A 54,652-nucleotide genomic window follows, 5' to 3' on the forward strand; every position below is an offset into this window, starting at 1 on the left:
TCACGATACTGGGCCAGCTCGCCCTTAATCGGACCGGCGACCTGCTTCATCGCCTTGATCTGGGCCGACGAACCGACGCGCGACACCGAGATGCCGACGTTCACGGCCGGGCGGATGCCCTGGTAGAACAGGTCGGTTTCCAGGAAGATCTGGCCGTCGGTGATCGAGATCACGTTGGTCGGGATGTAGGCCGACACGTCGTTGGCCTGGGTTTCGATGATCGGCAGCGCCGTCAGCGAGCCCGAACCGTTGTCTTCATTCAGCTTCGCGGCGCGTTCCAGCAGGCGCGAGTGCAGGTAGAACACGTCGCCCGGATAGGCTTCGCGGCCCGGCGGGCGGCGCAGCAGCAGCGACATCTGGCGGTAGGCGACGGCTTGCTTGGACAGATCGTCATAGATGATCAGGCCGTGCAGGCCGTTGTCGCGGAACCACTCGCCCATGGCGCAGCCCGAGAACGGGGCCAGGTATTGCAGCGGGGCCGGCTCCGAGGCCGAGGCGACGACGACGATCGTGTATTCCAGGGCGCCGTGCTCTTCCAGGGTCTTGACGATCTGGGCGACGGTCGAGCGCTTCTGGCCGATGGCGACGTAGACGCAGTAGAGCTTGGCGCTCTCGTCCTTGCCGGCGTTGACGATCTTCTGGTTCAGGATGGTGTCGATGGCGACGGCGGTCTTGCCGGTCTGACGGTCACCGATGATCAGCTCGCGCTGGCCGCGGCCGACGGGGATCAGGGTGTCGATCGACTTCAGGCCGGTCTGCACGGGCTCGTGCACCGACTTGCGCGGGATGATGCCCGGCGCCTTGACGTCGACGCGGCGACGCTCGGTGAACTCGATCGGGCCCTTGCCGTCGATCGGCTCGCCCAGCGGGTTGACGACGCGGCCCAGCAGGCCACGGCCGACCGGCACGTCAACGATCTCGCCGAGGCGACGGACTTCGTCGCCCTCCTTGATGGCCTGGTCCTGGCCGAAGATCACGGCGCCGACATTGTCGCGCTCGAGGTTCAGGGCCATGCCCTTCACGCCGGCCTTCGGGAATTCCAGCATTTCACCGGCTTGGACGTTGTCCAGGCCGTAGATGCGGGCGATGCCGTCACCGACGGACAGCACCTGGCCGACGTCCGAGACGGCGGCCTCTTCGCCGAAGTTGGCGATCTGCGACTTGAGGATGGCCGAAATCTCGGCGGCGCGGATGTCCATGGTCTTCTGGGCTCTCTGCGATCTAATTTTTCTGGCGCTTACTTAAAGGCTTAAGCGCGCTTCAGGGCGAATTTCAGGGAATCGAGCTTCGAACGGAGCGAAGCGTCGAAGAGACGCGAACCGACGCGCACCTTCAGACCGCCCAGCAGGGACGGATCGACGCGCGTGGAAACTTCAGGGGTCTTGCCGAGCGCTTCAGCGAGAGCGGCTTGCACGCCCTTCAGCTGGGCGGGCGACAGGGCGGCGGCCGAGACGACCTCGGCGGTGACGACGCCGCGGTGCTTGGCCGACATCTCGGTGAAGGCGGTGATCGCGCCCAGCAGGTCGCCCGCGCGACCGTTGGCGGCGACGAGGCCCAGGAACTTGGTGGTCAGCGGCTGGAAGCCGGCCTTCTTGGCGACGGCGGACAGGCCCTTGCCCTTGTCCTCGGCGGAGAAGGCCGGCGAGGCGATCAGACGGCGCAGGTCGGCGCTGTCGGCCACCATGGCCTTCAGGCTCTTCAGGTCGGCCTCGACCTTCTGCAGGGAGCCGTTCTCGATCGTCAGTTCGAAGAGGGACTGCGCATAGCGCTGACCCGCATCCGTCGCCTTGGTTTCGTCCGCCACTTGGTATCCGCCCGGTGCGTTGTAAATGGCCGCGAACAAGAAGGTTAACCCTTATCGCGGCTTAAAGGCTTGAGCGTGCTTATGAAAAGCACATGGACGGCCGACGCGTCCGCGCCGCCCTGTCCGAAGCCGCGCGCCTGATAACACGGGCCTTTCGCAGTCGCAACCAAAGGGGCGAGGCTGGTTAGCCGTTCAGTCCGCGGCGCGGCGGAACACGGCCGAGGCGGAAGCGGCCAGAGCGCCGTCCGGACGCCGCAATTCGCCCTGGGCGAAGACCAGGCTGCGGGTGCCCCGCTCGACCCAGGCCTTGGGCTCCAGACCCTCTTCGCCGGCGCCCCCGGCATAGTCCACGGTCATCGAGGCCAGGGCCGTTCCTTCGCCCGCGGCCTTGCGCAGAACGGTTTCCAGCTGTGCGGCCAAGCTCATGTCCATCAGCGTCAACTAATCACTGGTCCGAAAAAGAAAAGGGGCGGCGGAAGGTTTCCGCCGCCCTTTAAGGTGAATGCTCGAGGAAACAGCCAGACCGGGCCGGAGAAACGGCGACCCACAACGCGTCTGGTACTCAGATAAAGCGCGGTACGTGTTCCTACTTAGCCGAAGCCAGGGACGAAACGTCCTTGGCCGAGGCGTTGCAGCGGGTCAGCTCGTCGGCGTCCAGCGACTTGGTTTCGCCGCCGAAGGCCGCGACGCGACCCACTTCCTTGGCGAGCGCTTTGCAGGCGACCGCGGTGAGGGCCCGCGACGGGGCCTGGGCCGAGACGCATTCGGCGCCTTCGCAGACGAAGACCGCTCCGCCGGCCACGACCTTGGTCTTGGCGGCGACGGGGGCGTCCAGGGCGGCGGCGATACGGCCGTCGGCGAGGGCGCTGCCCGCGAGGGGCCCGGCGAGCATCGAGAAGGAGATGGCGGCGACAGCCGCCAGGGTGCGGAGCTTCATCAGAAAGCCCTCCGGTGTTGGGGAAATTGCGGTCAGATCGTTGATCGTCGAAAAGCGGTACTGGCCGCCCGGACCCTACCAATCCCCTGGGGCCACCCTATCTAGGCATGGCCGCGCCGGTATCCCCACCGGTGCTTCGGGTCCGAACTAAGCATCGCTTAGATATCAGTGATAAGAAATTGCGCAAGCGGAATTTCGCACGCGCGTCGCATTTTCAGAAAACGGGGATTTCGGAGCGATCGCGGCGAATGGCGGCCGGAAACGGCGAGCCTACAGCCCCAGGATCGAGTCGATCCGGCTCTCGGCCTTGGCGTGGATGGCGCGGTCCTCGACCATGCCCTCGGCCCGAGCATAGCGGCCGTTCTTGCCGGCGCGACGCTGGATGCCCTCGGCGGTGAGCACCGGCGCGACCTGCTTGGGGTCTGTGAAGGCGCCGAGCAAGGCGGCCATGACGGCGCCGATCACGGCGGCGGCCACGGGGCCGATCATGCCGATCCAGCCCTCGCCGAAGATCGCCTGCAGGCGGATGATCAGAACCTCGCGGTTCGGTTGATGGCCCATGACGCCGATGGCCCAGTAGACCCCGCCCTCGACCAGAACGGCCAAGGCGATCGGCAACAGAACACCCAGCCAGCGCGGCCGGACGAACAGTCCGAGCGCGGCCCCGATGATCGCGAAGGCGGCCATGGTGATCATGGCCGAAACCCTACGCACGCTCTGGTCAAGGACCGGTTAAAACTTCATTCCGCCCCCATTCCCAAGGGGCACGGTTGGCCGCGACCGCGCGCCGCGCTTAGTCTCTCGCCATAACCATAAGATGTGCGCTCAAGAACGCGCTTGAGGGAGGCTTCGCCATGGACTTCCACTTGCCACCAGAGCTGACCGCCTATCTGGGCGAGCTGGACGCCTTCATCGACAGGGAGATCGCGCCCCTGCAGGCGCGCGACGACAACGACCGCTTCTTCGACCACCGCCGCGAATGGGCCCGCACCGACTGGGACGGCGGCGGCCTGCCCAAGCACGAGTGGGAAGCGCTTCTGGCGCAGGCCCGCAAGCTGGCCGACCAGGCTGGCCACTACCGCTTCGCCCTGCCCAAGGCCTATGGCGGCCAGGACGGCTCCAACCTGTGGATGGCGGTGATCCGCGAACACCTGGCCAGCAAGGGCCTGGGCTTGTTCAACGACCTGCAGAACGAGCACTCGATCGTCGGCAACAATCCGTTCGTGCTGATGATCCGCGACTTCGGCCGGCCCGACCAGCAGCACCTGATCACCGACATGCTGGACAAGGGCGCCTTCCGCCTGACCTTCGGCCTGACCGAGCCCGACCACGGCTCGGACGCCACCCACATGGAGACCCAGGCCGTGCGCGAGGAACGCCATGGCGAGGCCGGCTGGCGGATCGACGGCGAGAAGATGTGGACCACGGGCATGCACGCGGCCACCCACTGCTGCCTGTTCGCCCGCACCTCGGGCGAGGACGGCGACGCCCGGGGGATCACCGCCTTCCTGGTTCCGGCCCACGCGCCCGGCGTGAAGATCGAGGAGTACCTCTGGACCTTCAACATGCCGACCGACCACCCGCGCGTCAGCTTCACCGACGTCTGGGTCCCGGAGAGCGCCATGTTCGGACCCGAGGGCGGCGGCCTGGCCCTGGCCCAGCACTTCGTGCACGAGAACCGCATCCGTCAGGCCGCCTCCAGCCTGGGCGCGGCGACCTACTGCATAGAAGAGAGCATCAAGTACGCGCGCGCGCGCAAGCCGTTCGGCAAGGCCCTGGCCGAGAACCAGGCCATCCAGTTCCCGATCGTCGAGCTCTCGACCCAGGCCGAGATGCTGCGCCTGCTGATCCGAAAGACCGCCTGGGACATGGACCAGATGTCCAAGGTCGAGGTCGAAAAGCGCCTCTCCGACAAGGTCTCGATGTGTAACTACTGGGCCAACCGCCTGTGCTGCGAGGCCGCCGACCGGGCCATGCAGATCCACGGCGGCATCGGCTACTCGCGCCACAAGCCCTTCGAGCACATCTACCGCCACCACCGCCGCTACCGGATCACCGAAGGCAGCGAGGAGATCCAGATGCGCAAGGTGGCCGCGTGGCTGTTCGGCTATATGGGTCCGCGAAAACAGACCTTCGCCCAGGAACGGGCGGACATGGATAAGGTTTAACCCGTCGCGACCTGACGTGTATCAATGGACACGCTATCTAACCGCGATACGCGAACATACGTGTTCGCGCAGGAGGCTCCATGAACCGTCTCGTCCGTTACGCCGCGCGCATCGCCCTGATCGTCGCCATTCCCGCGACGCTGGCCGGCTGCGGCATCAACACCATCCCCACTCAGGACGAGGCCACCAAGGCCGCCTGGGCCGAGGTGCAGAACCAGTACCAACGCCGCGCCGACCTGGTGCCGAACCTGGTCGCCACGGTGAAGGGCTACGCGGCCCAGGAAAAGAGCGTGCTGGTCGAGGTGACGCAGGCCCGCGCCAGCGCCACCCAGGTCAAGGTCGACGCCTCGACCATCACCGACCCGGTCCAGTTCCAGCAGTACGCCGCCGCCCAGGACAAGCTGTCGGGCGTGCTGGGTCGGCTGATGGTCATCCAGGAGCAGTATCCGGACCTGAAGTCGAACCAGAACTTCCTGGCCCTGCAGAGCCAGCTGGAAGGCACCGAGAACCGCATCACCATCGCGCGCCGCGACTACAATAGCGCCGCCCAGACGTACAACACGACCCTGCGCACCTTCCCCAGCGTGCTGTGGGCCAAGACCGTCTACAGCGGTCAGAAGCCGGCCCAGCTGTTCCAGGCCACGGCTTCGGCCCAGAGCGCCCCGACGGTGGACTTCTCCAGCCCGCCGACGGCGACCCCGCCGAAGGTCAACTAGGTTGCAACGCGCCCTGCCCAAGGTCCGGGCGAGCGTGAGGACGTGGCTGCTGGCCCTCGCGGCCGTGCTCTTCGCCCTCCCCGCCTTCGCCGATCCGAAGTTCCCGCCCCTGACCGGGCGGGTGGTCGACGACGCCCAGATCCTGTCCCCCCAGGTCGAGCAGGACCTGACGGGCAAGCTGGAAAACCTCGAGACCACGACCGGCCGCCAGCTGGTCGTGGCCACCGTGCCCAGCCTCGACGGCTATCCGATCGAGGACTACGGCTACCAGCTGGGCCGGACCTGGGGCATCGGCGAGAAGGGCAAGAACACCGGCGTGATCCTGCTGGTCGCGCCCAACGACCGGAAGGTGCGGGTCGAGGTCGGCTACGGCCTCGAGCCCGTGCTGACCGACGCCCTGTCCAGCGTCATCATCCAGAGCGCTATCCTGCCGAAGTTCCGCGCCGGCTACATGGAGGGCGGCGTCGTCGCCGGGACCGACGCCCTGGTCGAGCAGCTCAGCCTGCCCGCCGACCAGGCCAAGGCCCGCGTCGCCGAGGCCAGCCAGCCCGACCGGCAGAAGGCCAAGGGCTCGCCGATCGTCGGCTTCCTGATCTTCCTGTTCATCATCTTCGTCTTCTCCAGCCTGTTCCGGGGACGCCGCGGTCGCGGCGGCCTGGGCTCGGCCCTACCGTGGATCATCCTGGGCGCGCTGAACGACAGCGGCCGGCGGGGCGGGGGCGGGGGCTGGGGCGGCGGCGGTGGCGGCGGCTTCTCCGGCGGCGGCGGATCGTTCGGCGGCGGCGGCAGCTCGGGGAACTGGTGAGATGGCGCAATTCATGACCCCGCAGGACCTCGACCGTATCGCCGGCGCGGTGGCCGAGGCCGAGAAGACCACCGGCGGCGAGATCTTCTGCGTGCTCGCGCCCGAGGTGTCGGACTATCGCGAGACGCCCCTGGCCTGGGCGGCGTTCGCGGCCCTGGTCCTGCCGGCCGGCGCCCTGTTCGCCGGCTTCCGGCCCGAGATGCTGACCCGCCTGTTCGGCGGCTGGAGCATCGGCCACCAGGCCGCCCTGGACGGCGCGATCCTGTCGGCGCTGTCGACCTACATCGCCCTGCAGCTGGTGGTGTTCGTCGTCGTGGCGCTGGTGGTGTCGATGCCGCCGGTCCGCCGCGCCCTCACGCCCGGCTCGCTCAAGGCGGCCCGGGTCAAGCGCGCGGCCCTTGAGCAGTTTCTCAGCCACGGCCTGCACGTCACCCGCGACCGCACCGGCGTGCTGATCTTCGCCGCCCTGGCCGAGCACCGGGTCGAGGTCATCGCCGACGAAGGCATCTACGCCGCCGCGCCCAATGCGGTCTGGGACGAGGTCGTCGCCGATCTGGTCGCGGGCCTCAAGCGCGGCGAGATCGCCGACGGCTTCGTCGCCGCCGTGAACCGCACCGGAACGATCCTGGCCACCCACATTCCGCCGCGCCCCGACGACCGCAACGAACTGCCCGACGGCCTGACCATCCTGACGAAGCGGTGAGGACAGGGAGATAGGCGGACACGTCCGGCTGAAGCCGTCGCCCTCGCGATATTGAGCTTGGCGTTGTTCCGGTTCTGGCCTCCACTGCGATCCGAACAAGAGCGCTGAGGCGCCGAGACCGGAGGAACCATGTCCAGCATCGACCCGACGCGCGCGCAGTTCGACGCCTTCAAGGCCTTGCCGCGCGACACGCCGATCCAGATGCTCAACCTGATCCGGCTGAAGCCCGCCGCCGACTATCCGCAGGGGCATCCCCTTCATGGCAAGGGCCTGACCGGCCTCGACGCCTATCGCGAATATGGCCGCACGACCGCGCCGCTGTTCGCCAGCTTGGGCGGGCGGCAGGTCTGGGCGGGACGGCCCGAGGGCGTGGTCACCGGCCCGACGGACGAGCGCTGGGACCTGGCCTTCATCGCCGAATATCCGAACGCCGGCGCCTTCCTGGCCATGGTCACGAACCCGGACTACCGCGTCTTCGTCGAGCACCGCACGGCGGCGGTCGAGGACTCGCGGCTGATCCGCCTGGCGCCGATGGAGCCGGGCCAAGGGTTCGGGGAATAGACCTACCGTTGACGCTAACGTCATCTTTCGCCGCGCGGAAAGCCGGTCTAGGGTGAGCCCAATTCAAACTAACGTTTAACGGGGAGTGCGCCTCTATGCGCGAAGCGGTTATCGTCTCTTACGCCCGCACGGGCCTGGCCAAGTCCAATCGGGGCGGCTTCAACAACACCCATGGCGCGGCCATGGCCGGTCATGCGATCCAGCACGCGGTGAGCCGCGCCGGCCTTGAAGGCGCCGAAGTGGAAGACGTGGCCCTGGGCTGCGGCGGCCCCGAAGGCGCCACCGGCATGAACGTGGCCCGCAACGCCGCCATGTGGGCCGGCCTGCCGGTGACCACCTCGGGCCAGACTATCAACCGCTTCTGCTCGTCGGGCCTGCAGGCGATCGCCACGGCGGCCAACTATGTGCGCAATGACGGCGCCAATGTCGCCATCGGCGGTGGCGTCGAGTCGATCTCGCTGGTGCAGGGCGGCGGTCACATGAACCGTCACCACATCACCGAAGAAAAGCTGATGGGCACCCATCCGGCCCTGTGGATGGCGATGATCGACACCGCCGACATCGTCGCCAAGCGCTACAACATCAGCCGCGAATACCAGGACGAATACGCCCTGCGCAGCCAGCAGCGCATCGCCGCCGCCCAGGCCGGCGGCCTGTTCAAGGACGAGATCGTCCCGATGGCCACCAAGATGAAGGTGGTCAACAAGGAAACCAAGGAAGAGAGCTTCGTCGACTACGTGGTCGACAAGGACGAGTGCAACCGCGCCGACACCACCCTGGAAGGCCTGGCCAGCCTGAAGCCCGTCATGGGCGAGGGCAAGTTCGTCACCGCCGGCAACGCCAGCCAGCTGTCGGACGGCGCCGCCGCCGTGGTGGTGATGGAAGCCAAGGAAGCCGAAAAGCGCGGCCTGACCCCGCTGGGCGCCTTCCGCGGCTTCGCCGTCGCCGGCTGCGAACCCGACGAGATGGGCATCGGCCCGGTCTTCGCCGTGCCGCGCCTGCTGGAACGCCACGGCCTGAAGATCGACGACATCGACCTGTGGGAGCTGAACGAAGCCTTCGCCAGCCAGTGCCTCTACAGCCGCGACAAGCTGGGCATCGATCCTGAGAAGTACAACGTCAACGGCGGCTCGATCGCCATCGGCCACCCCTTCGGCATGACCGGCGCCCGCTGCGCCGGCCACCTGCTGATGGAAGGCAAGCGTCGCGGCGCCAAGCTGGGCGTGGTGACCATGTGCATCGGCGGCGGCATGGGGGCCGCGGGTCTGTTCGAAATCTTCTGATTTCGATCAGGACGGAGGACGGCGCCCATCACTAGAAGTGGCTGAGATCGCTTTCGCGATCTCAGCGCGGCGCGGCGGGTCTGTTCGAGATCTTCTAACTCCAAACAGTTCCGAACGATCGATCCTAAAAAGGCCGGGAACCCGCAAGCGGGTTTCCGGCCTTTCCTATTGGATCAGGACGCTTCGGGACCACAGGACCCGGGCCTTGAACCCGGCGGCGGCGGGGCCATCTAGGCTCTCGTCTGCGCCCGCGAATTGTCGCTTCAAGACGCCAGACCCGAGATAGGACCATGGCTGCCAAGGCCTTCTTCACCGTCGCCCTGCTGATCGCCGCCGCCATCGGCCTGGCCCTGCCGACGCCGAACGCCAGTCACGGGCCGCAGACCACCAAGTCGTCGTTCGAGACGATCGCCCTGAACCGCGGCTAAGCCCTCGGCTGAACGAAGACGGGCTCCCCGGTTTCCCGGAGAGCCCGCGCAAGATCGCTGATCAGACCAGGGCGATCAGAACTCTTCCCAATCCTCGCGAACCGCCACGGCGGCCGAACCGCGTCCCGGACGAGCCGAGACCGCCGGACGCGCGGGCTCGGCACGGGCTGGAACCCGAGCCGGCGCCGGAGCCGGCGGACGATAGGTCGTTTGGGCCGGACGCGACGTGGCGACGGCCGGCGCGCCCTCGGTCACGCGGAAGCGACCGACCAGCTCCATCAAGGCCGCGGCCTCGTTCTTCAGCGAGTGCGAGGCGGCGGTGGCTTCCTCGACCATGGCGGCGTTCTGCTGGACGACCTGATCCATCTGGTTCACCGCGCCGTTGACCTCGTTCAGACCGGTGGCCTGCTCGGTGGTCGAGGCCGAGATCTCTTTCATCAACGCGTCGATCGAGGCGACCTGCTCGACGATGCGGCTGAGGGCCTCGCCGGTCTGGCCGACCAGATCCACACCCGCGCCGACCTGCTGGGTCGAGGTCGAGATCAGGGTCTTGATCTCCTTGGCGGCGTCGGCCGAGCGCTGGGCCAGGGCCCGAACTTCCTGGGCGACGACCGCGAACCCACGGCCGGCTTCACCGGCGCGAGCGGCCTCGACGCCGGCGTTCAGGGCCAGCAGGTTGGTCTGGAAGGCGATCTCGTCGATGACGCCAATGATATTGCCGACCTGGGTCGAGGAGGTCTCGATCTCGGTCATGGCGGCGACGGCCTGGCTGACGATGCGGCCCGAGCGTTCGGCGTCCGACCGGGCGTTGGCCACCACCTGCGAGGCCTCCTTGGCCCCCGCGGCGGTCTTGCGGACCGTCGCGGTGATCTCATCGAGGGCGGCGGCGGTCTCTTCAAGGCTGGCGGCCTGCTGTTCCGTCCGGCGCGAGAGGTTGTCCGAGGCCTCGGCGATCTCGTCGGCGCCGCTGTTGACGCCGCCGGTGGCCGCGTTGATCGACTGGATCGCCTGCTGCATGCGGTCGGCGGCGGCGTTGAAGTTGGCCTTCAGGCTTTCGGCCTTGGGCGCGAACGGGGTGGTGATCCGGTGAGTCAGGTCGCCGCTGGCCATATGGTCCAGCGCCTCGTTCAACGCGGTGATGGCGATGGCGTCATTGCGGGCGACCTCGGCCTTCTCGGCCTCGTTGGCGGCGCGCTCATTGTCGGCGGCGCGGCGATGTTCGGCGGCGGCGGCCTCGATGCGGACCTTCTCGGCCTCGGAATCCTTGAAGTAGGCGACGGCGGCGGCCATGTGGCCGATCTCGTCCTTGCGGCCCTGGGCCGGCACCTCGACGGTGCTGTCGCCCGAGGCCAGGCGGCGCATGGCGTTGGTCATGGCGGTGACGGGGGCCGCGATGGCGCCGGTCAGCAGCAGGCCGCCCGCGACCGCGATGCCGGCCGTGATCAGGATGCCGATGGCCAGGGCCAGGGTCGATTCCAGGGAGGTCTTCTTCTGGGCGGCGGCTTCCGTCGCCAGCTGGGCCTCGGCGTGCTTGGTGATGGCTTCGATGGCGTTTTCGACCGGCTCGACCGCCTTGTCGGCGACGCCGTCGTTGCGCACCAGCTCGACCGCCTGAGGACGAGTGGCCGGATCGGCGCCCAGCCGCTCGCCCGGCTCGATGGCCATCTTGCGATAGTTGGCGTAGGCGGCGTCGACGGCGGCGATGCGGGCCAGGTCTTCCTGGTCGCCAGCGGCCAGCGCGCGCATCTCGTCCAGCGCCTTCAGGAACTTCGGCTTGTGCGCCTCTTCCAGGCGCTGGATGTAGTAGTTGTCGCCCGACAGCAGGAAGCCGCGCAGCGAGTTCTCCTGGCGAGTCAGGCGGAAGGCCGCCGTGTCAGCCTGGCGCAACATCTCATAGGCGCGCTCGGTGCGCTCCACCGACTGGGCCAAACCGACCTTGTTGGCGTAGAGGGTAGCGCCCATCACAACGATGGTCGTGAGCATGACAGCGAAGACCGCCATCAGCTTGTGTGGAATTTTCAGATCGCCAAAAGACACCGGCCGGAGCTCCTCGAAATGGGGCGGCGACCGCTAAACCTCGGATAACACTACTCTTTGAAACTGCACTACGGTTCGCGGGCGTCACAGGCACAGTGGCCTCGAACGATTGCCGGGGCATTAACCGTGCCGTGGCGGAATGTCGCATAAATGACAACTCCGCCACTTTTTTGGTCAGTGGGCCTCATCCCAGTTGAGCGCGGCGCGGGCCTCGACGGTGAGCGGCACGGACAGCGCCACGGGGGGCTGGGCGGCCTTTTCCATGACCTCGCTGATCACCGCGCAGGCGCGCTCGGCCTCGCTTTCCGGCGCTTCGAAGACCAGTTCATCGTGCACCTGCAGCAGCATCCGCGCCTCGAGACCGGCCGCCTCGAGGGCGGCGGGCATGCGGATCATGGCCCGGCGCATGACGTCGGCGGCCGCGCCCTGGATCGGGGCGTTGATCGCCGCGCGCTCGGCGAACTGCCGCTGGCCCACCGACTTGGACTGGATCTCCGGGATGTTGATCTTGCGGCCGAAGACGGTCGAGACGTAACCGTGCTCGCGCACGAAGGCCTTGGTCGCGTCCATATAGGCCTGGATGCCCGGGAAGCGCTCGAAATAGGTCTTGATGTAGGCCCCGGCCTCGCCTTGCGAGATGCCCAGCTGGTTGGCCAGGCCAAAGGCGCTGATGCCGTAGACGATGCCGAAATTGATGGCCTTGGCCCGGCGGCGGATCATCGGGTCCATGCCCTCGATCGGCGTGTCGAACATTTCCGAGGCCGTCATGGCGTGGATGTCCAGGCCCTGCTGGAACGCCTTCTTCAGCTGCGGGATGTCGCCGATATGGGCCAGCAGGCGCAACTCGATCTGGCTGTAGTCGGCGCTGATCAGCACCTTGCCCGGCGGGGCGATGAAGGCCTTGCGGATCTTGCGGCCTTCCTCGGTGCGGACCGGGATGTTCTGCAGGTTCGGGTCGGACGAGGACAGGCGGCCCGTCGTCGTCGCGGCCAGGGCGTAGGAGGTGTGGACCCGGCCCGTGGACTCGGCGATCGCGGCGACCAGGTTCTCGGTATAGGTGCCTTTCAGCTTGGACAGCTGGCGCCAGTCCAGCAGGACGCGCGGCAGCTCGTGCTCCAAAGCCAGGCTTTCCAGCACGTCGCTGTCGGTCGACCACTGGCCGGTGGCGGTCTTCTTGCCGCCCTTCATGCTCATCTCGCCGAACAGCACGTCGCCGATCTGCTTGGGGCTGCCCAGGTTGAAGGGGCGGCCGACGATCTCCTGGGCGCGCGCCTCGAACTTGGCCATGCGCAGCGAGAACTCGTTGGAGAGCAGGCGCAGCGCCTCGGGATCGACCTTGACCCCGTTGTTCTCCATCATCGCCAGCACCGCCGGCAGCGGCCGTTCCAGCGTCTCGTAGACGGTCGCCAGGCCCTCGCGCGCCAGGCGCGGCTTCAGCGTCTGCCACAGGCGCAGGGTGACGTCGGCGTCCTCGGCGGCATAGGCCGTCGCCTCGTTCAGCCCCACATGCTTGAAGCTGATCTGGGCCTTGCCCGTCCCGGCCACCTGCTTGAACGGGATCGGCTTGTAACCAAGGTGCAGCTCCGACAGTTCATCCATGCCGTGGCCGTGCAGGCCCGCCTCCAGCACGTAGGAGATCAGCATGGTGTCGTCGATCGGCGCGACCTGGATCCCGTACCGAGCCAGGACGGCGATGTCGTACTTGGCGTTCTGCGCCACCTTCAGCACCGCCGGATCCTCCAGCAGCGGCTTCAGAGTGGCGATGACCTCTTCCAGCGGAATCTGCACCAGGTCGGCGGCGGCTTCCAGCGCCAGGCCGTCCTTCTCGCAGTGACCGACCGGGATGTAGCAGGCCTCGCCGGCGTTGATGGCCAGCGACACGCCGCACAGACCGGCCGTGGCCGACGACAGGGCGTCGGTCTCGGTGTCGAAGGCCACCACGCCCTTAGCCGTGGCCTTGGCGACCCAGGCCTTCAGGGTGTCGAGATCCTGGATGCGGACATAGGCCGCATGGTCGATGCTGACCGGCTCGGCCACCGCGCTGGCGGCGGCGCGGGCGGCAGCGCCCATGTAGGAGACCGTGCTGACCGGCGCCTTGGGCTGGGCCGGAGCCCGCTCGAGCGTGCCCGGCGTGGCGGCGGCCGAGCCGTCGCCGACCCGGCGAGCCAGGGTGCGGAACTCCATCTGTTCGAGGAAGGCCGCCAGGACCTCCTTGTCCGGCTCGCGCACGGTCAGCTCGTCCAGCGGCTGGGGCAGCGGCGTGTCGCAGTCCAGCTTGACCAGGGCCCGCGACAGGCGGATCTGGTCGGCGAATTCGATCAGGGTCTCGCGGCGCTTGGGCTGCTTGATCTCGCCCGCCCGGGCCAGCAGCGTGTCGAGGTCGCCATATTCGGTGATCAGCTGAGCAGCGGTCTTGATCCCGATCCCCGGCGCGCCCGGCACGTTGTCGACGCTGTCGCCGCACAGGGCCTGCACGTCGACGACCTTGTCCGGATAGACGCCGAATTTCTCGAACACTTGCTCGCGCTCGATCCGCACGCCCTTCATCGGGTCGAACATCGAGACGCCGTCGCCGACCAGCTGCATCAGGTCCTTGTCGGACGAGACGATCACCGCCTCGCCGCCGATCTCGCGGGCCTTGCAGGCATAGGCGGCGATCAGGTCGTCGGCCTCGTAGCCTGGCAGCTCGATGGCCGGCACGCCGAACGCCAGGGTGGCCTCGCGCACCAGCGGGAACTGCGGGATCAGGTCTTCCGGCGGCGGCGGACGGTGGGCCTTGTACTGATCGTACAGGCTGTTGCGGAACGTCTTTTCCGAGTGGTCCCAGATCACCGCCAGGTGGGTGGGCGTGTCGCCCTGCATGTCGCGCATCAGCTTCCACAGCATGTTGCAGAAGCCCTGGACGGCGCCCACCGGCAGGCCGTCGCTCTTGCGCGTCAGCGGCGGCAGGGCGTGATAGGCCCGGAACAGATAGGCCGAGCCGTCCACGAGAAAGAGCCGGACGGCGGGGCCGTCCTGAGTCAGGTCGGAAACGTTCGGAAGCGGGGGCGCGGCGGCGTCGGTCATGGCCGGCAACATAGGGGGCGGAAGGTGCGTCGGGAACCCTCTGGCGGCGCGCAAATGGATCGCCTAAGCTCCACCTAAGGTCGAGCCACGAAGGGGTCGTGCGCTGGCTGGTTCCTGGGGTTTCCCGTGCTGTCGCGCACCTTCCTGCTGGTCCTGCTCACGGCCGGCCGCTCCACCGCCGCCCTTTCCACGGTCGCCTTGGCCACGGTCGCCTTGGCCCAGACCGAAGACGACGCCCCGCCCTCGGGCTGGCGGCCAAACTTCGTCACCCACGTGCCCGAGGCCAGGATGAAGGCCGCCTTCCCAAAGGGCGCGACCGTCACCGGCAAGGCCGTGCTGGGCTGCGTCGCCGACAAGGGCGGCCGCTTGGCCGACTGCAAGGTGCTGCGCGAGGATCCCGTCGGACAGGGCTTCGGCGAAGCCGCCCTGTCGGTGGTCGGCTACGAGCGGATCGCGACCAAGGACGCCCAGGGCGCCTCGGTCGAGGGCCGCCCGGTCCGCACCAGCTTCGAGTTCCTGGCCCCCGGCGACGCCAATCCGGGCTGGATCCGCAAGCCGAACGGCGCCGAGATCGCCAATGTCTTCCCCAAGAAGGCGCTGGACAGGCGCGTCGGCGGCAAGGCCGTGATCCGCTGCAAGGCCACGGTCGAGGGCTTCCTCGAAGCCTGCCGGGTCCTCTCGGAATCGCCCGAAGGCATGGACTTCGGCGGCGCCGGCCTGCAGCTGGCTCCGCAGTTTCGGATGTCGCCCAAGATCCGGGGCGGCCGCGCCGTGCCGGGCGGCGACGTCAGCATCCCGATCACCTGGGAGGAGCCCCCCGGCGGGGCGCCGATCAACAGCACCTCCATCGTGCTGGACCCGCCCTGGAGCCGCGCGCCCACCCTGGCCGAGCTCGACGCCGCGTGGCCCAAGGCCGCGGCCGGCGAGCCGTTCGGCCAGGCCGCCCTGCGCTGCGTCCTCATGAAGACCGGCCAGTTGCGCAGCTGCGACGTGATCTCCGAAAACCCGCGCGGCAAGGGTTTCGGCAAGGCGGCCCAGGACCTCTCGAAGCTGTTCCTGGTCAATATCGGCCCGGCCGACGCCAAGTCCTTCAAGGACTACAAAATCGATCTGCCCTTCCGCTTCCGCGATCCGGCCGCGCCGGAGGCCCGCAAGCTGACCAAGCCGCGCTGGATCCGCACCCTGTCGGCCGAGGGCATGGCGGAGGTCTATCCGCAGGCGGCCGCGAAGGCGGGGGTCAAGTCCGGCCTCGGCGCGGCGACCTGCACGGTCACCGCCACGGGCGAACTGACCGGCTGCAAGCCCGCGCGCGAAAACCCGGCCGACCTTGGCTTCGGCGCGGCCGCGGTCGAGGCGGTCAAGCTCATGCGCATGAACCCCTGGACGCGGGAAGGCGACACCGTCGACGGCCTGACCATCACCATCCCGGTGCAGTTCACCCTGGACGTGAAGGCCCAGGACGAGCCCGCCGCTCCAGCTGGCAAGCCGGGCTGATCGCCCCGCCAACTTTCCTCGCCTTGCGCGCCTGGACCATGAAGCGTAACGAACCACGCTCCGCGCGGTACGCGGGCACAGTTTCAGGAGAGCGCGATGGGTTACCGGGTCGCCGTGGTCGGCGCCACGGGCAATGTGGGCCGCGAGATGTTCAACATCCTCGAGGAAGTCAAATTCCCCGTGGACAAGATGCACGCCATCGCCAGCCGCAAATCCATCGGCGTGGAAGTCTCGTTCGGCAACCAGATCCTGCACTGCGAGGACCTGGAGAAGTTCGACTTCTCGACGGTCGACATCGTGCTGATGAGCGCCGGCGGCGCCATCTCCAAGGCCTGGGGCGAGAAGATCGGCGCGGCCGGTCCGATCGTCATCGACAACTCGAGCCACTTCCGGATGGATCCGGACGTGCCGCTGGTGGTGCCGGAAGTGAACCCGAACGCCGTCGACAAGCTGCCGAAGAACATCATCGCCAACCCCAACTGCTCGACCGCGCAGCTGGTGGTGGTGCTGGCCCCCCTGCACGCCGAAGCCAAGATCAAGCGCGTCGTCGTCTCGACCTACCAGTCGGTGTCGGGCGCGGGCAAGGAAGGCATGGACGAGCTGTGGGAGCAGACCAAGGGCGTGTTCGTCCTGGGCGCTCCACCGCCCAAGAAGTTCACCAAGCAGATCGCCTTCAACGTCATTCCGCACATCGACGTCTTCATGGAGGACGGCTACACCAAGGAAGAGTGGAAGATGATGATGGAGACCAAGAAGATCTTGGATCCGTCGATCAAGCTGACCGCCACCTGCGTGCGCGTGCCCGTCATGGTCGGCCACGCCGAAGCCGTGAACATCGAGTTCGAGACCCCGCTGGACGAGGACGATGTCCGCGAGATCCTGCGCGACGCCGAAGGCGTGGAAGTCATCGATAAGCGCGAGGACGGCGGCTACATGACGCCGAAGGAAAGCGCCGGCGAGTTCCCGGTCTATGTCTCGCGCATCCGCACCGACCCGACGGTCGAGAACGGCATCGCCCTGTGGTGCGTCGCCGACAATCTGCGCAAGGGCGCGGCGCTGAACGCCGTGCAGATCGCCCAGCTCCTGCACGACAAGGGCCTGATCAGGCAGAAGACTCCGGCCTAGGGTTCTTTAAAATCCGATTTCCCCGGCGAAGGCCGGGGCCCAGATGGAAGAGCGCGGGGCTGACGCTATCGGCTCCGCGCGCTTCCCATCAGCCCAAGCGCCTTGAGATCTGGGTCCCGGCCTTCGCCGGGAAGATCGGATTTTGGAAAGCCCAGCAAGATGCGGGCGGACGGCGAACTTGCCGGCTGAGACAAACGCCGCCGAAAGGTTTGGTCCCATGCCGTCCAGTTCAGCGAGTTCCTCGGCCGAAAGTCGCTCCGCCTATGTCGCCGGCGTCGGCTGTTACGTGCTCTGGGGCTTCCTGCCCCTCTACTTCCACCTGCTGTCGAACCTGGGCGCCACCTCCTGGGAGATGATCGCCCACCGGACGCTGTGGTCGGTGCTGTGGGCTGGCGGCCTGGTGCTGATCGCCCGGCAGGGCGGCCAGGTGGCCCAGGTGCTGCGCCAGCCGCGCACGCTGGGCATGCTGGCGCTGTCGACGGCGGCGATCTTCAGCAACTGGACGATCTACGTCTTCGCCGTGAACGCCGGCCACGTGATCGAGGCCAGCCTCGGCTACTACATCAACCCGCTGATGAACATGGCCGCCGGGGCCCTGCTGTTCCGCGAGCGCATGACCACCGAAGGCAAGGTCGCCATCGGCTTCGCGGCCATTGGCGTCGCCATCCAGACCATCGCCCTGGGCCATCTGCCGATCGTCTCGCTGGGCCTGGCCGCCACCTTCTGCGCCTACGCCATCCTGCGCAAACAGGTGAAGGCCGACGCTCAGACGGGCCTGTTCATCGAGTGCGCCTATCTGGCCCTGCCGGGGCTGGCCTATGTGCTGCACCTGCAATCGACGGGACAGGGCCATTTCGGCCACGGCGGCGCCGTCACGGGCCTGCTGGCCCTGGCCGGTCCGGCCACGGTCATCCCCCTGGCCCTGTTCGCCTGGTCGGCCCGCCGCCTGCCGCTCAGCGCCGTGGGCTTCCTGCAGTTCATCGCCCCCACGCTCCAGTTCCTGCTGGGCGTGGCGTTCGGCGAGGCCTTCACGCCGCTGCGGGCGTTGTCGTTCGTGTTCATCTGGCTGGGCGTGGCGACCTTCGCCTACGGAGCCTGGAAGAGGACCAGGGTCCTGGCGCCGGCCTGAAGACCGGGCCATGGGTCCTAAAAGCGGTGCGCCAGGCCGACCACCAGCTCAAGGTCCGGCGTCTGGCGGTTGAGGCCGACATAGGCCGAGGCGTCCAGTTGGACGTCGTGCAGGGCCTTGGGCGTCCAGGCGGCGGTGAGGTCAAAACTGGCCTGGGTGACATGGCCCGACGGGTCGTCGTCGCGATCGACCCACAGCTCCGCGCCCAGGTTCACCGGGCCGACAGCGCGGCCGACGCCGCCGGCCAGGGCGTAGCCGGCGTGGCGACCAGACCCGCTGGCGTTCTCGCGCGCCTCGACCTGGGGCGACAGGCTCAGCGACCAGTCGGCGTTGAGCGGGATCGAGAGCGGGACGATCACCCCGCCCCGCCACAGATCGCCGCCGACGCCGTTGGCCCCGGTCGGGGCGGTGACATAGGGCTGGATCGCCGCCGAAAGGCCGTCGCCGCCGGGGTTCTTCAGCGACCACCGCAGGCCAAGGCCCAGGTCGCCCGCGCCCGAGACGGTCGAGACGACGCCGTGGTCGTTGGTCCTCACCCGCTCGTGGGCGGTCCAGGTCAGCTGGCCTTCGACGGTCGAGGTCAGGCCCAGCCGCAGCTCCAGCCCGCCGTAGGAAACATCGTCGACCGAGACCCCGCCGCCCCGGCTGAAGGCGGCGTCAACCCCGCCCAGCTCGGCCTGAAAGCGCCCCTTGTCCAGCACGCACGGCGGCGAGCCCTTGCCGGGCCGGTCCGCGCAGAAGTCGCGATCCTCGGCGTGGGCCGCGCCGGCCAGAACGAGCAACAGGGTTGCGACAGCAAGAGCGCGCGTCATTCGACGTCTCCCGACTCGATGGCTATTCCAAAATCCGATTTCCCCGGTGAAGGCCGGGGCCCAGATCATAGGGCTCTAAGGCGCCAAGATAGTCTGAAAGCCACGGCTGAACCTGGACCCCGGCTTTCGCCGGGGAGATCGGGATGAGGGGGACCTAAAGCGAAGCGTAAGCCGCCTCGATCAGGCGCACGGCGCGCGGATCGCCGATCAGGGCGGCGCCCTGTTTGTTCATCACATAGGCCCCCGACACGCCGCGCGTCGGATCGGCGAAGGCGCACGAGCCGCCCCAGCCCGAGTGGCCAAAGGCCTCGGGCGTCGGGCCGTAGAACATGTTGGGTTCGTTGCGCATGAAGCCCGCGCCCCAGCTGATCACGAAGGGCAGCACCAGGTCCTGGCCGATGATGCGCTGGGCGCTGGCGGCCTTGATCCCGGCCGGGGTGATGATCGAGCGGCCGCCCAGGGTCCCGTCGGTGGCCAGGGCGCCCATCAGGCGGGCCAGGGCCTCGGCCGTGGCGTGACCGTTGGCCGAGGGGATCTCGACCCGCCGCCACTCGGCCGCGCCGCGTCCGCCGGGCGAGGACCAGGGCTTGAGGAAGGCGGCGGTCACGGCGGCGTTGATCTCGCCGAACTTGGGCAGGGCCGTCGGACGCATCAGGTCGGCGACGCGGCCGTGCTCGCTGTCGGGCAGGCCAATCCAGAGATCCAGGCCCAGCGGGGCGCAGATGTCCTCGCGCAGGGCCGTCCCCATCGTCCGGCCGTCGACCCGGCGGAAGATCTCGCCGGCGATGTAGCCGTAGGTGACCGGGTGATAGCCGCTGGCCGAGCCGATCGGGAACAGCGGAGCCATGGCGGCCAGCTTGGCGCAGGTGGCGTCCCAGTCGAACCACAGGGCCGGGTCGGTCTCGTCGGGGAACCCCGACAGGCCGGCCTGGTGCGACAGGGCCTGCTCGACCGTGACCGCGCCCTTGCCGGCTTGCGCGAACTCCGGCCAGACGTCGGCGACGGGCTGGTCGTAGGCCAGGCGCCCCTCGTCCACCAGGCGCGCGACCATCAGGGCCGCCACGGCCTTGGTGGTCGAGAACAGGGCCGTCAGGGTGTCGGGACCGAAGGCGACCTCGCGCTTGCGGTCGGCGAAGCCGCCCATCAGGTCGACGACGATCTCGCCATCGACGGCGAACGAAAAGCGCGCGCCGAGCTCGCCCCCATCGACGAAGTTGGCTTCGAACGCCTCGCGCACGCGGGCGAAACGGTCGGGGCAGAGGCCGGTGATGTCGCCAGTCATCTTACGCCAGCCGCTCGATGCGGACCGTCGGCGAGGTCTGCTTGATCCGCGCGCCCATGGCCACGATCGGCAGCTCCGGGGCGTTCCAGATATTGGCTGCGGTGACCGTCTCGGCCACCCCGCCCACGGCGCGGGCCAGGCCGTACGAGAAGGTCTGCCCCTCCAGGATCGAGGCGGCGTAGAGGGCGGTCAGCAGGTCGCCGGTGCCGTTGGGCGAGCGCTCGGCCTTGGCGTGAGCGGCCAGCCAGGCCTCCTTCTTGTCGGCCAGCACGGCGCCGATCTCGGCCCCGCGATGCACGGACGAAACCAGCGTGATCTTGCCCAGCAGCCGGGCGGCGCGCATGGCGCTCTGCGGATCGCGGGCGTCCGTGCCGGTCAGCTTCTGCAGCTCCCAGCTGTTGCAGGCCACGACGTCGGCGCGCGGGATCAGGTCGGCGATGATGGCGTCGGCGGTCTCGGCCGGGATGTAGAGGCCCTTGCCGGCGTCGCCCATGGTCGGATCGACGATGACGGTGGGCCGCCGCGTGGCCGCGCCGTTCGGGCGGGGCGACTCGCGCACGGCGTCGATGACCCGCGCGGCGGCCCGCACCTGGGCGGCGGTGGCGAAATAGCCGGTGATGACCAGGTCGACGAGGCCGAACAGCCCGTTGGCCTCGATGCCGTCCATCATGCCCTCGAACACCTCGATCGGCACCGGCGCCCCGCCGGGGATGCCCCAGCCGGGATGGCGGCCATACAGCACGGTCGGCACGACCATTGAGTCGATACGGAACTGCGCCAGGGCGGTGGCTTGCGCCGTCGCGCCCACCTGGCTGCCGGCGACGTGGCTGGAGATGATCAAGGCTAACGGCATGGCAAAGCGATTAGCCGAGCAATGCGGACTTGAATAGGGCGTCCCGACCTGTGGCCGAAAAAGAAAAGGCCCACCGTCGCCGGCGGGCCTTTCCTCTTGGTTTCAAACGATTTCCGCAGCGGAAACTGTTGCCGCGGATGTCGCTATTAGTAGCGATAGTGGTCCGGCTTGAACGGACCCTTTTCCGGCACGCCGATGTAGTCGGCCTGATCCTTGCGCAGGGTCGAGAGCTTGGCGCCCAGCTTTTCCAGGTGGAGGAAGGCGACCTTCTCGTCCAGGTGCTTGGGCAGGGTGTAGACTTGGTTCTCGTACTTGGCCTTGTTGGTCCACAGTTCGATCTGGGCCAGGGTCTGGTTGGTGAACGAGGCCGACATCACGAACGAGGGGTGGCCCGTGGCGTTGCCCAGGTTCACCAGGCGGCCTTCCGACAGGACGATGATCTTCTTGCCGTCCGGGAATTCCACGTGGTGGACCTGCGGCTTGATCTCGTCCCACTTGAAGTTGCGCAGGCCGGCGATCTGAATTTCCGAGTCGAAGTGACCGATGTTGCAGACGATGGCGTTGTTCTTCATCCGGCGCATGTCGTCGACCGTGATGACGTCCTTGTTGCCCGTCGCCGTGACGAAGATGTCGGCCTTGTCGGCGACGTCCTGCAGGGTCTGGACTTCGTAGCCTTCCATCGCCGCCTGCAGGGCGCAGATCGGGTCGATTTCGGTGACGATCACGCGGGCGCCGCCTTGGCGCAGCGAGGCGGCCGAGCCCTTGCCCACGTCGCCGTAGCCGCAGACCACCGCGACCTTGCCCGACAGCATGACGTCGGTGCCGCGACGGATGGCGTCGACCAGCGATTCACGGCAGCCGTACAGGTTGTCGAACTTCGACTTGGTGACGCTGTCGTTGACGTTGATGGCCGGGAACGGCAGGTCGCCCTTGGCGGCCATCTGGTACAGGCGGTGCACGCCCGTGGTGGTTTCTTCCGACACGCCGCCGATGGCCGCGCGGATGGCCGAGTAGAAGCCCGGCTTTTCGGCCAGATACTTCTTCATCACGGCGTAGAGGGCTTCTTCTTCCTCGTTCTGCGGGTTGTTCAGGATCGACGGATCCTTCTCGGCCTTCGGGCCCAGCACGCAGAGCAGGGTGGCGTCGCCGCCGTCGTCGAGGATCAGGTTCGGGTAGCCGCCGTCGTGCCACTCGAAGATCTTGTGGGCGTATTCCCAGTACTCGACCAGGTTCTCACCCTTGAAGGCGAACACCGGCACGCCCGAGGCGGCGATGGCGGCCGCGGCGTGGTCCTGGGTCGAGAAGATGTTGCACGAAGCCCAACGGACCTCGGCGCCCAGGGCCGTCAGCGTCTCGATCAGCACGGCGGTCTGGATGGTCATGTGCAGGCTGCCGGCGATGCGGGCGCCCTTCAGGACCTGGGCCGGGCCGTACTCGGCGCGCGTGGCCATCAGGCCCGGCATCTCGGTCTCGGCGATGGCGATTTCCTTGCGGCCGAAATCGGCGAGCGAGATGTCCTTGACGATATAGTCGGCCACGGTCGGGCTCCTGCGGTCGGATGGGATCTTGAGCGGCTTATAGCGCGCCCGACCCTTCCTAGCAATTAACGCATAAAGATATCTTTATGTCCGGCGGGGCGCGCCGTTCAGAAGCTCAGTTCGGGCTGCATCGCGCCAGGCTGCTGGGTCTCGGGCAGGTGGCAGGTGAAGGTCGAGCCGGCGCCCGGCTCGCTCTCCAGCGCCACCCAGCCGCCATGCAGCTCGACCAGCGCCTTGACCAGGGCCAGACCCAAGCCAGGCCCGCCGCGATCCCGGCCGACGAAGCGGTCGAAGATATGGGCCTGGACGTGGAACGGCACGCCCCGGCCGGTGTCGGAGACGTCGAGGCGCACCTCGCCCAGCGCGCGGCGGGCCGACAGGGTGACGCGGCCGCCCGGCGGGGTCTGGCGCAGGGCGTTCTCGACCAGGTGGTCCAGGGTCTGGGCCAGGCGCTTGCCGTCGCCGCGGATCAGCCCGACTTCCTCGTCGCACTCGACCGCCAGGGTCACCGCGCCCAGCTGGGCGTCCTTCAGGGCGTGTTCCTGGGCGTTGAGCAGCAGGTCGGAGACGCGGATGTCCCCGATCTCCAGCGCCATCTCGCCAGCGTCGATCTGGGCCATGTCCAGCACGTCGTCGATCGAGCGGGCCAGCTGGGTGGCGGCGGCGCGGACGGCGGCCACGTGGTTGCGGCCGCGCTCCGAGATGCCGTCGGCGCGTTCCAGGAGCTCGGAATAGCCGATGATCGTCGTCAGCGGGGTGCGCAGCTCGTAGCTGACATTGCCGACGAAATCGCGCTTCAGGCGCTCGGCCTCGGCCAGGGCGGCGGACCGGTCGGCCAGCGCGCTCTGCAGGTCGCGGGTGTCGGTGACGTCGGCGAAGGCGATCAGGGTCGCGCCGTCCGGCAGCGGCCGGCTCTGATAGACGACGATGCGGTCGTCAGAAGTGCGGACCTCGCCCGAGGTCGGGGCGCGCATCTGCGGATCGGGATCGGCCACCCGCCCCTTCAGTTCACGCCAGAAGGCCAGGTCGTGCAGGCGCGGCACGCACAGCTCGACCACGCCCTCGAAGTCGCCAGCCGCCTCCAGGGCGAAGGCGCTGACGTTCCAGAAGGTCTCGAAGGCCTCGTTGTGCAGGCGCAGGCGCCCGTCGGAGCCGAACACCGCGACGGCGTCGTTCAGCTTGTCCAGCGTGGCCTGCTGCACCTGGATCAGGGCGTTGTACTGGGCCTTCAGGCGCAGCTCGCCGGTGATGTCGGAATAGATCAGCAGCATGCCGCCCAGCGGATGGGGCTGGCGCACCACCTTCAGCGTCCGCCCGTCGGGCAGGTGCCACAGGTCGTCGGCCTGGGGTCCCACGTCCTCGTAGCGGGCCAGTTCGGCGGCCTTCCAGACGGCGTAGTCGATGGTCTCGGGCAGGCGACGGCGCTGGCGCAGGCGATCCAGGATCTCGCCATGGGTCGGACGGTCGGCCAGCCAGGCCGGCTCCAGGCCCCACAGTTCGGCGAAGGCGGTATTGTGGAACGACAGCCGCCGCGTGGCGCTGAAGATCGCCACGGCCTCGGCGATGTGGTTCAGGGTCTCGTCGTGGGCCTCGACGTGCTTCTTGAAGGCGTCGCGGACATCCTCGATCTCGGTGACGTCGGCGCAGAACACCCCGACCCCGCCGCCTTCAAGGGGCTGGGCCGACAGGCGGAACGCGCGGCGGCGGCCTTCCAGGTTGATCCAGCGCACGGCCTCGCGGCGGCCTTCTCCGTTGGCGCTTTTCTCGACGGCCTCGACGACCAGGGCGTCGGCGGCGCGGTCGAAGCTCTTGCCAGCCAGGGCGGCCGCGGAGGCGGAGCTGGCCCCGACGGCGCGGACGAAGGCGGCGTTGCCCCAGACGGCCTGGCCGTCGGCCCCGGCGATCCAGGCCGGCTCGGCCACGCTGTCGACGAAGGCGGCGAAGCGGGACGCCGACGGCAGGCCGGAATCGCCGCCGCTGCCGGCCATCAGGCGCAGCCAGGCCAGCGCCCCGACAGCGCGCCCCTCGACCGAGACCCAGCCCGTCGCCCCGCGCGCTTCGAACACGCAGGCTTCGCCGCGCTCGAACAGCGCCGTCAGCTTGTGGGCATGGTCGGGATCGGCCCCGCCCAGGGCGGCGATCACCGCGTCGACGCGGGGCTCCACGCCCAGCACCTGGGCGCAGGCCGAAAGACCCTCGGCTCCAGCGGCCAGATCGGCGCGGCCGCCCTCGACGGCGATCACCGCGGTGTCGAAGGCTTCGACCCAGGCGGGCGCGTCCGGGGCGTCGCCGCCTTGCAGGCCAAGGCGGGCCTTCAGCGCGGCGATGCGGGCCTCATAGCCGCGGCGCTGCCCCAGCGACCACAGGGTGACGCAGATGGCGAGACAAACCGCGCCGGCCACGGCCGCGAGGATCAGGTCGTACGAAGTCATCAGGCGCGTCGCTTACCCCAGCGGGTCGTCGAATCAGAATCCCAGATTAGTCGGGCCATGACCAGAGCGCGATCAAGGTCGGGTGTGGCGGTCGGTCGCGATTTCATCGCGACACCCGGTGGCTTAACGCTCCAATCGCTCTATTTGGAGACCCATGACCTGGTCCGACCGCCTCGCCCCGTCGCTCGACGACTTCGCCGCCCTGGCCCGGCTGGCCTTCGACGCCCTGCCCGACGAATTCCGCAAGCTGACCGGCGACGTGGTCATCCGGGTCGACGACTTCGCGGCCGAGGAGGTCCTGGACGGCCTGAACATCGAGGACGCCTTCGAGCTGACCGGCCTCTATCAGGGCGTCGACCTGGGCCGCCGCTCGGTGCTGGACTACGGGACCGAGCCGTCACGGGTGTTTCTCTACCGCCGGCCGATCCTGGACGAGTGGGCCGAGCGCGGCGACGTCAGCCTCGGCGACCTGATCGCCCACGTGCTGGTCCACGAGATCGGCCACCATTTCGGCCTGTCGGACGACGACATCCACCGCATCGAGGACGAGGCATGAGCCCCAATCCCAGCCAGTTCTTCGACACCGACACATGGCGTGAGCGCATGGACGAGCGCTGGTTCGACACCGGCGCGGCCATGGCCGAGGCCGGCGCCGTCGACCTGGTGGCGATCGAGGACGAGAAGGTCACCGCCCACGTCACCGGCAGCGTCGGCGATCTCTATGTCGTGCAGCTGTGGGCTCCGGCCGGCGAAGGCCTCTGCACCTGCCCAGGCTTCGAGAAGTTCGGGGCCTGCAAGCATCAGGCGGCGGTGGTCACCGCCGCCAACGCCGCCGACCTGGCCAAGGTCCGCGAGCGCATGGCGAAACTGCGCGACGGCCTGGCCCTCGACAGCAAGGACGCCCTGATCGAACGCCTCGCCGAACTGGCCCGCGTGCAGCCGGCCGTGCTGGCGGCGCTGGAAGGGCGCTAGAGGAAGTCGTCGATCGGCGGCGTGCGCTTCTTCTTCGGCTTCGGTCGCTCCCACATGACGCCCGGATAGCCCTTCAGCGGGACCAGCTTGCCGCCGCCATAGGCCCAGTCCGGCGCCTGGTCGAGCGACGTGTGGTAGCGCGGCTCGCGGCCGGTGCGGGTCTCGAACAGGGCGCGTGGCAGGTTGATCATGATCGGGGCGCGCTTGCGCTCCATGAAGATCGGCGTCCCGCAGCGACTGCAGAAGCCCCGGGTCGTTCCCTCGTGCTCGTGGCGGGTGACGAGGTCCTCGCCCTCCAGCCAGCGGAAGCGGCTGCGGTAGCTGGCCGTGTAGGTGACATAGGCGCAGCCCTGGGCGCGGCGGCTGGCGGCCGAGTGGTCGTGGAACGCCCACCGCGCCGGCACGCCGATGGCGACACGCACCGCGCCACACGCGCAGGCGCCCTCGGCTTCCTCGGCGGGCGGTTTGAGGGGCCTGGGCATGGGGCGAACTCCGAAGCGACTGGTCGTTTCCAAATAAAGCCCATTGCCGCCGGATCTGACAGGAGTCGGCGCTTGACCGCGCCCGCCCCGCGCCGTTCTGCTGCCGAGCCAAAAAAGGGGGAAAACACCATGGCGACGCTGTACGAGCGCTACATCCTGCCGAAGCTGCTGTGCTGCGCCTGCGGCGCGCCGGCGTTTCGCGAGCAGCGGACCAGGATCGTGCCCCAGGCCCGGGGTCAGGTGCTGGAGCTCGGCGTCGGCGGCGGCTTGAATCTCGCCTTTTACGACCCGGCCACGGTGACCCGCGTCACCGGCGTCGACCCCTCCGCCGAGCTGCGCGCCCTCGCCCAGGCCGCCGCGCGCCCCGAAGGCCTGGCGGTCGAGATCGTCGCCGGCGAGGGCGAGAGCCTGCCGTTCGCCGACGCTCGTTTCGACACCGTGCTGTGCACCTTCACCCTCTGCTCGGTCCGCTCGCCCGCCGCCGTCTTGTCCGAGGCCCGGCGGGTGCTGCGGCCGGGCGGCCGCTTCCTGTTCTGCGAGCATGGCCTCACGCCCGACGCCGGCGCGGCGCGCTGGCAGCGACGCATCGAACCGCTGTGGAAGCGCCTGGCGGGCGGCTGCCACCTGACGCGGCCGGTCTCGGCGACGGTCCAGGCGGCCGGCTTCCGCCTGGACGAGAACCACCGCTTCTATCTCGACAAGACGCCGCGTCCGCTGGGCTGGTGCGAGCGGGGCGCCGCGAGCGTCGCCTAGAGGCCGGCCACATCCCATCCCAGCCCAGCCCAGCCACGCCAGCGAACCTGACGCCTCCGTCATTTTTTGTTTGACCCGTCCGCTCAACTGAGTTGACAGTGTTCAGATGGGCCGAGATCCGCGCAAGACGGACCCTGCCCGCTGGACATCGCACGGCCGATAGGGAGCGCCGACATGACCGACCCAATCTCTAAAGACCGGAATATCACCAAGGACGCCATGTACGACGCGGTCGCGCCGGACGATTTCGAGTCGATGCTCGAACTCGACCGCTACGGCAATCGTTCCAGCGCCTTCGACAAGATTATCTCGGCGACCCACGACCACTTCTGGGATCCGCTGGACAAGACCTATATCGACTTCGACGAGCCGTTCGACATGGAGAACCAGGCCCTGGTTCCCGAGGACATGGTCATCGCCCTGTCGACCGACTACGTCTCCAATCACCTGTCCGACCCGAAGACGCGCATCCGCTTCATCAACCAGTCGGTGCTGCGCAGTTTCTCGTCGATCCTGCACGGCGAGCAGGGCGCGCTGAACCTGTCGGCCAGCCTGTGCCACGTGCTGAAGGACCAGGGCGCGCAGGAATACGCCGCCAACCAGACGCGCGAAGAGGCCCGCCACGTCACGGCCTTCGCCAAATATATCAAGGCCCGCTGGGGCAAGCCGGTCGAATGCGGCCCGGCCCTGAAGACCCTGCTGGTCGAGATCATTGGCGCGCCCGAGGTCTACAAGAAGATCATCGGCATGCAGATGCTGGTCGAAGGTCTGGCCATGGGCGCCTTCGCCACCTTCTACAACAATATCAACGATCCCGTGGGCAAGCGCCTGCTGCAGCTGGTGATGACCGACGAGGCCTTCCACCACAAGTTCGGGAAGATCTGGGCCGACCGCACCGTGCCCAAGCTGAGCCCCGAGGAACACGCCATCATCGAGGACTGGGCGGCGCACTGCTTCCAGACCCTGCTGTTCAACCTCGTCTCGCCGCACCAGCAGCTGGACCTCTATGCCGAATTCGGCCTGGATCCCGACAAGGTGGTCGAGGAGTACGGGAAGATCATGACCGACGACGTGCGTCGGGAGAACATGAAGGAGCAGACCAACATCTTCCGGGTGCTGGTCAAGACGCTGCTCAACGCCGGCATCATCACCGACCGCACCAAGGCCTTCTACGCCATGTATGTCGACATCGACGAACTGAAGGGCGAGGGCGACCGGATGGTTGGCGACGACATCGCCGAGGAAGGCATCCGCCACCTGCAGGCCATCAACTTCAAGGATCGTCCAGTCGGCGCCGTCAGCATCGCCGCCGAGTAGTCGCGCCCCGGCGCCAGAGCTTAGCCGCCCCGTCGGAACCCCGACGGGGCGGTCGTCGTTTTTGGACCGCGCTATCATCCGGCGGCCGCGGGCCGTCGTATCTGGTCACGCGTTCACGCCCCGGAGTCTTCATGCGCATCGCCCTGCTCGCCCTGCCGCTCGTTCTGTCGCTGAGCGCCTGTGTCGCTGGCCCGGTCGGCAATGCGCATCCGCCCCAGCCGGCCAAGGCCGTCGAGCTCGATCGCTACCTGGGCAAGTGGTACGAGGTCGCGCGCTACGACATGCGCTTCGAGAAGGGCTGCGAAGGCGTCACCGCCGAATATTCCAAGCGCCCCGACGGCCTGATCCGCGTGCTCAACACCTGCCGCAAGGGCGCCGTGGACGGCCCGGTGAAGGTCGCCGAGGGCAAGGCCAAGGTCGTCGATACGGCGACCAACGCCAAGCTGAAGGTCAGCTTCTTCGGCCCGTTCTTCGGCGACTACTGGGTCATGGACCACGCCGACGACTACAGCTGGTCGATCGTCGGCGAGGGCTCGGGACGCTATCTGTGGCTCTTGTCGCGCGAGCCGCCGACCGACGCCGACCGCGCGGCGCTGACCGCGCGGGCCAAGGCGCTTGGCTATGACGTGGGCATGCTGCGGCCGACGAAGCAGCCAGCGCCTTAGCTCCCCTCTTGATCCGCGAACAAAGCTGGAACACTATTCCGGCGATGGACGTGATCATCCAGCTTCAGAGCCGGCCCGAGACCACCCTGAACGTGACGCGCGGCGCCGCGCGGCTGCTGGTGGATCTGGGCTATGCGCCGCTCGCTGAAGTCACCCTGCCCAATGGACGACGCGCCGACCTGATGGCGCTGGGTCCCAAGGGCGACGTGCTGATCGTCGAGGTGAAGTCGGGGCTGGAGGACTTCCGGGTCGACCGGAAGTGGGGCGAGTACGCGCCCTATTGCGACGCGTTCTATTTCGCCGTCGCGCCGCATTTCCCGGAGGGCGTCCTGCCGGACGAGCCGGGGCTGGTCGTCGCCGACGGCTTCGGCGGCGCGGTCGTGCGCGAGGCCCCGCTCACGCCCCTGGCGCCAGCGCGTCGCAAGGCCCTGACGCTGGCGTTCGCCCGCCTCGCGGCCTTGCGGGCCGCGGGCGTGAACGCCGAGCGCCTGAGTCTCTAAAGGTCTGGCTAGTCCAGGTTCCGCGCGATCAGGAAACCCACGCCCAGGCCGATGGCGAACGCGCCGAAGGCCACGCCGATCGGGTGTTCCTCGGCGGTGTGATGAACCACCTGGGCCTTGTCGCGGGTCCAGGCCGCGCCGACCTTGGCCTTTTGCTCGGCGAAGGTGCGGGTCTGCTGGGCCACTTCGGTGGCGGTCTCGCGGGCCGACTTGACGGCCTTGGTCACCGCTTCCTTGGCGCGCTTGGTCTTTTCGGCGGTCGTCTTCCTGGCCTCGTCAACGGCCGCAGCGGCGGCGGACGAGGCGTCGTTCGGGGTAAAGCTGCTGACGTCGGTCATGGGGGGAGGCTCCTCGGCTTGACGGGGAGCTAACGCGCGGGGAGCCGTCTAGTTCTCCCGCACGACTTTCAAAACCGCCTCGCCGTAACGATCCAGCTTGCCCTGGCCGACGCCGCCGGACTTGCCGAGCGCCGCCAGGGTGGCCGGACGCGCGGCGGCGATCTCGGCCAGGGTGGCGTCGTGGAAGATGACGTAGGGCGGCACGTGCTGCGCCTGCGCCTGCTCCTTGCGCCACGCGCGCAGGGCCTCGAACAGGACCTGGTTCTCGGTCGGGATGGTCAGGGCCTTGCCCTCGCGGCGCTTGCGGGCGCCCGTCGAGCGGCCGGTCTCCGGCGCCTCGGCCATCTGGCGCAGGGCGACGCGGCGCTCGCCGCGATAGACCTGGCGCACGCCCTCGACGTCGCCCAGGCCGATCAACGGCCGGCCGTCATTGGGATCCTCGCGCAGCAGGCCCTCGAAGATCAGGGTGTCGAACAGGTCGCGCCACACCGGCTGGCTGAACTCTCGGCCGATGCCGAAGGTCGGCAGCTGGGCCTCCTGCGGCGTGACGTCCTTGGTCTTGCCCAGCAGGTGTTCGATCAAGCGACCGCGCCCGAAGCGGCCGCCCATGCGATGGACGGCCGACAGCGCCTTCTGGGCGGCCTCGGTGGCGTCGATGCCGGTCGGCGGCGAGACGCAGACGTCGCAGACCCCGCAGCGGGCCACGCCCTCCTCGCCAAAATAGCGGCGGACGGCGGCGGCGCGGCAGGTGACGCCCTCCAGCATGGAATAGAACTGGCGCAGCTTGCGGCCTTGCGCCTGCTTGACCTCGTCGGGGGCGTCCTTGGTCTCGATCCGGCGACCGGCCCAGGCCATGTCGGCCGAGCCGTAGAGCGTGATGCCCTCGGCCGGCTGGCCGTCGCGGCCGGCGCGGCCGACCTCCTGCCAGTAGGCCTCGATGGCGGCCGGCGGGTCGGCGTGGATCACGAAGCGGACATCGGGCTTGTCGACGCCCATGCCGAACGCGATCGTCGCCACCATCACCGCGGCGTCGGCCTCCAGGAAGTCCTCCAGCCGCTTGGCGCGGACGGCCTTGTCGAGGCCGGCGTGATAGGCCAGGGCCGGAACGCCCTCGGCGTTGAGCTTCTCGGCCAGCTTCTCGGTGGAGTCGCGGCTGCCGGCATAGACGACGCCGGCCCGGCCAGGACGTTCCAGCACCAGTTCGACCACCCGGTCATGGCCCTTGCCGCGCTTGCGCTCGGCGGAGAGGGCCAGCTCGGGCCGGGCGAAGCTGTCGACGAACTCGGCCGCGCCCTGCAGGCGCAGTTCGGCGCGGATGTCGTCACGGGTCCGGGCGTCGGCGGTGGCGGTGACGGCCAGGCGAGGCACGTTGGGGAACAGCTCGGCCAGCCGCCCCATCATCCGGTATTCGGGCCGGAAGTCGTGACCCCACTGACTGACGCAGTGGGCCTCGTCGACGGCGACCAGGGCCAGCGGCGTGCGCGAGAGGCGATCCAGCATCCACGGCTGCATCAGGCCCTCGGGCGACAGGTACAGCAGGTCGACCTCGCCGGCGTCGATGCGCCGCCAGATGTCCGAGCGCTCGTCCATCGAGACGTTGCTGTCCAGCCGCTCGGCCGCCACGCCCGCCTGGCGCAGGCCTTGGACCTGGTCGGCCATCAGGGCGATCAGCGGCGAGATCACCAGACCCAGCCCGGGCCGGATCAGCGACGGGATCTGATAGCACAGGCTCTTGCCGCCGCCGGTCGGCAGCACGGCCATGGCGCTGCGCCCGGCCAGGATCTCGTTGATCACCCCCGCCTGCATGCCTCGGAAATCGGCGTGGCCGAAGGTGCGCCGCAGGACGTCGCGGGCGTGGTCGAGTTCTGGGGATTCGGGAGGTACATACACGGGCGCTCTTTTGGCAGCGTCCGGCCCCCAGGCCAAGTGTTGGGGACCCCAGGACGTCATGATCACCGCACCTCTCGCTTACTCAATTCCAGGTGGCATATCGCCATGATCGGCCGAGCGCCACAAGAGCGCCTCGGGTCGCATTTACCTCTCGTCAATCTTGTCGCGCGTTCTGTGGGCTTCGGCTAAACGGAACACGCGCGAGCGTGAGCCTCCTCGCGGCCGCATCTTGGAACAGGACGACCATGGCGAACGGACCCTTCGGCGGGAACAAGGCGGCCAGGCCGCAGCGCACCCCGCTCCAGGCCCTCGTCTATTGGGGCACGGTCCTGGGCGTCTGGGGCCTGATCTTCATCGTCGCCTTCTTCGCGGTGTTCGCCAGCGATCTGCCGGACACGTCCAAGCTCTACGACGTCAAGCGCCAGCCCTCGATCAACTATCTGGACCGCTCGGGCGCCCTGCTGGCGGTGCGCGGCAGCCAGTACGCGCCGCCGGTCGATATCGACGCCCTGCCGGAATACGTGCCGGCCGCCTTCGTGGCGATCGAAGACCGGCAGTTCTACCACCACTTCGGCTTCAACCCCTGGGGCATCATGCGATCGGTGGCGTGGAACGCCACCCATGACGGTCCGCAGCGCGGCGGCTCGACCATCACCCAGCAGCTGGCCCGCAACCTGTTCCTGAGCCCGGCCCAGAACTATCGCCGCAAGGCCCAGGAGCTGATCCTGGCCGTCTGGCTGGAGATGAAGTTCAGCAAGAAGCAGATCCTGGCCCTCTACATGAACCGGGTCTATTTCGGCGCGGGCGCCTACGGCATCGAGGCCGCCTCGCAGCGCTACTTCAACAAGCCCGCCAAGGACCTGACCATCGGCGAGTCCGCGCTGCTGGCCGGGATGATGAAGGGGCCTGCCCGCTATTCGCCGGTCTCGGCCAAGGAGCGCGCCGCCCGCCGCGCCACCATCGTCCTGGACGAGATGGTGCGCATCAAGGCCATCACGCCCGAGCAGCGCGATGAGGCCTTCAAGGAGCCGGTGCGGGTCTCGGCCACCCTGGCCAACCAGCGCGCCCAGTACTTCACCGACTATATCGACGCCCAGGTCCGCTCGCTGGTCGGCGAGCCGACCGAGGACCTGGTCGTCGAGACCACGCTGGACCTGCCGATCCAGGTCTCGGCCGAGCGCGCCGTGAAGCTGGGCGTCGATGGCCACGGGGCCCAGGGCGTGCAGCAGGCGGCGCTGGTCGCCATCGACGGCGAAGGCCGTATTCGCGCCTATGTCGGCGGCGCCGACTATGCCGACAGCCAGTTCGACCGCGCCACCACCGCCCGCCGCCAAGCCGGTTCGGCCTTCAAGCCGTTCGTCTATCTGACCGCCATGGAGCAGGGCCGCACGCCCGCCGTCATGGTCGTCGACGAGCCCGTCAAGATCGGCAACTGGGAACCGAGGAACTACACCAACAAGTATCTGGGCCCGATCACCCTGCAGACGGCCCTGGCCCAGTCGATCAACACGGTCGCCGCGCGGCTGGCCAACGAGGTCGGCACCAGCAATGTCGCCGCCACCGCCCGTCGTCTCGGCATCACGAGCAAGATCCAGCTGGACCCGTCGATGGCCCTGGGCGCGGTCGAGGTCTCGCCGATGGAGATGGCCCAGGCCTACGCCCCGTTCTCGAACGGCGGCTTCATGGCCAAGGGCTACGGCATCGAGCGCATCCGCACCGCCAGCGGCAAGGTGCTGTACGACCACAGCGTCGATCGCCAGGCCCGCTCGGCCGTGATCGGCTCGCCGGCCCTGCAGTACATGAACCAGATGATGCGCCAGGTCGTGGCCTCGGGCACCGGCACGCGCGCCAAGGTCGCCGGCTACGACATCGCCGGCAAGACCGGCACGACCAGCGACTACAAGGACGCCTGGTTCGTCGGCTACACGGGCGGCTTCGTCACCGCCGTCTGGACCGGCAAGGACGACAACACCCCGATGAAGCGGGTCACCGGCGGCGGCGCCCCGGCCGAGATCTGGCGCACCTTCATGTCGGCCGCCCTGCCCCGCCTGAAGGCCACCCCGATCCCGGGCGGCATGGTCGAGCCTCCGCCGGTCGAGAACACCGACCCGATCGGCGATCTGATGAACACCACCCCGGGTCCGGAAGGCCCGGCGGCGGAGACGCCCTCCGGCGCGACCCCGCCAGCGGACCAGCTGCCCTACTAGGTCGGCGAAGCCCCCTCCGACCGCTTCGCGGCCACCTCCCCCATAAAGGGGGAGGAGATTCAGGATCCTGCTCCCCCTTTATGGGGGAGCTGTCGGCAACGCCGACTGAGGGGGCAGCGCCGCCCTAGGCCCCGATCGCGTGCAGCTCCGCCGCGTGGGCCCGTAGCCACGCGCGGTGGGGCGCGGGATCGCCGGCCAGTTGCTCGCACAGCGCCCAGAAGCGCGGCCCGTGGTTGGCCTCGATCAGGTGGGCGCACTCGTGGGCGGCGACGTAGTCGGCCACCACCGCCGGGGCCAGGATCAGGCGCCAGCTGTAGCGAATCGCCGCCGGAGCCCGGGATGTCGCCGGCCGGCAGGAGCCCCAGCGCGCCTTGGGATCGGCCACCGCCACCGACGGCATCGGCCGGCCCAGGGCCGCGGCATGGACGGCGGTGCGCTCGGTCAGCACGGCCAGCGCCTCGCGCCTGGCCAGGCGGATGACCTTCAGCCCCCAGTTGGCGTCGTCGGGCGCGACGATGCGGGGTCCATCGCCATGGGCGTCGTCAAGGCGGGCCCGCCCCGGACCGACCTCGAGGCGATAGGCCTTGTCGTTGAGCCGCAGGATCCCGCCGGGCGCGAGGTTCATCCGCTCGGGCAGGGCCGCCAGCTGCTTGGCGATCCAGCCGGACTTCTCCTGGGCGAAGGCCACGGCCTCGTTGAGGCGCTTGGGATTGGGGGCCAGGGCGACGATCTCGGACCGGGCCCGGTCGACGCGCAGCGAAATCCGCCGCGCCCGGCCGTCCACCCGCAGGCGAACCGGCCAGCCGCCGATCTCCAGTCGATCACCGTCGGAAAAACGTTGGGCCTTGAGCGCGAACATCCGCCCTTAGATCGCGTGACCAGGGCCGCGCCGCAAGATGGACTCGACGTTACGCCTCTTCCTCGAAGTGCGGATCGCACTTGCGGATGAAGCGGCGCACGCGCGGATAGATCTCCTCGCGGAAGCGGCGGCCGTTGAACACGCCGTAGTGGCCGACTCCGGGCTGCACATAGTCCAGCTTCAGGTCGTCGGGGATGTTCGCGCACAGGCCGTGGGCGGCCTGGGTCTGGCCGATGCCGGAGATGTCGTCGTTCTCGCCCTCGACCGTCATCAGGCCGATGTCGGTGATCGCCTCGGGCTTCACCAAGGTCCCGCGGTGCGTCAGCTCGCCCTTGGGCAGCAGGTACTGCTGGAAGACGATGTCGATGGTCTGGAGATAGAACTCCTCCGTCAGGTCCAGCACCGACAGATACTCGTCATAGAACTCCAGGTGCTTGTCGGCGCTGTCGCCGTCGCCGGTCACCAGGTGCTCGAAGTAGCGACGGTGGGCCTCCTGGTGGCGCTCGGCGTTCATGCTCATGAAGCTGGCCAGCTGGACGAAGCCCGGATAGACGCGCCGGCCCGCGCCCGGATAGGGCGGCGGAACGGTGTAGATCATGTTCGACTGGAACCAGGTGAACGGCTTTTCCTCGGCCAGCTGGTTGGTCACGGTCGGCGACAGGCGCGCGTCGATCGGCGAGCCCATGAAGGTCATGCTGGCCGGGCGCGACGGATGGTTCTGCTCGGCCATCAGGGCGGCGGCGGCCAGGACCGGCGGCCCGGGCTGGCAGACGGCCACGACGTTCGGGCGCGGACCCAGCACGGCCAGCATCTCGATGATGTGGTCGATATAGTCGTGGAAGTCGAAGCGGCCTTCCAGCACCGAGACGTTACGGGCGTTGACCCAGTCGACGATGAAAACCGAATGATCGGGCAGGAAGGCCTCGACCGTGCCGCGCAACAGGGTGGCGTAGTGGCCCGACAGCGGGGCGACGATCAGCACGGCGGGATCCAGCGAAAACTTCCCGGCCCGGCGCATGTCGGCCATGTCGCGGTCGAACTGGATCACCCGCGCCCAGGGGCTTTGCCAGACCACGGTCTCACGGACGCGGACGTCGACCTGACCGACCCTGATCGTGTCCAGGTGCCACTTGGGCTTGCCATAGCGGCGCGTGACGTTGGCGAACAGATTCGCGCCGGCGTGCATATGTCGGCCGACGGCCGAGTCGGCGGCCGGATTCAGCGGCGATCCCCAGAAGTCCCGGGCCGCCCGCGCCGCGAGGCGCATCGGCGTGGAGGCGTAGTAGGCCGATTCGTGAAGAGCGTAGAGCATGGCGCACTCGCGATGTTGCATCGCAACATAGCACGCCAAAGCCTAAGAGAGTCTACCTTTCACAGCGATTGGCGCCGCGTCATGGGGTCGCCTCACGCCGGAGTGGTAGCGTTCTCACCCCTCGCGCATCGCGTCGCTGATCCGGCGTGCGATGTCCGCCGGCGGCAGGTTGTAGGGGATCACCGTCTTGAAGCGCCCCTTGGGGTCCATCAGGTAGATCGCCGTCGAGTGGTCCATGGTGTAGCCGGGGCCGTCGCCGACCTTGGCGTAGTAGACCTTGTAGGCCTTGGCGGCCGCCTGGACCTGCTCCTGCGTCCCGGTCAGGCCGATCGTCGTCTTCGGCACATAGTCGGCCGACAGATAGGTCTTCATCTGCCCGGGCGTGTCGCGGGCCGGGTCGATCGAGATGAAGACGATCTGCAGATCCTTGGCCTTGGGGCCCAGCTGGTCGGTCGCCGCCGCCAGGCCCTGCAGCGTGCCCGGGCAGACGTCGGGGCAGTAGGTGAAACCGAAGAACACCGCGCTCCATTTACCTTTCAGCGCCTTCTCGGTGGTCGGGACGCCGTTCTGGTTCACCAGCTGGAACGGCCCGCCGACCGCGACGGACGCTTGGGACTTGAACACTCCGGCGCGCCACGCCAGGCCCGCGGTCACGGCGAGCCCCAGGACGCAGGCCAGGATCAGGACAAGGCGGTGGCGAAGCATGTGCATTTCATCCTTTTCTTGCCGCTTGTCCTTTTGCTCTCGCAAAGCGCGCGGTTCTGGACAATCCTGCGACCATGACTGACGTATCGTTCGCGAGAGCGCCCGACGATCAACGTCACAAAGGGCTCGATAAGCCGGGCGACGAACCGGCGCAAGACGACGCCTGGTCCTGGACGGCTCCAGGACTGCGCCGCGGACGCTTAAGGGTGCGAACCCTTCTGGCGCAGCGCTGGCTATGGGTGGTCGGCCAGACCGCCGTTCTGCTGATTTCCGGACTGGTTCTGAAGCTGCAGGTGCCGTGGGCGCTGTGCTTCACCCTGATCGCCCTTTCGGCCTGGCTGAACGTGCTGCTGGGCCTGGCCTCCAGCGGCCAGCGCCTGGCCCGCGACGGCGAGGCCACCGCCCAGATCGCCTTCGACATCCTGCAGCTGTCGGGCCTGATCTACCTGACCGGCGGCGCGCACAACCCCTTCGCCTTGCTGCTGATCGCGCCGGTGACCCTGGCGGCGGCGACCTTGCCGGCCCGCTACGCCTTCGGCCTGGGCGCCCTGGCCATCGCCGCCTCGGTGCTACTGGCGATCTTCCACATGCCGCTGCCGACCATAAACGGCCGTCCGTGGCCGTTCGAGCCGAACCCGCTGATGCTGTGGACCATCGTGTCGGCGCGGATCGTCGGCATCATCCTGACCGCCGCCTATGCCTGGCAGGCGGCCAGCGAGTCCGCGCGGATGGAGCTGGCGCTCAACGTCACCGAAACCGTGCTGGCCCGGGAGCAGCGCCTGTCGGCCCTCGGCGCCCTGGCCGCGGCCGCCGCCCACGAGCTCGGCACGCCGCTGGCGACCATCTCGGTGGTGGCCCGCGAAATGGCCCGCAACGCGCCCGACGAGCAGACCCGCGAGGACGCCGAGCTGATGATCGGCCAGGCGGCCCGTTGCCGCGAGATCCTGCAGCGCCTGACCGAGATGCCCGAGGCTCAGGACGCGGTGCACGAGCGCATGAGCCTGGTCCAGCTGGTCCAGGACGTGATCGAGCCGCACCTGGTGCATGGCGTCCGCGTGGAAGCCGTCGTCAACGGTCCTTCGGGCGAGACCGCCCCGGACATCTGGCGGCGCCCGGAGATCATCCACGCCATGACCTCGATCGTCGAGAACGCGGTCGATTTCGCGAGGGGCGAGGTGATCGTCATCGCCCGCTTCGACGCTCGCTACATCGTCATCGAGGCGCGCGACGACGGTCCGGGCTTCTCGCCGGAGGTGCTGGCCAAGCTGGGCGAGCCCTATGTCACGACCCGTCCGGGCGCGGAAGGGTCGCGAACGGGGCACATCGGCATGGGTCTGGGCTTCTTTATCGCGAAGACCTTGCTGGAACGAACCGGCGCGACAGTGGATTTCCGCAATGGTCGCCGGGGTGGGGCGGTGGTTTCGGCGCGCTGGCCTCGTCCGGCCTTGGAAGCTCCTGGTTTCGCGGGGGCTTGAGTACGACGCGGAAGCACGAAAGTATGGGTTGTTATTTGGCCTGTTGAGTATTGGCGCTGGGGAGGCGCGGACTTCTATGGCGGATATCGGTGAGCTGGTTTCGGCGCTGCCGGACAAGACGCTGCTCTTGTTGGATGATGACGGCCCGCTGCGAACCCGATTGGGTCGAGCGCTGGAGCAGCGAGGGTTCGAGGTGACGCTGGCCGCCTCCGTGGCCGAGGCCCTGACCCTTCTGCGCAGCCATGCCCCGGCCCACGCGGTGCTGGACATGCGGCTGGAGGACGGCTCGGGCCTGAAGGTGGTCGAGGCGGTGCGCGACGCCCGCGCCGACGCCAAGGTCATCATGCTGACTGGCTACGGCAACATCGCCACGGCCGTGGCGGCGGTGAAGGCGGGGGTGGTCGACTACCTTTCCAAGCCCGCCGACGCCGACGACGTGGCCCGCGCCCTGCTGGCCGCCAAGGACGCGGCTCCGGTGCCGCCGGAAAACCCCATGAGCGCCGACCGCGTGCGGTGGGAGCATATCCAGCGCGTCTACGAGATGTGCGGCCACAACGTGTCGGAAACGGCGCGCCGGCTGAACATGCACCGGCGGACGCTGCAGCGGATCCTGGCCAAACGCGCGCCGCGGTAGTTTTCATTGTCATCCCGGACGGCCTGAAAGGCCGATCCGGGACCGCCGGAAACGCCGACGCTTGCCGCGGTCCCGGCTCGGCGCGCTACGCGCTTAGCCGGGATGACAGCTTTCAAGGTCACATCGCCGAGATGCCGCCGTCGACCTTGATCTCGGCGCCGGTCATGAACTTACTCTCGTCGCTAGCGAGATAGAGCACCGCGTTGGCGATGTCGTTCGGCTCGCCGATACGGCCCAGCGGCACCTGCCGGGCCAGCTTGGCGAAGGCTTCCTCCTTGCCGAACCGCGAGGTGAAGCCCTCCAGGATCGGGGTGTCGATGAAGGTCGGGTGGATGGAGTTCGAGCGGATGTCGAGCTTCATCTTGGCGCAGTACAGCGCGATGTTCTTGCTGAGCAGCCACACCGCCGCCTTCGAGGCGTTGTAGGCGGGCGAGTTGCCGTTGGCGATCAGACCGGCGATCGAGCTCAGATTGATGATCGAACCCGGTTGATGCGCCCGCATGTGGGTCAGGGCGTGCTTGGCGCCCAGGAACACCGAGTCGACATTGACCGACATCACCTTTTTCCAGAGCGCGAAATCCAGGCTCTCGATCGGACCGTCGCCGCCGATGCCGGCGTTGTTGACCAGCACCGACAGGCCGCCCATGTCCTGGGTCGCCTTTTCCAGCACCTCGATCCACTGGTCTTCCTGGGTGACGTCCAGCAGGTAGGCGAAGGCCGTGCCCGCGCCGTGGGCGGCGTTGATCTCGTCCGCCACGGCTTGGGCGCCGGCCAGGTTGAGATCGGCCAGGGCGACCTTGGCGCCTTCCTTGGCCAGCATCCGCCCCGCCGCCGCGCCCAGGCCCTGGGCCCCGCCGGTGATGAAGGCCTTCTTGCCGGCGACCCGGCCCGTGCTCTGCGCCATGCGGCGTCCTCCCGATTGTTCAAACAACAGTTTGAACCGGGCGCGAGAACAGGGGAAGCCGAAATCTCTCCTCCCCTCTTGGGGGAGGGGGACCGCCGAACGGCGGTGGAGGGGGACAGCTCGGTCTCGCCTACGCAGACCCCCTCCGTCTCCGCGCGTATTCGCGCGGAGCCACCTCCCCCAGAAGGGGAGGAAAGTCCTAGGCGGCGCTGTCCATGAACTTCGCCAGCGTCACGTCCAGGTCCGTCACCCCATCCGCGTCGTGCGTCGTCAGCAGCACCTCGACGCGGTTGTAGACGTTGAACCATTCCGGGTGATGGTCGAGCTTGTCGGCCATCAGCGCCACGCGGGTCATGAAGCCGAAGGCTTGATTGAAGTCCGCGAACTTGAAGGTCTTGGTGATCGCGTCCTTGCCGGAAGCCGCGCTCCAGCCGGAAAGCTGGGCGAGCGCGGCCTCTGCGCCGATCTTGGGACGGGACATGGGATTCTCCGAAAGAGCTTCGCCCTCTCAGAACGCCAAACCGGTCGCTTGGGCAAGGTCGTCCAACAACTGAGCCTCGCCCGACACCTTGATCGCCGTCATGCCCAGGGTCGCCGCCGGCTTGCAGTTGATCCCCAGGTCGTCGAGATAGACGCAAGCCTCCGGCGCGACGCCCAGCCGCTCGCACATCATCTGGTAGATGCGCGGGTCCGGCTTGCGCACCCCGGCCTTGGAGCTTTCGATCACCGCGTCGAACAGGGCCATGATCTCGCCGACGGCCAGGGCCTTTTCGGCGCTCTGGGCCATGCCGGGTCCATGGCCGGTGGGGACATTGTTGGTGATGCAACCGACCTTGAACCGCGCCTTGCAGGCCTTCAGCGCCTCCAGCACCCGAGGCCGCAGGTCGCCATAAAGCAGCGGCAGCACCTCGGCGCCCCGGACCGCATGGCCCAGGCGCGTCGCCTCTTCCAGGAACAGGCCGTCGAAGGCCGCCGCGTCGATCTCGGCCCGTTCGAACCGGGCCCAGGCGTTCATGTCGGGGTCGGTGGCGTTGACCGTGCGGATGAAGTCCGCGGGCAGGCCGCGTTCGGTCTCGAAGCGGCGGAAGGCCTCGAACGGCGAGGTGGTGAACACCCCACCAAAATCCCAGATCACCGCCTCGATCGCCATGGCCGCCCCCTTAAACAGATGTTTGACGCAACGCTACCCGTCTCGCGGCGTGAGGGGAAGCCGCCACGGCCACGCTCGCGCGACGGGTGAAAGGACGCTCGCGACCGCGCTGGAAATGTTTTGTTAACCCTCGTCCGGAGTCGCCCATGATCGCCTTTCGCCGCCTGACCACGATCGCCCTCGCCACGGCCGCCGTCCTGACGGCCGCGCCCGCGCTGGCCGGTTCGAGCCCTGGCGGCGTCGGCGGCCCGCCGGGTCCGGAGATCCTGCCGCCCAACGCCGCGCCCGGCCAGTGCTTCTCGCGCCGGGTCACCGGTCCGGGCGGCGCCTATCGCTGGGATCGGATCGAGTGCGACAGCGCCTATGGCGGCGGCTACGGTCACGGCTATGGCGGCGGTCGCCTCGACGTCCAGACGCAGGGCGCGCCCGCCTACGGGTATCAAAGCAGCTACCAGGGCGGTTACATTACCGACTGTGACGGCTGCGGCGGTTGCGCGGACCGTGGCTATCCGGGCGGCTACGCCCATGCCGGTGATCGCTACGGCGAGCGCCGGTACGACAGTCGCAATTCTCGATCACAGTACGCGTACGAGAGCAGCTCATACAGCGGCGGTTACGCCTATGGCCGTGGGGGCCAGGGCGAGAACTATCCGCCGCCGTATGGCTACGGCTCTTCCTACCCCGGTTACGTCGCCGCCGGGCGCGACGAGGCCGGTTACCTGATCTGGCCCGGAAAGGCGCCTTAAACCCCAAAGTGGGTGGCGCCGCCCTTGCGCCGGAAGCGTCGAGTTGCACCAAAATGGGACGGGGGAACTATTCATCATGCGCACGCCAAGCCGGCCGTTTTTCAAGGCCTATGAACTCGTGGCCATCGCCGTCTTCATCATCGCGGGGGTGGTCGTCTGCCGGATCGGTCTCGTCTACTGACGGGCTGATCCCGGAACCGGCCTGAAGGTCGTTTCGCTTCAAATTGGAACAGGATCGCCCGGCTCACGCGTTGTGTGGGTTCAACCGGAGCCACGATCCTGTCCATGGCCGACGTCACGCCCGCGCCCAAGCCGCCCCGGAACCCGTTCCGAGGCCTGTCGCGGCGCGCGCGGATCGGCATCGGCGCGGCCCTGACCCTGGTCACGGCGATCGTGATCTTTCTCGTGATCTTCGACTGGAACTGGCTGCGCGGCCCGATCGGCCGCTACGCCTCGGCCCAGCTGCAGCGCGAGGTGGCGATCACCGGCGACCTTCGCGTCCACCCCTGGTCGTTCTCGCCCAAGGCCGAGGCTTTTGGCGTGCGGATCGGCCAGCCGGCCTGGGCCAAGTCCGTCGATCCACAGGCCGGCCAGATGGCCCAGGTCGAGCGCATCGCGGTGCAGATCAAGATCCTGCCGCTGCTGCGCGGCCAGGTCATCCTGCCGTTCCTGGCCATCGACAAGGCCGACGTGCGCCTGCTGCGCGACAAGGACGGCCGGGCCAACTGGACCTTCGGCGCGAAGAAGAGCGACAAGCCGCTGAAGCTGCCCGCCGTCCAGCGCTTCGTGATCAACGAGGGCCGGTTGCGGGTCGACGACCGCCAGCGCGGCGCGCTGTTCGTCGGCACGGTCAGCGCCCAGGAACGCGCCGGCGCCAGGGGCGGTCGCTTCGTGCTGGAGGGCAAGGGCAGCCTGAACCGGTCAGCCTTCGTCGCCCAGGTCACCGGCGGCCCACTGCTGAACATCTCGCCCAGCCGCCCCTACCCGTTCGACGCCGACATCCGCGCCGGCGCGACCCGCGTCACGGCGCACGGCAATGTCATCAAGCCGTTCGATCTGGGCCGCTTCGAAACCCAGCTCACCGTGTCCGGCGCGGACCTGAACCGCCTGTACGACCTGACCGGCCTGACCCTGCCCAACACCCCGCCCTACAAGGTCTCGGGTCATCTGGTCCGCAAGGGCGACCGCTACGACTTCGAAAAGCTGTCGGGCCGGATCGGCGATAGCGATCTCTCCGGCGACCTCTTCGTGCTGACCGGACGCGAACGGCCCTATCTGGAGGCCGACCTGCGCTCGCGCCGGCTGGATTTCGACGACCTGGGCAGCCTGTTCGGCGCCGCCCCGGCCACCGGTCGCGGCGAGACCGCCTCGGCCGGTCAGAAGGTCGAGGCCGCGCAACGTGACGCCACCCAGCGCCTGCTACCCGACGCCACTCTGCAGGTCGAGCGCATTCGCGCCATGGACGCCAAGGTCAGCTACCGCGCCGAGACCGTGAATGCGCCCAACCTGCCGCTGCGCAAGGTCAGCGCCGAGGTGGTTCTGGAAAACGGCGTGCTGACCGTCGACCCGCTGGCCCTGACCTTCTCGCGCGGCGACCTGAAGGGAACCGTGCGCCTGGACGCCCGCCCGGCCACGCCGAGGACCGACATCGACGTGCGCCTGCTGAACGGTCGCATCGAGGACTTCATCCCGATCAAGAGCGAGGGCAGGCCGGCCATCGAGGGCGCGGTGATGGCCCGCGCCAAGCTGACGGGCACGGGCAACAGCGTCCACCGCGCCGCCGCCACGGCCGACGGCTCGGTGACCCTGGTCGCGCCGCGCGGCCAGATCCGCCAGGCCTTCGCCGAGCTGCTGGGCGTCAATGCCTCCAAGGGTCTGCTCCTGCTGCTGTCCAAGAGCGACAAGGAGACGCCGGTGCGCTGCGCCGTCGCCGACTTCGACGTCAAAAATGGGGTGATGACCACCACCACTCTGGTCGCCGACACCGGCGTGGTGCTGGCCAAGGGCCGTGGCACGGTGAACCTCGCCACTGAGCGCATGGACTTCCGCATCGAGGGCGACAGCAAGAAGCCGCGCCTGGTGCGCCTGTTCATCCCGATCACCATCAAGGGTCCGATCATGGCCCCCAAGACCGGTCTCGACGTCAGCCAGACCTTGGGCCAGGGCGGCGTCGCCGCGGCCCTGGGCTCGCTGATCAACCCGCTGGCGGCGTTGCTGCCCCTCATTACCACCGGCGAGGCCAAGGACGCCGACTGCGCCGGTCTGGTTTCCGAGGCCCGCCAGCAGGGCGCGCCGGTGAAGGTCGGGCAGACGACGGCGGCGAAGGCGAAGAAGTAGCGGTCGCTTGGGTTCGCGCGGATGTCCCGAACGTCCAGCCGAAGACCCGACCTTGAGCTTCGCTGGCTCTTCCCCCATCTTCCCGTCATCAACCTCTCTTGTGTGGTTCATGTCCGAGATTGTGCGCGAGGCGCGGGCCTAACAGGCTCCGAACCTCGGTTCGAAAGTCGCTAGGCCCGCTATCCGCCCGCGTATCCGCTGGCCGGATGCGCGATCGTATGCCTCGATCTCTCGGACAATCCCTTGAACATCTCCAAACCGCAGCAAAGGACGCTGCACGCGCTGGCCCAGGGCGGCCGGATCGAACTCGAACGCGACGACAACGGTAAAATCATCGCGGCTGATTGCATCACCCGCGACGGCTGGGCGCTGACCGACTGCACGGTCGGCGTGTTCCAGTCGCTGAAGCGCAAGCGGCTGATCGCCAGCCAGGACGGCGGGCCCTACCGGATCACCCGGCTGGGGCTGGGCCATCTGCGGGCCCAGCTCGACAACCGGGTGGGGGCGAAGGCGTGGTGAGTTAGAGCAGCTTGTAGAACAGCACGCGCGCGGCGCCGTAGTCGCGCGCGTCGATCTGCTCGAAGCCTTCCAGAACCGGGTCGATCTCGCTCCGGCCGCGCTCGAACATCAGGATCGCGCCGGGGGCCAGCCAGCCGTGGGCGCGAAGCTCGGCGACGGCCTTCTCGCCCAGGCCCTTGGCGTAGGGCGGGTCGAGGAAGGCGATGTCGAACGGCGTCCCGGCGCTGGCCGGGCGGGGTCCCAGGTCGGTGGCGTCGCGGCGGTGTACCCGGGTGACGCCGAACAGGTGCATGGCGTCGATGTTCTCGCGGATCGCGCCGCGCGCGGCGTCGTCGGTCTCGACGAACAGGCAGAAGCCGGCCCCGCGCGACAGGGCCTCCAGCCCCAGCGCGCCCGAGCCGGCGAACACGTCGATGACCCGCGCGCCGTTCAGTTCCGGCGCCCAGGCGGCGTGCTCCAGGATGTTGAACACCGCCTGGCGGGCGCGGTCGGAGGTCGGACGGGTGGCCTCCCCCGGCGGGGCGACGATGGCCTTGCCGCGATACTGGCCCGAGACGATGCGCATCAGGCGGCCTTCGCCGGCGACGAAACGATCCGGCGGCCAAGCCAGGAGAGTCCGAAGACGAGCATCAGCCTGTGCCGGCGCCCCGCGCCCGTGTCGCCCCTGCCCGAAACCCCGTCACTCATGCCTGCCCCCCTTACAACCCGTAACCGGATGTGTGCCGTCCCGCGCGCGCCGCGGCAAGCACCCGCTTTACAAGATCGCGCCCCTTCCCTCTTAGTCGGCCCGGAAGCCAGCAACGCGTGGCGAGAGGCGAGCGGACGATGCGCATGGGCGAGCTGATGGAGGCGGTGAAGCGTTCGCGCTTTCTGGCCGACCTGTCGCCCTATGACCGCGACCCGTGGCGGACGGTCTTCGCCGTGCCGGTCGGCATGCTGGCCGGCGCCGTGGCGGGCCTGCTGGGCGCGACCAGCGCCACCCTGATCAGCCTGCTGGTGGTCAGCGGCCTGGACGGCGCGCCGGCCGCCGGCGACCTGTTCAGCGTCTTTTCCGATCCGAACCTGACCGAGCCGACGGCGCGGCAGTCGCTGTTCTTCCTGGCCGTGCTGGCCGGCGTGAACCTGGGCGCGGCGGTCGGCTTCGTGTTCGCGGCCGGGGCCATCCACCACCGCCGCATCACCGACTACATCAATCGCGGCCAGCCCGTGCGCTGGCGCCTGCTGCTGGGCGGGCTCGTCCTGGTCGGCGGGGTGATGATCGCCGTCACCGGCGTCGCCGCCGCCCTGGGCGAGTCGCTGGATCCGCCGCTGTGGAAGGTCTCGCCGAACCTCGTGGGCCGCACGCTCTACGCGACCATGGCCATCGCCCTGCTGATCCTGGCCTCGGCCGCCGAGGAGCTGGTGTTCCGCGGCTGGCTGCTGAAGCAGAGCGCGGCCTATGTCCGCGACCCGATCGTGCTGATGGCGCTGAACGGCCTGCTGTTCGCGGCCATCCACTTCGACCCGAACATCGACGCCTTCCTGGTCCGCGCGGCCATGGGCGCGGGCCTGACCTGGATGGCGCTGCGCCTGGGCGGCATCGAGCTGGGCATCGGAGCCCACGCGGCCAACAACGCCGTGATCCTGCTGCTGATCCGGCCGATGACCACCCGTCCGGACTCGCCGCACGAGTTTAAGGCCGGCCTGATCGCCAGCGCCCTGGTGGTGCTGGCCGGCTTCATCGGCGTGGCCGAGCTGTCGGTGCGCTGGCCGGCCCTGCGCCGCTGGACCAGCGGCTCGAGCCCAGCGGCGGCTTAGCGCCGAACCGCGTCCCCGCCCTTCGACAAGCTCAGGGCGAGGACGAATGCTGACGTCGGTCTAGAGACCCTCATCCTGAGCTTGTCGAAGGACGAGGGTCTCGGCTCCTCAGCGCTTAGGCGGACCACCGCGCGAGGGCTTGGCCGCCCCCGGACGCGGCGCCGCCCTGCCCGGCTTCTCCGACACGCGACGCGACGCGCCGTCCACGGGCTTGACCGTGGGCTTGGCCGCCGGCTTGCCGCGCGCGGCGGGCTTGCCGATGTCGATGAACTTGCTCTCCATCGACTTGGGGGCGCGCTTGGCCTTGGGCGCGGCGATGCCCTTGCTGGCGCCCTTGGCCGGGGCGTGGGGCGAGACCTTCTTCTTCGGCTTGGCCCAGCCGGCTTTGTAAACCGGCTTCTCGGACTTCTGCGGCGTATCGAGGACCACCGCCCGGTCGGCGCGCGGAACGCCCCGGCGCTGGAGATCGCCGCCGCCCGGCGTGCCGGGCGCCTTCACGGCGGCGGCGATGCCGTTGAACTTCGGACGATCGCCCGTCGGCATGTTCTCCTCGGAGACAATGCCTTCCATCAGCTCGCGGATCACCCGGGGGCCGACCTCCTCGATCTGGCCGGCTTCCAGCGGGCCCAGGGCGAACGGGCCGTAGGACATGCGGATCAGGCGATTGACCTTCAGGCCCAGGGCTTCCAGCACCTTGCGGACCTCGCGGTTCTTGCCTTCCGACAGGCTGACCGTGATCCAGATGTTCTTGCCGCCGCCGGCCTTGTCGTGGGCCTTGTCGATCTTGGCTTCGATCGAGCCGTACTTGACGCCCTCGACGGTAATGCCGTCCTTCAGCGCATCAAGCTTGGCCTGGGTGGTGTCGCCGAAGGCGCGGGCGCGGTAGCGGCGGACCCAGGCGTTGCTGGGCGTCTCCAGGGCGCGCGACAGCTCGCCGTCATTGGTCAGCAGCAGCAGGCCTTCGGAGTTCAGGTCCAGGCGTCCGACCGAGATCAGGCGCGGCAGCTCCTTGGGCAGCGACTGGAACACCGTCGGCCGGCCCTTGGGGTCGTTGTGGGTGGTCATCAGGCCGGTGGGCTTGTGGTAGCGGAAGATCCGCGTCGGCTCGCGCTCGGCCACCAGCTGGCCGTCGACGGTCAGGAAGTCGCCGGGCTGGACCTTGATCGCCGGCGTGGTCAGCACCTTGCCGTTGATCGCCACGCGACCCGCCTCGATCAGCCGCTCGACCTCGCGCCGCGAGGCCACGCCGGCCCGCGCCAGGGCCTTGGCGACGCGTTCGCCAGGACCGCCGTCGAGCTCGCCGTCTTGACCGTCGAGTTCAGGCTCGTACAGGGGATCGTGTGGCTTGGTCATTTTCGGCGTCCTTCTCGGGCTGGGCGCATCTCTCGATGGGCTTTTTCTAGCTAATGCACACCGATCTTCCCGACGATCAAGACCACGCCATGATGCGGCTGGCGCTGGACGCCGCCCGCGCGGCGGCCGAGGCCGGCGAGACCCCCGTCGGTGCGGTGATCCTGGATCCGAGGACCGGCGAGGTCATCGCCACGGCCGGCAACGGCCCGATCGCCGCCCACGACCCCACGGCCCACGCCGAGATCGCGGCGATGCGCGCGGCGGCGGCGAAGCTCGAGAACTACCGCCTGACCGACCTGACCCTGGTCGTCACCCTCGAGCCCTGCGCCATGTGCGCCGGCGCGATCAGCCACGCGCGGATCGGCCGGGTGGTGTTCGGGGCCGAGGATCCCAAGGGCGGCGCCGTGGTCCATGGCCCGAAGTTCTTCGCTCAACCTACCTGCCACTGGCGGCCGGAGGTGACCGGCGGCGTGCTGGCCGAGGAGAGCGCCGAGCTGCTGCGGGGGTTCTTCCGCGCGCGCAGAAAGACCAAAGGCTAGCTGAGCAGGGTCGAACCGAGCAGGACCTTGGCGCCGGGCTTGCCCACGATACGGTCGCAGGCCTTCTGAAGCTCGCGCGCCACATAGTCGAGGTCCGGCGGCGCGCCGCCGCGCAGGCCGGCGGCATAGACCATCAGCACCTGGGCGAAGGCCGCCCGCAGGCGCGGCGTCGAGGCCTGGGCGCGCTCCATCAGCTTCGGATCCTTGGCCTCGATGCCGGTCTCGACGGTCATCACGCCCCGGCGGCCGTCGCGGCGCAGGACCACCGCGTTGATCGGGTCCAGCGCGAAATAGGTCGGTGGCGCCTTCTTCTCTTCCTTGCCAGCGTTGGCCAAGGCGACCGTCGGCGCGGCCAGGGAGCCGCCGGCGAGGGCGGCGATCAGGGCGATCGGGAGGAGGCGGTTTCGGCGCATGTCGCCTTGCTACCGCACCGGGGTTGACGTCCTCTTTACGCCTGCGAGCGCACACAGGGGCGTTAACCACGATTCGTCGCCACGCCCGCTCTGGGCGCCTCTAGGGCGGACGAACGTCGCAGGAGGCAGTCCTTGGGCCGTTTTTCCCCCAAATCCCTCGATCTGGACGGCAAGGTGATCCTGGTCACCGGCGGCACCGGCTCGTTCGGCCGGCGCTTCATCGAGACCGTCCTGCGCCGCTACGCGCCGCGGAAGGTGATCATCTATTCCCGCGACGAATTGAAGCAGAGCGACATGCAGCTCGAAATGCGCGAGCAGTTCGACGAGGCCACCTACGGCAAGCTGCGCTTCTTCCTCGGCGACGTCCGTGATCGCGAGCGCCTGACCCTGGCCCTGCGCGGCGTCGACATCGTCATCCACGCCGCGGCCCTGAAGCAGGTGCCGGCGGCCGAATACAATCCGTCCGAGTGCATCCACACCAACATCATGGGCGCCGAGAACGTGGTCTGGGCCAGCCTGAACAACGCCGTCAAACAGGTCGTGGCCCTGTCGACCGACAAGGCCTGCAACCCGACCAACCTCTATGGCGCGACCAAGCTGGCCTCGGACAAGACCTTCGTGGCCGCCAACAACCTGTCGGGCGATATCGGCACCCGCTTCGCGGTGGTTCGCTACGGCAACGTGGTCGGCTCGCGCGGCAGCGTCGTGCCGCTGTATCGCCGCCTGCTGAGCCAGGGCGCGACCGAACTGCCGGTCACCGACCCGCGCATGACCCGCTTCTGGATCACCCTGAACGAGGGCGTCGACTTCGTGCTGTCGTCCCTGACCATGATGCGCGGCGGCGAGATCTTCGTGCCGAAGATTCCCTCCATGGCCATGCCGGACCTGGTCAAGGCCATGTCGCCGGACGCCGGCATGAAGGTGGTCGGCATCCGTCCCGGCGAAAAGCTGCACGAGATCATGATCAGCGCCGACGACGCCCGCGCCACCGTCGAGTTCGAGGATCGCTACGCCATCGAGCCCAACTTCGCCGAGTTCGGCCGCACACCCTATTCGGAAGCCGACGGCGCCCGGCGCGTGGCCGAGGAGTTCTCATACAGCAGCGACAACAACCAGGACTGGCTGACGCCCCAGGGTCTGCTGGACATGCTGGAGGAGAAGGCCGCGCGATGAGCGGCTTCCTCCCCTACGGCCGGCAGACGATCGAGGACGACGACGTCGCGGCCGTCGCGCAGGCCCTCCGTGGCGACTTCCTGACCACCGGGCCGACGGTCGAGGCCTTCGAGACCGCCTTCGCGAAAAAGGTCGGGGCCAAGCACGCGATCGCCGTCTCCAACGGCACGGCCACCCTGCATCTGGCGATGATGGCCTTGGGCGTCGGCGAGGGCGATGTCTGCGTGGCGCCGTCGATCACCTTCCTGGCCACCGCCAACTGCGCCCGCTACGTCGGGGCCGAGGTGGTGTTCGCCGATGTCGATCCCGACAGCGGCCTGATGACTCCGGACACCCTGGCCAAAGCCCTGAGTGGAGGGGCCCTGAACAGCGCGCCCGGCAAACGGATCAAGGCCGTGCTGCCCGTCCATCTGCGCGGCGACGTCTGCGACCTGCCGGCCCTGAAGGCCATGGCCTCGGCCGCCGGCGCGGTGTTGGTCGAGGACGCGCCCCACGCCCTGGGTTCGGTCGGAACCTTCGACGGAACCGCCCACCCGGTCGGCGACTGCGCCTTTTCCAGCTTCGCCAGCTTCTCGTTCCATCCGGTCAAGACGCTCGCCACCGGCGAGGGCGGCATGCTGACCACCAACGACGCGGCCCTGGCGGCCAAGGTCCGGCTGCTGCGCTCGCACGGCATGGTCCGCGAGCCCGGCGGCGATCCCTGGTGGTACGAAATGCCGGAGCTGGGCTTCAACTACCGCATCCCGGACGTGCTGTGCGCGCTTGGCCTGTCGCAGCTGAACAAGCTGGATCGCTTCGTCGCCCGCCGGCGCGAACTGACCGCGCTCTACGCCAAGCGGCTGGCCGAACGCGCCCCGCGCGTGCGTCTGGCCGCGAGCCCGGCCCATTCGAACCCGGCCCTGCACCTGCTGACCGTATTGATCGACTTCGAGGCCGAGGGCCTGTCACGCCGCACCGTGGTCGACAGCCTGAAGGCCGGCGGCATCGGCACGCAGGTCCACTACATCCCGGTGCACCGCCAGCCCTACTATGTGAACCGCCAGGGTCTGGCCGACCTGCCCGGGGCCGACGCCTGGTACGCCCGCTGCCTGACCCTGCCGCTCTATCCGACCATGGCCGACGGCGATGTGGAGCGGGTGGTCGACGCGCTGGCGGGAATCCTGGGCTAACCTGCCACGCTCACCTGCGTGACCGGCGTGATGTCGGTGAACTTGGCAACGTCGCCCAGCACCTCGGGCGCCCTTGGACCGCCTAGCGAGGCCTGCAGGGCCGCGGCGTCGCGGAAGGTGATGTTGACGATGACCACGAACGGCGCGGGCGAGCCGTCCGGGCCGGGCAGGCCCTTGAGCACCTGTACGTCGGTCAGGCCCGTGGGCGTGAAGGCCTCGCGGACCAGCGGGATGTGGGTGGCGTCGTAATAGGCCTGATCGAACCTCGCGCCGGGCGCGGCGGGATAGAGAACGGTGAACACGACCATGGCGATCTCCCAGGATGACCGGAGGCGAGGCGGTCCGATCGACCGCGTGAAGCCAGCCTACGCGGCGCCGTCGGGGAAGAGGCAAGATCATTAAATAAAAGACAGGCGCCTCCGTTCACCCTCCTCCGGGCCTCTAAGCTTGAGCAGCTATCCGAGGGGCCTCCATGTTTCGCACCGTTCGTGTTCTCGTCGCCGGCGTTGGGGCGCTGGCGATCCTCGCCGGCGCCGCCCAGGCGCAAGCCCAGCCGCAAGCCCAGACCCGGGCGCGAGACTACCGGCCCACCTTCCATCCCGAAACGCTGAAGGGCCCGCCCGCCGGCAAGGCCAACGAGGTGCTGGTGCTGGGCACGGCGCACCTGTCGGGCCTGCCCAAGACCTTCGACATGGCGCTGTTGGCGCCGCTGGTGGACCGCCTGACGGCCTGGAAGCCGACCGGCATCGCCACCGAGGATCTGTCGGGCCTGCAGTGCGACGCCCTGCGCCGCTACCCCGCCCGCTACGCCGAGACGGTGAAGAGCTATTGCTACGATCCGACCAAGGCGGGCCAGGCCGTCGGCCTCGACGCGCCCGCCGCCAACGCCGAGGCCGAGCGCCTGCTGGCCGCCTGGCCGGCCCAGCCCACTGCGGCTCAGCGCCGGCGCCTGGCGGCGGTGTTCATGGCGGCGGGCGAGCGTAATTCGGCCCTGGTGCAGTGGCTGCGGTTGCCGCAGGCCGAGCGCCGGGCCGGCGACGGCCTGAACGACGAGCTGGCCGCCTATCTGGACTCCTTCAAGGTCCGCCGTAACGAGTCCACCCTGATCGCCGCGGTGGTGGCCGCGCGCCTGGGCCATGAGCGCGTGTGGAGCGTCGACGACCACTCGGCCGACACGCCCGACAGTCCCGACCCGGCCGAATCCAAGGCCTTCGAGACCGCGATCCGGTCGGCCTGGGACAACCCTGTCAGCCACGCCCGCCGGGCCGAAAGCCAGCGCCTGGAGGCCGCCCTCGACAAGCCGGACGGCGTGCTGAACCTCTACCGGGCCTACAACAGCGCCAACGCCCAGCTGATGGCCTTCAGGGGCGACTTCGGCGCGGCGTTCGTCGAGCCCTCGCCCCAGGGCTTCGGCCGGCGGTATCTCGGCTACTGGGAGACCCGCAACCTGCGCATGGTCGGCAATATCCGCGACGTACTGGGCCAGCACCCGGGCATGCGGATGCTCGCCATCGTCGGCGCGTCGCACAAGGGTTACTACGAGGCCTATCTGAACCAGATGCACGACGTGCGGCTGGTGAGCGCGGACGCGGTGCTGCGGTGAGGCGGATAGCTCCGGTGGCGGCCTGAACGTCCTCCGGTGGCAAGCGCCCCCTAAGCCGCCTGCCCCAGCAGGGTCTTGAGCAGGTCCATGGTTTGCGGCGAGCCCTGGAGCTGTTCGCGCGAGGTCGGATCGCGGGCCAGTTTCAGAGCCTCGACCCGGGCCTTGTCGGCGACCGGGCCGGTGGGACCGGCCTCGCCGAGGGCCAGCTTGGCCAGCAGCTGCAGGCGGTGCGGCAGCGGCGCGGGGGCGCGGACCAGCATGGTCAGCAGACGCGAGTCGGCCTCGATCAGCGCGCCGATCTCGCCCAGCTTGACGCACAGCGGCTCGAAGTCCTCGCGCACCAGGCCCGAGCGGACCAGCTGGCGCTGGAGGCCGGCCAGGTTGCCGAGCTTGGCGACCGGCGAGTCCGGCCCCGCGCGCAGTTCCTTCTCGAAGCGCATGGCGCTGATATTGGCGTTCAGCCAGCGGGCGGCGTTGCGCTTGTTGACCGCGCCCATGACGTTCTCGGCCAGGCGGATCAGCATCTTGATCTCTTCATAGGCCGAACGGTCTCGACCCAGCAGCGCCTCGATGAAGTCGCCGTTCAACAGGGTCTTGGAGCGGGTCGTGAAGGCGTTCTGGATGTCCTCGGCCTGGAGGATACGGCCGGCGGCGGCCGTCAGGCTCATGGCCAGGGCGCGCAGATATTCGATCTCGGCCTCGGCGTCCGTGGGCTTGAGGCGGCGAACGCCGTTCAGCTCGGTCAGCACGCGTTCGGCGATGGCCTTCCGCACCGAGGGGAAGTTGTCGCCGGCCAGCCATTCGCCCAGGCGCCGGGCCGTGCCCGACAGCTCCGGCATGCAGCCGCGGACGCTGGCTTCTATCTTGATCAGGGCCTCGACGGCGACGCCGCCGGTCAGCCGGGTCATGGCCGCCAGGGTGACGCCCAGATCCTCGTTGGTGGTGTCCAGCAGGTCGGCCATGCCGGCGCGCGAACCGATGATCTCGGCCAGCGGCTGCTCGATGGCCTGCAGGGCCGCGAAGCGGGCGCGCGGCTCCTCCGGGGCGGCGTCGGCCAGATCCAGCAGGCGGGCGATCTTGGCCGACCAGCTGACGGCCGGAGCGATCGAGGCGGCGACGCCGGCCCCCAGCAGGAAGGCGCGGTCCGGGTCGGCGACCAGGCGCTCGGCGGCCCTGGCGAAGCCTTCCTTGTCGAGGTCCGGCAAGGCCCCCTTCTTGAAGGCCTTCATCAGGTTGGCGACGGTGCGCTCGACCAGGCCCTGGAAGTGGCGGATGACCTCGTGTACGGACTGGCCGCGCGCCTCGGCTTCCGGAATGGCGATCTTCTGCAGCGCGTGCTGCAGGTCGGTGCCGGACGCCTCGAGCTTCTCGACGAGATCGGGACGGTGCAGCAGTTCGAACGGGGTGGCCTTGTGCCGGGCCAGGAAGCCTTCCAGCAGGCGGCCGATGCGGTCGCGGGCGTGGGAGGTGTAGAGGTCTGCGGGCTGCACGCAGAGGGGGTCGCGGTCCTCGACCTCCTTCTTGGGCTTGCCGCCGTCGACCAGCCCCTTGGTGAAGATGGCGATCGACTTGTATTCGCCGGTGGCCTCGTCGAGCGTTTCCTTGCTGACGCGCACGGCGACGGCGCGGTTCTGGACGAGCACGTCCTCGGCGACCTGCAGCGCGTG

Annotated in this window: 54 protein-coding genes and 2 pseudogenes (2 of these 56 only partly in view); 29 read left to right on the plus strand and 27 right to left on the minus strand. The window is 68.7% G+C overall.

Translation table 11 applies throughout. The features are described 5' to 3' along the window. From atpA to AC1RJ9_RS14025, 5 genes are all read right to left on the minus strand, one after another. Positions 1-1,199, minus strand: partial view of a F0F1 ATP synthase subunit alpha gene (atpA, locus tag AC1RJ9_RS14005; protein WP_492837504.1) — the 5' portion only. Its footprint begins 334 nt before the window's first position; only the first 1,199 of its 1,533 coding nucleotides appear in the window; the start codon lies at positions 1,197-1,199; its stop codon lies beyond the left edge, outside the window. Between the two features lie 50 nt (positions 1,200-1,249). After that, on the minus strand, positions 1,250-1,804 hold the full coding sequence (locus AC1RJ9_RS14010; protein WP_492837505.1) for a F0F1 ATP synthase subunit delta: 555 nt from the start codon (positions 1,802-1,804) through the stop codon (positions 1,250-1,252). Positions 1,805-1,996: 192 nt separating this feature from the next. Then, positions 1,997-2,230, minus strand: a complete 234-nt coding sequence (locus AC1RJ9_RS14015) for a hotdog family protein (protein WP_492837506.1) — start codon at positions 2,228-2,230, stop codon at positions 1,997-1,999. 160 nt (positions 2,231-2,390) lie between these two features. Next, on the minus strand, positions 2,391-2,741 hold the full coding sequence (locus AC1RJ9_RS14020; protein WP_492837507.1) for a DUF8200 family protein: 351 nt from the start codon (positions 2,739-2,741) through the stop codon (positions 2,391-2,393). Between the two features lie 270 nt (positions 2,742-3,011). Then, on the minus strand, positions 3,012-3,428 hold the full coding sequence (locus AC1RJ9_RS14025; RefSeq protein WP_492837583.1) for a hypothetical protein: 417 nt from the start codon (positions 3,426-3,428) through the stop codon (positions 3,012-3,014). Between the two features lie 167 nt (positions 3,429-3,595). Between AC1RJ9_RS14025 and AC1RJ9_RS14030 the strand changes: the two genes are divergently transcribed. The 8 genes and pseudogenes from AC1RJ9_RS14030 (at position 3,596) to AC1RJ9_RS14065 (ending at position 9,405) form a co-directional block, all read left to right on the plus strand. Further along, complete coding sequence (locus AC1RJ9_RS14030; RefSeq protein WP_492837508.1) at positions 3,596-4,909, plus strand: acyl-CoA dehydrogenase family protein; 1,314 nt, start codon at positions 3,596-3,598, stop codon at positions 4,907-4,909. An 80-nt stretch (positions 4,910-4,989) separates the two neighbouring features. Further along, positions 4,990-5,625: a LemA family protein gene (locus AC1RJ9_RS14035; RefSeq protein ID WP_492837509.1), complete on the plus strand. Its 636-nt coding sequence runs from the start codon at positions 4,990-4,992 to the stop codon at positions 5,623-5,625. 1 nt (position 5,626) lies between these two features. Beyond that, positions 5,627-6,430 (plus strand): TPM domain-containing protein, encoded by an 804-nt coding sequence (locus AC1RJ9_RS14040; protein WP_492837511.1) that lies wholly within the window; start codon positions 5,627-5,629, stop codon positions 6,428-6,430. Between the two features lies 1 nt (position 6,431). After that, a complete protein-coding gene (locus AC1RJ9_RS14045; protein WP_492837512.1) occupies positions 6,432-7,133 on the plus strand; it encodes a TPM domain-containing protein in 702 nt (233 codons plus the stop codon). Positions 7,134-7,151: 18 nt separating this feature from the next. After that, positions 7,152-7,241 (plus strand): annotated as a pseudogene (locus AC1RJ9_RS14050) (type II CAAX endopeptidase family protein); the annotation flags it as partial. A gap of 21 nt (positions 7,242-7,262) precedes the next feature. Beyond that, positions 7,263-7,694, plus strand: coding sequence for a DUF1330 domain-containing protein (locus AC1RJ9_RS14055; protein ID WP_492837513.1), 432 nt, complete (start codon positions 7,263-7,265; stop codon positions 7,692-7,694). Between the two features lie 95 nt (positions 7,695-7,789). After that, positions 7,790-8,977, plus strand: coding sequence for an acetyl-CoA C-acyltransferase (locus AC1RJ9_RS14060; protein WP_492837514.1), 1,188 nt, complete (start codon positions 7,790-7,792; stop codon positions 8,975-8,977). A gap of 290 nt (positions 8,978-9,267) precedes the next feature. After that, positions 9,268-9,405: a hypothetical protein gene (locus tag AC1RJ9_RS14065; RefSeq protein WP_492837515.1), complete on the plus strand. Its 138-nt coding sequence runs from the start codon at positions 9,268-9,270 to the stop codon at positions 9,403-9,405. 75 nt (positions 9,406-9,480) lie between these two features. On the opposite strand, the gene AC1RJ9_RS14070 is transcribed toward AC1RJ9_RS14065, so the two are convergent. Beyond that, positions 9,481-11,406: a HAMP domain-containing methyl-accepting chemotaxis protein gene (locus AC1RJ9_RS14070; protein WP_492837516.1), complete on the minus strand. Its 1,926-nt coding sequence runs from the start codon at positions 11,404-11,406 to the stop codon at positions 9,481-9,483. Positions 11,407-11,616: 210 nt separating this feature from the next. Then, on the minus strand, positions 11,617-14,508 hold the full coding sequence (polA, locus tag AC1RJ9_RS14075) for a DNA polymerase I (protein ID WP_492837517.1): 2,892 nt from the start codon (positions 14,506-14,508) through the stop codon (positions 11,617-11,619). Positions 14,509-14,634: 126 nt separating this feature from the next. Between polA and AC1RJ9_RS14080 the strand changes: the two genes are divergently transcribed. From AC1RJ9_RS14080 to rarD, 3 genes are all read left to right on the plus strand, one after another. Further along, the gene (locus AC1RJ9_RS14080; protein ID WP_492837518.1) at positions 14,635-16,002 is read left to right on the plus strand and encodes a TonB family protein; all 1,368 of its coding nucleotides are present in this window, start codon (positions 14,635-14,637) and stop codon (positions 16,000-16,002) included. A gap of 96 nt (positions 16,003-16,098) precedes the next feature. Beyond that, positions 16,099-17,127 carry an aspartate-semialdehyde dehydrogenase gene (locus tag AC1RJ9_RS14085; protein WP_492837519.1) on the plus strand — a complete coding sequence of 343 codons (1,029 nt, stop codon included), beginning with the start codon at positions 16,099-16,101 and terminating at the stop codon, positions 17,125-17,127. Between the two features lie 217 nt (positions 17,128-17,344). Beyond that, the gene (gene rarD, locus AC1RJ9_RS14090) at positions 17,345-18,256 is read left to right on the plus strand and encodes an EamA family transporter RarD (protein ID WP_492837520.1); all 912 of its coding nucleotides are present in this window, start codon (positions 17,345-17,347) and stop codon (positions 18,254-18,256) included. Positions 18,257-18,273: 17 nt separating this feature from the next. On the opposite strand, the gene AC1RJ9_RS14095 is transcribed toward rarD, so the two are convergent. The 5 genes from AC1RJ9_RS14095 to divL form a co-directional block, all read right to left on the minus strand. Then, a complete protein-coding gene (locus AC1RJ9_RS14095; protein WP_492837522.1) occupies positions 18,274-19,068 on the minus strand; it encodes a transporter in 795 nt (264 codons plus the stop codon). A gap of 154 nt (positions 19,069-19,222) precedes the next feature. Further along, positions 19,223-20,350: a serine hydrolase domain-containing protein gene (locus AC1RJ9_RS14100; protein ID WP_492837523.1), complete on the minus strand. Its 1,128-nt coding sequence runs from the start codon at positions 20,348-20,350 to the stop codon at positions 19,223-19,225. A gap of 1 nt (position 20,351) precedes the next feature. Further along, positions 20,352-21,203: a bifunctional hydroxymethylpyrimidine kinase/phosphomethylpyrimidine kinase gene (locus AC1RJ9_RS14105; RefSeq protein ID WP_492837524.1), complete on the minus strand. Its 852-nt coding sequence runs from the start codon at positions 21,201-21,203 to the stop codon at positions 20,352-20,354. Positions 21,204-21,349: 146 nt separating this feature from the next. Next, positions 21,350-22,741 carry an adenosylhomocysteinase gene (gene ahcY / locus AC1RJ9_RS14110; RefSeq protein ID WP_492837525.1) on the minus strand — a complete coding sequence of 464 codons (1,392 nt, stop codon included), beginning with the start codon at positions 22,739-22,741 and terminating at the stop codon, positions 21,350-21,352. 107 nt (positions 22,742-22,848) lie between these two features. Next, positions 22,849-25,173, minus strand: a complete 2,325-nt coding sequence (gene divL, locus AC1RJ9_RS14115; RefSeq protein ID WP_492837527.1) for a cell cycle protein kinase DivL — start codon at positions 25,171-25,173, stop codon at positions 22,849-22,851. Between the two features lie 154 nt (positions 25,174-25,327). On the opposite strand from divL, the gene AC1RJ9_RS14120 reads away from it, so the two are divergent. Together AC1RJ9_RS14120 and AC1RJ9_RS14125 are read left to right on the plus strand one after the other, a co-directional pair. Next, on the plus strand, positions 25,328-25,729 hold the full coding sequence (locus AC1RJ9_RS14120) for a metallopeptidase family protein (protein WP_492837528.1): 402 nt from the start codon (positions 25,328-25,330) through the stop codon (positions 25,727-25,729). After that, positions 25,726-26,145, plus strand: coding sequence for an SWIM zinc finger family protein (locus AC1RJ9_RS14125; protein ID WP_492837529.1), 420 nt, complete (start codon positions 25,726-25,728; stop codon positions 26,143-26,145). Before AC1RJ9_RS14120 ends, AC1RJ9_RS14125 begins: the two co-directional genes overlap by 4 nt. On the opposite strand, the gene AC1RJ9_RS14130 is transcribed toward AC1RJ9_RS14125, so the two are convergent. Further along, the gene (locus AC1RJ9_RS14130) at positions 26,142-26,627 is read right to left on the minus strand and encodes a GFA family protein (protein ID WP_492837530.1); all 486 of its coding nucleotides are present in this window, start codon (positions 26,625-26,627) and stop codon (positions 26,142-26,144) included. The genes AC1RJ9_RS14125 and AC1RJ9_RS14130 overlap by 4 nt on opposite strands. Positions 26,628-26,756: 129 nt before the next feature. Here AC1RJ9_RS14130 and AC1RJ9_RS14135 point away from each other — a divergent pair, with 129 nt between their 5' ends. The 4 genes from AC1RJ9_RS14135 (at position 26,757) to mmcB (ending at position 29,862) form a co-directional block, all read left to right on the plus strand. Further along, positions 26,757-27,380 carry a class I SAM-dependent methyltransferase gene (locus AC1RJ9_RS14135; protein WP_492837531.1) on the plus strand — a complete coding sequence of 208 codons (624 nt, stop codon included), beginning with the start codon at positions 26,757-26,759 and terminating at the stop codon, positions 27,378-27,380. 174 nt (positions 27,381-27,554) lie between these two features. After that, positions 27,555-28,697, plus strand: coding sequence for a ferritin-like domain-containing protein (locus tag AC1RJ9_RS14140; RefSeq protein WP_492837532.1), 1,143 nt, complete (start codon positions 27,555-27,557; stop codon positions 28,695-28,697). 131 nt (positions 28,698-28,828) lie between these two features. Continuing rightward, a complete protein-coding gene (locus AC1RJ9_RS14145) occupies positions 28,829-29,362 on the plus strand; it encodes a lipocalin family protein (protein WP_492837533.1) in 534 nt (177 codons plus the stop codon). Between the two features lie 44 nt (positions 29,363-29,406). Then, positions 29,407-29,862, plus strand: coding sequence for a DNA repair putative endonuclease MmcB (mmcB, locus tag AC1RJ9_RS14150; protein ID WP_492837534.1), 456 nt, complete (start codon positions 29,407-29,409; stop codon positions 29,860-29,862). An 8-nt stretch (positions 29,863-29,870) separates the two neighbouring features. Here mmcB and AC1RJ9_RS14155 read toward each other — a convergent pair whose 3' ends face one another. Then, complete coding sequence (locus AC1RJ9_RS14155; RefSeq protein WP_492837535.1) at positions 29,871-30,200, minus strand: hypothetical protein; 330 nt, start codon at positions 30,198-30,200, stop codon at positions 29,871-29,873. A gap of 48 nt (positions 30,201-30,248) precedes the next feature. Beyond that, positions 30,249-32,090, minus strand: a complete 1,842-nt coding sequence (recQ, locus tag AC1RJ9_RS14160) for a DNA helicase RecQ (protein WP_492837536.1) — start codon at positions 32,088-32,090, stop codon at positions 30,249-30,251. A gap of 245 nt (positions 32,091-32,335) precedes the next feature. Between recQ and AC1RJ9_RS14165 the strand changes: the two genes are divergently transcribed. Continuing rightward, positions 32,336-34,297 carry a transglycosylase domain-containing protein gene (locus tag AC1RJ9_RS14165; protein ID WP_492837537.1) on the plus strand — a complete coding sequence of 654 codons (1,962 nt, stop codon included), beginning with the start codon at positions 32,336-32,338 and terminating at the stop codon, positions 34,295-34,297. 124 nt (positions 34,298-34,421) lie between these two features. Here the strand turns inward: AC1RJ9_RS14165 and AC1RJ9_RS14170 are convergent, their stop codons facing one another. The 3 genes from AC1RJ9_RS14170 to AC1RJ9_RS14180 form a co-directional block, all read right to left on the minus strand. Next, positions 34,422-35,156: a YgjP family zinc-dependent metalloprotease gene (locus AC1RJ9_RS14170; RefSeq protein ID WP_492837538.1), complete on the minus strand. Its 735-nt coding sequence runs from the start codon at positions 35,154-35,156 to the stop codon at positions 34,422-34,424. 49 nt (positions 35,157-35,205) lie between these two features. Then, complete coding sequence (locus AC1RJ9_RS14175; RefSeq protein ID WP_492837539.1) at positions 35,206-36,468, minus strand: polyhydroxyalkanoate depolymerase; 1,263 nt, start codon at positions 36,466-36,468, stop codon at positions 35,206-35,208. Between the two features lie 114 nt (positions 36,469-36,582). Then, complete coding sequence (locus tag AC1RJ9_RS14180) at positions 36,583-37,173, minus strand: SCO family protein (RefSeq protein WP_492837585.1); 591 nt, start codon at positions 37,171-37,173, stop codon at positions 36,583-36,585. Between the two features lie 74 nt (positions 37,174-37,247). Here AC1RJ9_RS14180 and AC1RJ9_RS14185 point away from each other — a divergent pair, with 74 nt between their 5' ends. Beyond that, on the plus strand, positions 37,248-38,648 hold the full coding sequence (locus AC1RJ9_RS14185; RefSeq protein ID WP_492837541.1) for an ActS/PrrB/RegB family redox-sensitive histidine kinase: 1,401 nt from the start codon (positions 37,248-37,250) through the stop codon (positions 38,646-38,648). A 76-nt stretch (positions 38,649-38,724) separates the two neighbouring features. After that, positions 38,725-39,282, plus strand: coding sequence for a stationary phase response regulator transcription factor SpdR (gene spdR / locus AC1RJ9_RS14190; protein ID WP_492837542.1), 558 nt, complete (start codon positions 38,725-38,727; stop codon positions 39,280-39,282). A 118-nt stretch (positions 39,283-39,400) separates the two neighbouring features. Here spdR and AC1RJ9_RS14195 read toward each other — a convergent pair whose 3' ends face one another. From AC1RJ9_RS14195 to AC1RJ9_RS14210, 4 genes and pseudogenes are all read right to left on the minus strand, one after another. Continuing rightward, positions 39,401-40,186, minus strand: coding sequence for an SDR family oxidoreductase (locus AC1RJ9_RS14195; RefSeq protein WP_492837543.1), 786 nt, complete (start codon positions 40,184-40,186; stop codon positions 39,401-39,403). Between the two features lie 66 nt (positions 40,187-40,252). Continuing rightward, positions 40,253-40,324: pseudogene (locus AC1RJ9_RS14200) on the minus strand (hypothetical protein); the annotation flags it as partial. A 61-nt stretch (positions 40,325-40,385) separates the two neighbouring features. After that, positions 40,386-40,667, minus strand: a complete 282-nt coding sequence (locus tag AC1RJ9_RS14205; protein ID WP_492837545.1) for a 4a-hydroxytetrahydrobiopterin dehydratase — start codon at positions 40,665-40,667, stop codon at positions 40,386-40,388. Between the two features lie 27 nt (positions 40,668-40,694). Beyond that, positions 40,695-41,336, minus strand: a complete 642-nt coding sequence (locus AC1RJ9_RS14210; RefSeq protein WP_492837546.1) for an HAD-IA family hydrolase — start codon at positions 41,334-41,336, stop codon at positions 40,695-40,697. Between the two features lie 146 nt (positions 41,337-41,482). Here AC1RJ9_RS14210 and AC1RJ9_RS14215 point away from each other — a divergent pair, with 146 nt between their 5' ends. From AC1RJ9_RS14215 to AC1RJ9_RS14230, 4 genes are all read left to right on the plus strand, one after another. Beyond that, positions 41,483-42,082: a hypothetical protein gene (locus AC1RJ9_RS14215; protein ID WP_492837547.1), complete on the plus strand. Its 600-nt coding sequence runs from the start codon at positions 41,483-41,485 to the stop codon at positions 42,080-42,082. 76 nt (positions 42,083-42,158) lie between these two features. After that, complete coding sequence (locus AC1RJ9_RS14220) at positions 42,159-42,263, plus strand: hypothetical protein (RefSeq protein WP_492837548.1); 105 nt, start codon at positions 42,159-42,161, stop codon at positions 42,261-42,263. Between the two features lie 104 nt (positions 42,264-42,367). Beyond that, complete coding sequence (locus AC1RJ9_RS14225; RefSeq protein ID WP_492837549.1) at positions 42,368-44,419, plus strand: AsmA family protein; 2,052 nt, start codon at positions 42,368-42,370, stop codon at positions 44,417-44,419. 243 nt (positions 44,420-44,662) lie between these two features. Then, positions 44,663-44,938: a YjhX family toxin gene (locus AC1RJ9_RS14230; protein ID WP_492837550.1), complete on the plus strand. Its 276-nt coding sequence runs from the start codon at positions 44,663-44,665 to the stop codon at positions 44,936-44,938. A gap of 1 nt (position 44,939) precedes the next feature. Here the strand turns inward: AC1RJ9_RS14230 and rsmD are convergent, their stop codons facing one another. After that, positions 44,940-45,503 (minus strand): 16S rRNA (guanine(966)-N(2))-methyltransferase RsmD, encoded by a 564-nt coding sequence (gene rsmD, locus AC1RJ9_RS14235; protein WP_492837551.1) that lies wholly within the window; start codon positions 45,501-45,503, stop codon positions 44,940-44,942. Positions 45,504-45,763: 260 nt separating this feature from the next. Here rsmD and AC1RJ9_RS14240 point away from each other — a divergent pair, with 260 nt between their 5' ends. Further along, positions 45,764-46,735, plus strand: a complete 972-nt coding sequence (locus AC1RJ9_RS14240; protein ID WP_492837552.1) for a CPBP family intramembrane glutamic endopeptidase — start codon at positions 45,764-45,766, stop codon at positions 46,733-46,735. 108 nt (positions 46,736-46,843) lie between these two features. Here the strand turns inward: AC1RJ9_RS14240 and AC1RJ9_RS14245 are convergent, their stop codons facing one another. Beyond that, positions 46,844-48,088: a pseudouridine synthase gene (locus AC1RJ9_RS14245; protein ID WP_492837553.1), complete on the minus strand. Its 1,245-nt coding sequence runs from the start codon at positions 48,086-48,088 to the stop codon at positions 46,844-46,846. Positions 48,089-48,141: 53 nt separating this feature from the next. Here AC1RJ9_RS14245 and tadA point away from each other — a divergent pair, with 53 nt between their 5' ends. After that, the gene (tadA, locus tag AC1RJ9_RS14250; RefSeq protein WP_492837555.1) at positions 48,142-48,627 is read left to right on the plus strand and encodes a tRNA adenosine(34) deaminase TadA; all 486 of its coding nucleotides are present in this window, start codon (positions 48,142-48,144) and stop codon (positions 48,625-48,627) included. On the opposite strand, the gene AC1RJ9_RS14255 is transcribed toward tadA, so the two are convergent. Then, positions 48,624-49,040, minus strand: coding sequence for a hypothetical protein (locus AC1RJ9_RS14255; protein WP_492837556.1), 417 nt, complete (start codon positions 49,038-49,040; stop codon positions 48,624-48,626). The two genes, tadA and AC1RJ9_RS14255, sit on opposite strands and share 4 nt — an antisense overlap. Before the next feature lie 132 nt (positions 49,041-49,172). Between AC1RJ9_RS14255 and pseB the strand changes: the two genes are divergently transcribed. Both pseB and pseC read left to right on the plus strand, forming a co-directional pair. Further along, entirely contained in the window at positions 49,173-50,213 is a 1,041-nt protein-coding gene (pseB, locus tag AC1RJ9_RS14260) for a UDP-N-acetylglucosamine 4,6-dehydratase (inverting) (protein WP_492837557.1), read from the plus strand. Next, positions 50,210-51,382 carry a UDP-4-amino-4,6-dideoxy-N-acetyl-beta-L-altrosamine transaminase gene (gene pseC, locus AC1RJ9_RS14265; protein WP_492837558.1) on the plus strand — a complete coding sequence of 391 codons (1,173 nt, stop codon included), beginning with the start codon at positions 50,210-50,212 and terminating at the stop codon, positions 51,380-51,382. The genes pseB and pseC overlap by 4 nt, the downstream gene beginning before the upstream one ends. Here pseC and AC1RJ9_RS14270 read toward each other — a convergent pair. Beyond that, positions 51,379-51,690, minus strand: coding sequence for an EthD family reductase (locus AC1RJ9_RS14270; protein ID WP_492837559.1), 312 nt, complete (start codon positions 51,688-51,690; stop codon positions 51,379-51,381). The genes pseC and AC1RJ9_RS14270 overlap by 4 nt on opposite strands. A gap of 164 nt (positions 51,691-51,854) precedes the next feature. Between AC1RJ9_RS14270 and AC1RJ9_RS14275 the strand changes: the two genes are divergently transcribed. Beyond that, positions 51,855-52,985, plus strand: coding sequence for a DUF5694 domain-containing protein (locus AC1RJ9_RS14275; RefSeq protein ID WP_492837560.1), 1,131 nt, complete (start codon positions 51,855-51,857; stop codon positions 52,983-52,985). Positions 52,986-53,035: 50 nt separating this feature from the next. On the opposite strand, the gene AC1RJ9_RS14280 is transcribed toward AC1RJ9_RS14275, so the two are convergent. After that, positions 53,036-54,652, minus strand: partial view of a hypothetical protein gene (locus tag AC1RJ9_RS14280; protein ID WP_492837561.1) — the 3' portion only. 84 nt of this gene lie beyond the right edge of the window; 1,617 of the gene's 1,701 nt are visible here — the last part of the coding sequence; its start codon lies beyond the right edge, outside the window; it ends in the stop codon at positions 53,036-53,038.

It is taken from the genome of Caulobacter sp. GW822-FHT07D08 (genome assembly GCF_058798735.1).

What these genes read in the sequence shown, in the direction of transcription:
- AC1RJ9_RS14215 (WP_492837547.1), top strand. Translation starts at nt 41,483, where the DNA reads ATGATCGCCTTTCGCCGCCTGACCACGATCGCCCTCGCCACGGCCGCC.
- AC1RJ9_RS14065 (WP_492837515.1), top strand. Translation starts at nt 9,268, where the DNA reads ATGGCTGCCAAGGCCTTCTTCACCGTCGCCCTGCTGATCGCCGCCGCC.
- AC1RJ9_RS14240 (WP_492837552.1), top strand. Translation starts at nt 45,764, where the DNA reads ATGCGCATGGGCGAGCTGATGGAGGCGGTGAAGCGTTCGCGCTTTCTG.
- polA (WP_492837517.1), bottom strand. Translation starts at nt 14,508, where the DNA reads ATGACCGACGCCGCCGCGCCCCCGCTTCCGAACGTTTCCGACCTGACT.
- AC1RJ9_RS14205 (WP_492837545.1), bottom strand. Translation starts at nt 40,667, where the DNA reads ATGTCCCGTCCCAAGATCGGCGCAGAGGCCGCGCTCGCCCAGCTTTCC.
- AC1RJ9_RS14030 (WP_492837508.1), top strand. Translation starts at nt 3,596, where the DNA reads ATGGACTTCCACTTGCCACCAGAGCTGACCGCCTATCTGGGCGAGCTG.
- AC1RJ9_RS14120 (WP_492837528.1), top strand. Translation starts at nt 25,328, where the DNA reads ATGACCTGGTCCGACCGCCTCGCCCCGTCGCTCGACGACTTCGCCGCC.
- AC1RJ9_RS14175 (WP_492837539.1), bottom strand. Translation starts at nt 36,468, where the DNA reads ATGCTCTACGCTCTTCACGAATCGGCCTACTACGCCTCCACGCCGATG.
- AC1RJ9_RS14180 (WP_492837585.1), bottom strand. Translation starts at nt 37,173, where the DNA reads ATGCTTCGCCACCGCCTTGTCCTGATCCTGGCCTGCGTCCTGGGGCTC.
- pseC (WP_492837558.1), top strand. Translation starts at nt 50,210, where the DNA reads ATGAGCGGCTTCCTCCCCTACGGCCGGCAGACGATCGAGGACGACGAC.
- AC1RJ9_RS14060 (WP_492837514.1), top strand. Translation starts at nt 7,790, where the DNA reads ATGCGCGAAGCGGTTATCGTCTCTTACGCCCGCACGGGCCTGGCCAAG.
- AC1RJ9_RS14275 (WP_492837560.1), top strand. Translation starts at nt 51,855, where the DNA reads ATGTTTCGCACCGTTCGTGTTCTCGTCGCCGGCGTTGGGGCGCTGGCG.
- AC1RJ9_RS14045 (WP_492837512.1), top strand. Translation starts at nt 6,432, where the DNA reads ATGGCGCAATTCATGACCCCGCAGGACCTCGACCGTATCGCCGGCGCG.
- AC1RJ9_RS14135 (WP_492837531.1), top strand. Translation starts at nt 26,757, where the DNA reads ATGGCGACGCTGTACGAGCGCTACATCCTGCCGAAGCTGCTGTGCTGC.
- rsmD (WP_492837551.1), bottom strand. Translation starts at nt 45,503, where the DNA reads ATGCGCATCGTCTCGGGCCAGTATCGCGGCAAGGCCATCGTCGCCCCG.
- AC1RJ9_RS14155 (WP_492837535.1), bottom strand. Translation starts at nt 30,200, where the DNA reads ATGACCGACGTCAGCAGCTTTACCCCGAACGACGCCTCGTCCGCCGCC.
- AC1RJ9_RS14055 (WP_492837513.1), top strand. Translation starts at nt 7,263, where the DNA reads ATGTCCAGCATCGACCCGACGCGCGCGCAGTTCGACGCCTTCAAGGCC.
- AC1RJ9_RS14145 (WP_492837533.1), top strand. Translation starts at nt 28,829, where the DNA reads ATGCGCATCGCCCTGCTCGCCCTGCCGCTCGTTCTGTCGCTGAGCGCC.
- AC1RJ9_RS14035 (WP_492837509.1), top strand. Translation starts at nt 4,990, where the DNA reads ATGAACCGTCTCGTCCGTTACGCCGCGCGCATCGCCCTGATCGTCGCC.
- AC1RJ9_RS14195 (WP_492837543.1), bottom strand. Translation starts at nt 40,186, where the DNA reads ATGGCGCAGAGCACGGGCCGGGTCGCCGGCAAGAAGGCCTTCATCACC.
- AC1RJ9_RS14025 (WP_492837583.1), bottom strand. Translation starts at nt 3,428, where the DNA reads ATGGCCGCCTTCGCGATCATCGGGGCCGCGCTCGGACTGTTCGTCCGG.
- AC1RJ9_RS14270 (WP_492837559.1), bottom strand. Translation starts at nt 51,690, where the DNA reads ATGGTCGTGTTCACCGTTCTCTATCCCGCCGCGCCCGGCGCGAGGTTC.
- tadA (WP_492837555.1), top strand. Translation starts at nt 48,142, where the DNA reads ATGCACACCGATCTTCCCGACGATCAAGACCACGCCATGATGCGGCTG.
- AC1RJ9_RS14210 (WP_492837546.1), bottom strand. Translation starts at nt 41,336, where the DNA reads ATGGCGATCGAGGCGGTGATCTGGGATTTTGGTGGGGTGTTCACCACC.
- AC1RJ9_RS14070 (WP_492837516.1), bottom strand. Translation starts at nt 11,406, where the DNA reads ATGGCGGTCTTCGCTGTCATGCTCACGACCATCGTTGTGATGGGCGCT.
- AC1RJ9_RS14185 (WP_492837541.1), top strand. Translation starts at nt 37,248, where the DNA reads ATGACTGACGTATCGTTCGCGAGAGCGCCCGACGATCAACGTCACAAA.
- AC1RJ9_RS14130 (WP_492837530.1), bottom strand. Translation starts at nt 26,627, where the DNA reads ATGCCCAGGCCCCTCAAACCGCCCGCCGAGGAAGCCGAGGGCGCCTGC.
- AC1RJ9_RS14020 (WP_492837507.1), bottom strand. Translation starts at nt 2,741, where the DNA reads ATGAAGCTCCGCACCCTGGCGGCTGTCGCCGCCATCTCCTTCTCGATG.
- AC1RJ9_RS14095 (WP_492837522.1), bottom strand. Translation starts at nt 19,068, where the DNA reads ATGACGCGCGCTCTTGCTGTCGCAACCCTGTTGCTCGTTCTGGCCGGC.
- mmcB (WP_492837534.1), top strand. Translation starts at nt 29,407, where the DNA reads ATGGACGTGATCATCCAGCTTCAGAGCCGGCCCGAGACCACCCTGAAC.
- AC1RJ9_RS14220 (WP_492837548.1), top strand. Translation starts at nt 42,159, where the DNA reads ATGCGCACGCCAAGCCGGCCGTTTTTCAAGGCCTATGAACTCGTGGCC.
- rarD (WP_492837520.1), top strand. Translation starts at nt 17,345, where the DNA reads ATGCCGTCCAGTTCAGCGAGTTCCTCGGCCGAAAGTCGCTCCGCCTAT.
- AC1RJ9_RS14125 (WP_492837529.1), top strand. Translation starts at nt 25,726, where the DNA reads ATGAGCCCCAATCCCAGCCAGTTCTTCGACACCGACACATGGCGTGAG.
- AC1RJ9_RS14255 (WP_492837556.1), bottom strand. Translation starts at nt 49,040, where the DNA reads ATGCGCCGAAACCGCCTCCTCCCGATCGCCCTGATCGCCGCCCTCGCC.
- AC1RJ9_RS14085 (WP_492837519.1), top strand. Translation starts at nt 16,099, where the DNA reads ATGGGTTACCGGGTCGCCGTGGTCGGCGCCACGGGCAATGTGGGCCGC.
- AC1RJ9_RS14100 (WP_492837523.1), bottom strand. Translation starts at nt 20,350, where the DNA reads ATGACTGGCGACATCACCGGCCTCTGCCCCGACCGTTTCGCCCGCGTG.
- AC1RJ9_RS14225 (WP_492837549.1), top strand. Translation starts at nt 42,368, where the DNA reads ATGGCCGACGTCACGCCCGCGCCCAAGCCGCCCCGGAACCCGTTCCGA.
- AC1RJ9_RS14245 (WP_492837553.1), bottom strand. Translation starts at nt 48,088, where the DNA reads ATGACCAAGCCACACGATCCCCTGTACGAGCCTGAACTCGACGGTCAA.
- divL (WP_492837527.1), bottom strand. Translation starts at nt 25,173, where the DNA reads ATGACTTCGTACGACCTGATCCTCGCGGCCGTGGCCGGCGCGGTTTGT.
- AC1RJ9_RS14170 (WP_492837538.1), bottom strand. Translation starts at nt 35,156, where the DNA reads ATGTTCGCGCTCAAGGCCCAACGTTTTTCCGACGGTGATCGACTGGAG.
- AC1RJ9_RS14105 (WP_492837524.1), bottom strand. Translation starts at nt 21,203, where the DNA reads ATGCCGTTAGCCTTGATCATCTCCAGCCACGTCGCCGGCAGCCAGGTG.
- AC1RJ9_RS14140 (WP_492837532.1), top strand. Translation starts at nt 27,555, where the DNA reads ATGACCGACCCAATCTCTAAAGACCGGAATATCACCAAGGACGCCATG.
- AC1RJ9_RS14015 (WP_492837506.1), bottom strand. Translation starts at nt 2,230, where the DNA reads ATGAGCTTGGCCGCACAGCTGGAAACCGTTCTGCGCAAGGCCGCGGGC.
- spdR (WP_492837542.1), top strand. Translation starts at nt 38,725, where the DNA reads ATGGCGGATATCGGTGAGCTGGTTTCGGCGCTGCCGGACAAGACGCTG.
- AC1RJ9_RS14165 (WP_492837537.1), top strand. Translation starts at nt 32,336, where the DNA reads ATGGCGAACGGACCCTTCGGCGGGAACAAGGCGGCCAGGCCGCAGCGC.